Annotated in this window: 45 protein-coding genes; 16 read left to right on the top strand and 29 right to left on the bottom strand. The window is 65.8% G+C overall.

Features of this window, described 5'->3' with window-relative positions:
- From A5655_RS29060 to A5655_RS26070, 5 genes are all read right to left on the bottom strand, one after another.
- Nucleotides 1-109 (bottom strand): hypothetical protein (locus A5655_RS29060; RefSeq protein WP_231999283.1); only part of this gene is annotated, 109 nt, incomplete at its 3' end.
- 16 nt (nt 110-125) lie between these two features.
- Nucleotides 126-935: a sulfate ABC transporter permease subunit CysW gene (gene cysW / locus A5655_RS26085; RefSeq protein ID WP_067015740.1), complete on the bottom strand. Its 810-nt coding sequence runs from the start codon at nt 933-935 to the stop codon at nt 126-128.
- Nucleotides 932-1822 (bottom strand): sulfate ABC transporter permease subunit CysT, encoded by an 891-nt coding sequence (gene cysT / locus A5655_RS26080; RefSeq protein ID WP_082978901.1) that lies wholly within the window; start codon nt 1820-1822, stop codon nt 932-934. Before cysT ends, cysW begins: the two co-directional genes overlap by 4 nt.
- Nucleotides 1819-2898 carry a sulfate ABC transporter substrate-binding protein gene (locus A5655_RS26075; RefSeq protein WP_082978900.1) on the bottom strand — a complete coding sequence of 360 codons (1080 nt, stop codon included), beginning with the start codon at nt 2896-2898 and terminating at the stop codon, nt 1819-1821. The genes cysT and A5655_RS26075 overlap by 4 nt, the downstream gene beginning before the upstream one ends.
- Nucleotides 2899-3431: 533 nt before the next feature.
- Nucleotides 3432-4463, bottom strand: a complete 1032-nt coding sequence (locus A5655_RS26070) for an epoxyqueuosine reductase (RefSeq protein WP_067015737.1) — start codon at nt 4461-4463, stop codon at nt 3432-3434.
- Nucleotides 4464-4567: 104 nt separating this feature from the next.
- Between A5655_RS26070 and A5655_RS26065 the strand changes: the two genes are divergently transcribed.
- Nucleotides 4568-4819 carry a three-helix bundle dimerization domain-containing protein gene (locus A5655_RS26065; protein ID WP_067015735.1) on the top strand — a complete coding sequence of 84 codons (252 nt, stop codon included), beginning with the start codon at nt 4568-4570 and terminating at the stop codon, nt 4817-4819.
- On the opposite strand, the gene A5655_RS26060 is transcribed toward A5655_RS26065, so the two are convergent.
- A complete protein-coding gene (locus A5655_RS26060; protein WP_082978899.1) occupies nt 4820-7123 on the bottom strand; it encodes an MMPL family transporter in 2304 nt (767 codons plus the stop codon).
- A 102-nt stretch (nt 7124-7225) separates the two neighbouring features.
- Nucleotides 7226-7450, bottom strand: coding sequence for an MbtH family protein (locus A5655_RS26055; RefSeq protein ID WP_067015762.1), 225 nt, complete (start codon nt 7448-7450; stop codon nt 7226-7228).
- 198 nt (nt 7451-7648) lie between these two features.
- Between A5655_RS26055 and A5655_RS26050 the strand changes: the two genes are divergently transcribed.
- Nucleotides 7649-8389: a glycoside hydrolase gene (locus tag A5655_RS26050; protein ID WP_369807255.1), complete on the top strand. Its 741-nt coding sequence runs from the start codon at nt 7649-7651 to the stop codon at nt 8387-8389.
- A 24-nt stretch (nt 8390-8413) separates the two neighbouring features.
- On the opposite strand, the gene A5655_RS26045 is transcribed toward A5655_RS26050, so the two are convergent.
- The 7 genes from A5655_RS26045 to A5655_RS26015 form a co-directional block, all read right to left on the bottom strand.
- Complete coding sequence (locus tag A5655_RS26045; protein ID WP_082978898.1) at nt 8414-9451, bottom strand: PE family protein; 1038 nt, start codon at nt 9449-9451, stop codon at nt 8414-8416.
- A gap of 211 nt (nt 9452-9662) precedes the next feature.
- Nucleotides 9663-10445 carry a 3-hydroxybutyrate dehydrogenase gene (locus A5655_RS26040; RefSeq protein ID WP_067015728.1) on the bottom strand — a complete coding sequence of 261 codons (783 nt, stop codon included), beginning with the start codon at nt 10443-10445 and terminating at the stop codon, nt 9663-9665.
- A 4-nt stretch (nt 10446-10449) separates the two neighbouring features.
- Nucleotides 10450-10776 (bottom strand): STAS domain-containing protein, encoded by a 327-nt coding sequence (locus A5655_RS26035; RefSeq protein WP_067015755.1) that lies wholly within the window; start codon nt 10774-10776, stop codon nt 10450-10452.
- Nucleotides 10776-13307, bottom strand: a complete 2532-nt coding sequence (locus A5655_RS26030; protein WP_067015725.1) for a SpoIIE family protein phosphatase — start codon at nt 13305-13307, stop codon at nt 10776-10778. The genes A5655_RS26035 and A5655_RS26030 overlap by 1 nt, the downstream gene beginning before the upstream one ends.
- A gap of 55 nt (nt 13308-13362) precedes the next feature.
- The gene (locus A5655_RS26025; protein ID WP_067015722.1) at nt 13363-14247 is read right to left on the bottom strand and encodes a pyridoxamine 5'-phosphate oxidase family protein; all 885 of its coding nucleotides are present in this window, start codon (nt 14245-14247) and stop codon (nt 13363-13365) included.
- Complete coding sequence (locus A5655_RS26020; protein ID WP_067015718.1) at nt 14244-15185, bottom strand: aldo/keto reductase; 942 nt, start codon at nt 15183-15185, stop codon at nt 14244-14246. The genes A5655_RS26025 and A5655_RS26020 overlap by 4 nt, the downstream gene beginning before the upstream one ends.
- Nucleotides 15186-15270: 85 nt before the next feature.
- Complete coding sequence (locus A5655_RS26015; RefSeq protein ID WP_067015715.1) at nt 15271-15843, bottom strand: TetR/AcrR family transcriptional regulator; 573 nt, start codon at nt 15841-15843, stop codon at nt 15271-15273.
- A 116-nt stretch (nt 15844-15959) separates the two neighbouring features.
- On the opposite strand from A5655_RS26015, the gene A5655_RS26010 reads away from it, so the two are divergent.
- The 3 genes from A5655_RS26010 (at nt 15960) to A5655_RS26000 (ending at nt 19871) form a co-directional block, all read left to right on the top strand.
- Complete coding sequence (locus A5655_RS26010; RefSeq protein ID WP_067015752.1) at nt 15960-16385, top strand: hypothetical protein; 426 nt, start codon at nt 15960-15962, stop codon at nt 16383-16385.
- A gap of 199 nt (nt 16386-16584) precedes the next feature.
- Nucleotides 16585-17028: an MmpS family transport accessory protein gene (locus tag A5655_RS26005; RefSeq protein ID WP_067015712.1), complete on the top strand. Its 444-nt coding sequence runs from the start codon at nt 16585-16587 to the stop codon at nt 17026-17028.
- On the top strand, nt 17025-19871 hold the full coding sequence (locus A5655_RS26000) for an RND family transporter (protein ID WP_067015710.1): 2847 nt from the start codon (nt 17025-17027) through the stop codon (nt 19869-19871). Before A5655_RS26005 ends, A5655_RS26000 begins: the two co-directional genes overlap by 4 nt.
- A 75-nt stretch (nt 19872-19946) precedes the next feature.
- Here the strand turns inward: A5655_RS26000 and A5655_RS25995 are convergent, their stop codons facing one another.
- The gene (locus A5655_RS25995; protein ID WP_067015707.1) at nt 19947-21383 is read right to left on the bottom strand and encodes an FAD-binding oxidoreductase; all 1437 of its coding nucleotides are present in this window, start codon (nt 21381-21383) and stop codon (nt 19947-19949) included.
- A gap of 168 nt (nt 21384-21551) precedes the next feature.
- Between A5655_RS25995 and A5655_RS25990 the strand changes: the two genes are divergently transcribed.
- Nucleotides 21552-23108: a succinic semialdehyde dehydrogenase gene (locus A5655_RS25990; RefSeq protein ID WP_067015704.1), complete on the top strand. Its 1557-nt coding sequence runs from the start codon at nt 21552-21554 to the stop codon at nt 23106-23108.
- Between the two features lie 96 nt (nt 23109-23204).
- Nucleotides 23205-23639, top strand: a complete 435-nt coding sequence (locus tag A5655_RS25985; protein WP_067015702.1) for a DUF4383 domain-containing protein — start codon at nt 23205-23207, stop codon at nt 23637-23639.
- A gap of 32 nt (nt 23640-23671) precedes the next feature.
- On the opposite strand, the gene A5655_RS25980 is transcribed toward A5655_RS25985, so the two are convergent.
- Complete coding sequence (locus A5655_RS25980) at nt 23672-24418, bottom strand: methyltransferase domain-containing protein (protein ID WP_082978897.1); 747 nt, start codon at nt 24416-24418, stop codon at nt 23672-23674.
- A 534-nt stretch (nt 24419-24952) separates the two neighbouring features.
- On the opposite strand from A5655_RS25980, the gene A5655_RS25975 reads away from it, so the two are divergent.
- The 5 genes from A5655_RS25975 (at nt 24953) to A5655_RS25955 (ending at nt 37388) form a co-directional block, all read left to right on the top strand.
- Complete coding sequence (locus A5655_RS25975; protein WP_067015699.1) at nt 24953-26494, top strand: AMP-binding protein; 1542 nt, start codon at nt 24953-24955, stop codon at nt 26492-26494.
- Nucleotides 26491-26880, top strand: coding sequence for an acyl carrier protein (locus tag A5655_RS25970; RefSeq protein WP_067015696.1), 390 nt, complete (start codon nt 26491-26493; stop codon nt 26878-26880). The genes A5655_RS25975 and A5655_RS25970 overlap by 4 nt, the downstream gene beginning before the upstream one ends.
- A gap of 71 nt (nt 26881-26951) precedes the next feature.
- A complete protein-coding gene (locus A5655_RS25965) occupies nt 26952-34025 on the top strand; it encodes a non-ribosomal peptide synthetase (RefSeq protein ID WP_067015692.1) in 7074 nt (2357 codons plus the stop codon).
- Nucleotides 34022-36907 carry an RND family transporter gene (locus tag A5655_RS25960; protein ID WP_067015689.1) on the top strand — a complete coding sequence of 962 codons (2886 nt, stop codon included), beginning with the start codon at nt 34022-34024 and terminating at the stop codon, nt 36905-36907. The genes A5655_RS25965 and A5655_RS25960 overlap by 4 nt, the downstream gene beginning before the upstream one ends.
- Nucleotides 36908-37007: 100 nt before the next feature.
- Nucleotides 37008-37388, top strand: a complete 381-nt coding sequence (locus tag A5655_RS25955; protein WP_067015686.1) for a DUF4189 domain-containing protein — start codon at nt 37008-37010, stop codon at nt 37386-37388.
- Here A5655_RS25955 and A5655_RS25950 read toward each other — a convergent pair.
- A complete protein-coding gene (locus A5655_RS25950; protein WP_197508807.1) occupies nt 37373-38155 on the bottom strand; it encodes a Stf0 family sulfotransferase in 783 nt (260 codons plus the stop codon). The two genes, A5655_RS25955 and A5655_RS25950, sit on opposite strands and share 16 nt — an antisense overlap.
- 180 nt (nt 38156-38335) lie before the next feature.
- Here A5655_RS25950 and A5655_RS25945 point away from each other — a divergent pair, with 180 nt between their 5' ends.
- Nucleotides 38336-38515, top strand: coding sequence for a hypothetical protein (locus tag A5655_RS25945; RefSeq protein WP_067015681.1), 180 nt, complete (start codon nt 38336-38338; stop codon nt 38513-38515).
- Between the two features lie 4 nt (nt 38516-38519).
- Entirely contained in the window at nt 38520-38882 is a 363-nt protein-coding gene (locus A5655_RS25940) for a DUF1036 domain-containing protein (protein WP_067015678.1), read from the top strand.
- A 6-nt stretch (nt 38883-38888) separates the two neighbouring features.
- Here the strand turns inward: A5655_RS25940 and A5655_RS25935 are convergent, their stop codons facing one another.
- The 4 genes from A5655_RS25935 to A5655_RS27565 all read right to left on the bottom strand — a co-directional run bounded on the left by A5655_RS25935 (nt 38889) and on the right by A5655_RS27565 (nt 41703).
- Nucleotides 38889-39629: an SDR family NAD(P)-dependent oxidoreductase gene (locus tag A5655_RS25935; RefSeq protein WP_067015675.1), complete on the bottom strand. Its 741-nt coding sequence runs from the start codon at nt 39627-39629 to the stop codon at nt 38889-38891.
- 374 nt (nt 39630-40003) lie between these two features.
- Nucleotides 40004-40855 carry a DUF1707 domain-containing protein gene (locus tag A5655_RS25930; RefSeq protein WP_067015672.1) on the bottom strand — a complete coding sequence of 284 codons (852 nt, stop codon included), beginning with the start codon at nt 40853-40855 and terminating at the stop codon, nt 40004-40006.
- A 33-nt stretch (nt 40856-40888) separates the two neighbouring features.
- Nucleotides 40889-41281, bottom strand: a complete 393-nt coding sequence (locus tag A5655_RS27570; protein WP_082978893.1) for a hypothetical protein — start codon at nt 41279-41281, stop codon at nt 40889-40891.
- A 17-nt stretch (nt 41282-41298) separates the two neighbouring features.
- Nucleotides 41299-41703: a DUF1707 domain-containing protein gene (locus tag A5655_RS27565; RefSeq protein WP_082978892.1), complete on the bottom strand. Its 405-nt coding sequence runs from the start codon at nt 41701-41703 to the stop codon at nt 41299-41301.
- 96 nt (nt 41704-41799) lie between these two features.
- Between A5655_RS27565 and A5655_RS25920 the strand changes: the two genes are divergently transcribed.
- Nucleotides 41800-42975, top strand: coding sequence for an aldose epimerase family protein (locus tag A5655_RS25920; RefSeq protein ID WP_067015746.1), 1176 nt, complete (start codon nt 41800-41802; stop codon nt 42973-42975).
- On the opposite strand, the gene A5655_RS25915 is transcribed toward A5655_RS25920, so the two are convergent.
- Nucleotides 42972-43457 carry a pyridoxamine 5'-phosphate oxidase family protein gene (locus A5655_RS25915; protein ID WP_067015669.1) on the bottom strand — a complete coding sequence of 162 codons (486 nt, stop codon included), beginning with the start codon at nt 43455-43457 and terminating at the stop codon, nt 42972-42974. The two genes, A5655_RS25920 and A5655_RS25915, sit on opposite strands and share 4 nt — an antisense overlap.
- A gap of 198 nt (nt 43458-43655) precedes the next feature.
- Between A5655_RS25915 and A5655_RS25910 the strand changes: the two genes are divergently transcribed.
- Nucleotides 43656-44969, top strand: a complete 1314-nt coding sequence (locus tag A5655_RS25910) for a cytochrome P450 (protein WP_067015666.1) — start codon at nt 43656-43658, stop codon at nt 44967-44969.
- Between the two features lie 34 nt (nt 44970-45003).
- Here A5655_RS25910 and A5655_RS25905 read toward each other — a convergent pair whose 3' ends face one another.
- From A5655_RS25905 to A5655_RS25890, 7 genes are all read right to left on the bottom strand, one after another.
- On the bottom strand, nt 45004-45345 hold the full coding sequence (locus A5655_RS25905) for an RNA polymerase-binding protein RbpA (RefSeq protein ID WP_067015743.1): 342 nt from the start codon (nt 45343-45345) through the stop codon (nt 45004-45006).
- Nucleotides 45338-45514: a hypothetical protein gene (locus tag A5655_RS28435; protein ID WP_197508806.1), complete on the bottom strand. Its 177-nt coding sequence runs from the start codon at nt 45512-45514 to the stop codon at nt 45338-45340. Before A5655_RS28435 ends, A5655_RS25905 begins: the two co-directional genes overlap by 8 nt.
- Before the next feature lie 239 nt (nt 45515-45753).
- Nucleotides 45754-46992 carry an acyl-CoA desaturase gene (locus A5655_RS25895; protein ID WP_067015660.1) on the bottom strand — a complete coding sequence of 413 codons (1239 nt, stop codon included), beginning with the start codon at nt 46990-46992 and terminating at the stop codon, nt 45754-45756.
- A 564-nt stretch (nt 46993-47556) separates the two neighbouring features.
- On the bottom strand, nt 47557-47835 hold the full coding sequence (locus A5655_RS27560; protein WP_231999281.1) for a DUF3349 domain-containing protein: 279 nt from the start codon (nt 47833-47835) through the stop codon (nt 47557-47559).
- A gap of 187 nt (nt 47836-48022) precedes the next feature.
- Nucleotides 48023-48259: a hypothetical protein gene (locus tag A5655_RS28085; protein WP_156765041.1), complete on the bottom strand. Its 237-nt coding sequence runs from the start codon at nt 48257-48259 to the stop codon at nt 48023-48025.
- Between the two features lie 113 nt (nt 48260-48372).
- A complete protein-coding gene (locus A5655_RS27555; RefSeq protein WP_082975506.1) occupies nt 48373-48585 on the bottom strand; it encodes a CsbD family protein in 213 nt (70 codons plus the stop codon).
- A gap of 307 nt (nt 48586-48892) precedes the next feature.
- Nucleotides 48893-49801, bottom strand: a complete 909-nt coding sequence (locus A5655_RS25890; RefSeq protein ID WP_067015657.1) for an alpha/beta fold hydrolase — start codon at nt 49799-49801, stop codon at nt 48893-48895.
- Nucleotides 49802-50174: the final 373 nt, after the last annotated feature.

Below are 50174 nucleotides of genomic sequence, written 5' to 3'. Positions count from 1 at the left end.
CGAGGAGCACGAAATCCACATGATCCAACGCCACAAAATCGCCATAACGCTTATAAGCGTCCCGCACGATGATCGCGTAGGCGGACGGGTCGATCCCGATTTCGGTCATGGTTGCAATCTCCTTGTCATGCCTGGGCCCGGACGCGCGACCGCCGAATGAGCAGAACCGCCTTGACGATTAGAAACGCGACCGCGACGCCCATCATCAGGGTCGACAGCGCGTAGGCGCCGTATTCGGCCCCGCGGTTGTAGCGATCGTTCACCAGCAGTGTGAGCGTTTGCGATTCACCGGGGAGGTTGGACGACACCATGATGACCCCGCCGAATTCGCCAAGGGTGCGTGCGGTGGTCAAGAGGATGCCGTAGGTCAGTCCCCACCGGATGGACGGCAGCGTGATCCGCCAAAACGTCTGCCACCAACTCGAACCCAGCGTCGCCGCCGCCTGCTCCTGCTCGGTCCCGACCTCCTGGAGCACCGGTTGGACCTCGCGCACCACGAACGGCAGCGTGACGAAGATGCTGGCCAGCACGATGCCGGGGGTGCTGAAGATCACCGGAATGCCGAGGTCTTTTTCGACGAAACCCAGCGCGCCGGCCGAACCCCAGAGCACGATCAACGCCACCCCCACGATGATCGGCGAGACCGCGAACGGCAGGTCCACGATCGTCTGCAGCACGCCTCTGCCGCGAAACCTGCCGCGTGACAACAGGAGTGAAACCAAGACTCCGAATATGACGTTGAGCGGCACCACGATGGCGACCATCAGCAGCGACAGGTGCAGGGCCGATATCGCCGCCGGCGTGCTGATCCACGTGTAGAACTGAGCGAAGCCGGGCCGGAAGGTGCGCCACAAAATGATGCTCACCGGAGCGATCAGCATCACACCGAGGTAGGCCAACACCACCGAGCGCAGGGCGTAGCGCGCCGAGGTCATGTCGCCTTCTCCTCGCGTTTGGTCCTCCGGCCGCCCACGATCCGCAACAACAAAAGCACTGTGAACGAAATCGACAGCAACACAATGGATATCGCGGCGGCTCCGGTGCGGTCGTCGTTCTCGATCAAGGCGCGAATCCACTGCGACGACACTTCGGTCTTGCCCGGCACTTGCCCGCCGATCGTCACCACCGAGCCGAACTCTCCGATGCAACGCGAAAACGCAAGGCCCGCACCCGAGAACAAGGCCGGTGTCAGCGACGGCAACACGACGGACGTGAAGACCTTCGGACCGCTGGCGCCCAGCGAGGCCGCCGCCTCCTCGGCCTCGCGGTCGATTTCCAGCAGCACCGGCTGGATCGCTCGCACGACCATCGGGAGCGTCACGAAGATCAACGCCACCGCGACCCCCGGCGGGGTGTGCTGCAAATGGACACCCACCGGGCTGTTCTTGCCATAGAGGGCGAGCATCACCAGGCTGGTGACGATGGTCGGCAGCGCGAACGGAAGATCGATGAGCGCGTCGAGCACGCCTTTGCCGATGAAGTCGTCGCGCACCAGTACCCAGGCGGTCGCCAGCCCGAACACCAGGTTGACGATGGTGACCACGACCGAAACCGTCAGTGTCACCTTGAACGATTCCAGCGCGGCATGAGACGTGATCGCCAGCCAGAAGGCCTGCCAGCCCCCGCCGACCGCCTGCCAGGCGATGGCGGCGAGTGGCAGCAGCACGATCAGCGAGAGCCAGAGGGTCGCCACCCCGATCTGAAGCGACGTACCACCGGGCTGGCCGGGCCCGCGTGCCGGACGGGGCCGCGGAACCTCACCGCCGGATGCGGCGAGTTCCCGCCGGATCGGCTCGGGTTGGGAGAGAACGGCGGCGGTCATCCGGTTGCCTGTAGATAGACCTTGGTGATGCTGCCGCCGCTCCTGTCGAAGAGTTGCGCGTCCACTTTGCTCCAGCCGCCGAGGTCGGCGATCGTCCAGAGTTTCACCGGCACCGGGTACTGGTCGCGGAACTTGTCCGCCACGGCCGGGTCCACCGGCCGGAAACCGGCCTGCGCCCAGAGCTTCTGGGCCTCGGCGGTGTACTGGAAATTCTTGAATGCGGTCGCCGCATCCAGGTGCGCACTGGTGCTCACCACCGCCACCGGGTTCTCGATCTTGAAGGTCTGCGTCGGGTTGACGTGTTCGACCGATTTGCCCTGCCGCTCAATGGCGATGGCCTCGTTCTCGTAGCTGATCAACACGTCGCCGCTGCCTTCGATGAAAACGCCGGTCGCCAGGCGCCCCGAACTGGGACGCAACTTGACGTGCTCGCGCACCAACTTGCTGATGAAATCGACGCCGGCGTTGGTATCCCGCCCACCGCCGCTCTTGACCGCATACGGGGCCAGCAGGTTCCACTTGGCCGATCCAGAACTCAGCGGGCTGGGCGTGACGACCTCGATGCCCGGGCGCAGCAGGTCGTCCCAATCGCGGATGTTCTTCGGATTGCCTTTGCGGACAACCAATGTCACCACCGACCCGAACGGGATCCCGCTGGCGGGACCTTTGTCCCAGTCCGAGGAGACCTTGCCGGCCTTTACCAGCCGAGTGATGTCCGGCTCGACCGAGAAGTTCACAATGTCTGCCGGCTTGCCTTCGACGACGCCCCGGGACTGATCGGCGGAGGCTCCGTAGGACGTGATGACCTGCACGCCCCGACCCTCCTGCGAGGAGTTGAATGCCGGAATCACCTTGCTCCAGCCCGGTTCCGGGACCGAATAGGCGACCAGCGTGACCTTCGTATTGGCGTTGGCCGGCCCGGTGCCGCCCGCAATGTCGCTGGCCCCGCCCCCGCATGCGGCCACCATGCCGACCAGGACGGTCAGCGCCGTCAGATGGCGGGCGCGCCGCCCGTGGGGTGCGCCCCGGATGTCGCTGAGCAATTCGTGGCCTTCCGGTGTGGGACTTGGGTGCATCGGTCCCGTGGCTGCGAAAGGCGGTTGAACATCAACGGTCGTCACCAACTCCCAGTCCGCGCACGGGCTTACGCGTCAGCGACAACAGTGCACGGGCGGGGAGCAAACAAGGGCTGCCACGTGCATGGCGCGAAGCCTAACAGCGCCGGCGGGCACCGGCGCGCGGGCAGCAACGCGACTCCACCGGCAGGGCGATGGGGATGCGGATCGGCGTCATGCGACACCGCGCGCGGTTTAACCCGGCCGTAACGACCGTGCCGATCGTGCGGTCCAGCAACGAGTCGTGGTGTGGCTCCCGCACCGCTGGCCGGTCGGCAAAACGGCAGCTCAGAGGCCAACGCATCCGGATCGGGCCGGCCCGGCCGACAATGGCCGCGGCATCGGTGCGACGACCCCTCGCATCGGCGTTCGCCGGTCCGGCCAACCGCGGGTTCGGCCCGCGACGGGGCGCCGGCATAAAAGTCACGGTGATGGAAACGTGCGGGCCGCGCGCGAAACATGGTGCACGCGAGTGCCTTGCGGACGACCGATGCTCAGCGCCCCCGGATCCCGCTGTCGACGACCTTCACCGGCTTGTGCGGATAGCGGCGCTCGGCGTGCGCCTTCGCCCGCGAGTTCGGCAGCACGTACAACGTCTCCTTCTTGTCCTGAAGAGGTTTCAGCACCAAGTCCATGAAGCCCTTGCGGTTCTCGAGGTAGGGCTCGATGACCTCCTCCCCCGCCGGGCACACCGCAAGGCAGTAGGCGGCCTTGTAGTTCGGCTTGAACGACAGGCTCTGCCACATCGAGGCGTTCTCCGAATCGCTGACCCGCGAACGGAAGTCGGCCGCGTCGGCGCTGTCCGCGATCGTCTGGACCCAGTCGGTGAAGCCGCCCATGAACTCGCGGTAGTTATGCACCGAGCAGGAGACGAAGTCGAAATCACCGTCCTTGCCGATCGCACCGACCGGACACGCCGCCACGCACAACTTGCATTCGAGGCACGGGCTGTAATCCAGCGGCTCGCCGTAGCTGCTGACCGGGGCGTCCACCAAGATCGTGCCGAGCAGGATGAAGTTGCCAAACCGGGGGTGAATCACGTTGCGGTGGATGCCCATAACGCCGAGACCCGCGGCGACGGCGACGGGCTTGTGTGCCACCACCCAGATGCGGCCCGGGAAATTGTCCATCTCCATCGGGAACGTCGCCGACGGGTTCAGGGCCCGATAACCGGCGTCCTGCAGCCGGCGCACGATGCGGTGGGCCGCTTCGTTGAGCACCTCGCCACTGCGATGGAACTCCTGGTTTGCGACGCTGCGCGCCGTCGAGCGGACGTTGTCGCGGTTCATCTTGACGACCAGCGAGATGTAGCTCCTGGTTCCCGGCAGCGCGGCCCGGACGTGCTCGACCTCCGATGCCAGCTCGGGGTTGTCAACGGCGGCGAATGCGACGTCGTCGGCGCCTGCGGCCAGGCACAGCTCGCGCAACCAGTCGGCGTCGAGCACGCCCGGTCGCCGTTTCCGGCGGGAACCCACCTTCTTCACGGTGGGGTGGTCCGCCAGCTTCGCCGGGAGTTTTTCCGCCATGCTCGGTATAGTACACAATACTCAGCTGATGGCATGTCGCGGGGCGGCGGACGCGTCGTTAACGGTGTTTGACTTCGGCGTGAAGCGCATGCGAACCTGGCGCGGTGATCGAGTTGAGTGAACAGACGATCATCGCCCAGGTGGCCGATCGGTTGACCAGCAAGTATCCGACCATCCCAGCCGAAACCGTGACCGCGGTCGTGCGGGGCGTTCATGCCCGGTTCGAGGGCCGGCCCGTCCGCGAATACGTCCCGCTTCTCGTCGAGCGGTTCGCGGGCCAGGAACTGGCGCTGCTTCTGTTGACCGGCCGCCGCCCGCTCTCGGAGCCGGCGGTCGACGAGGCTATCGCCGTCTGATCAGACGGGCTCGCCCTGGCGCGGCCGCCGCTGCTCGCCGAACAGCACCCGGCGACGGATTTCCCGCCAATCGGGTTTTTCGGTGTCCGCCCCGCTTTCGCTGAACCCGACACGGTCATGCAGCCGGGCCAACCATCCGGGCGCCCACCAATTGGCCCGGCCGAGCACGCGCATGACCGCCGGCACCAGCAGCATCCGGACCAGCGTGGCGTCGACGAGCACCGCGACCGTGAGCCCGAATCCGAACAGCCGCATGAGCGACACCTGTGCGGCCATCAACGCCACGAACGAGATCGCCATGATCAGCGCAGCGGCCGTGATCACCCGGCCGGTGTGGGCCACGCCGAGTGCGATGCTCCTGTCGTTCGCGCCCCACCCCCGGTGCGAGGCGAGCCAGTACTCCCGGATCCGCGCGATCAGGAACACCTCGTAATCCATCGACAGCCCAAAAGCTATGCAGAACAACAACACCGGCAGGTCCACCCCGATCGTGCCGGTGGCCGCGGTGCCGAGCCCGCCCAGGTGCCCCTGCTGAAACACCCACACCACCGCGCCGAAGGCAGCGGCCAGCGACAGGGTGTTGGTCACCAGCGCCTCGAAGGGCAACACCGCGCTGCCGGTCATCAGGAAGACCAGCACCAGCGTGATCAGGGCGATGATCGTCAGCACCAGCGGCAGGCGCGTCGTGATGGCGTGCACGGTGTCGCGGTTGCTCTGTGCGGCGCCCGCCAGCAGCACCGGCCGGCCCGACGGCGGTGCGACGGCGTGCAGCCGGTCGAGCTGCGCGTTGGAGGCGGCGGAATACAGCGGTGCCGTCGTGCCCACGGTCATGAAGGCGGCGCCGCCGGTGATGGCGGCAGACCCCGACGGCGGCCCGGCCAGCCTGCCGCCGACGAACGTGCCGCCCGGCGAGGACACCGACGACACGTCCGGCGCCCGCGACAGCGCGGCGGCGTAGGCGTTGAGCTCGGCCGGGCCTAGCCCCGTCACGTTCGGGAGCACGACGGTGACGTCGGGGACGCCGCTGTCCGGGAAGCCGGTGCGCAGTTGGTCGCCGACCTGGCGCGCCGAGGCTGAGGTGGGCAGGACCCGGTCGTCGACGACGCCCCAGCGCACCTCGCGGAAGGGTGAGCCGAGCAGCAACAGCAGCGCGACGATGGCGATGACGATCGGCGCCGCGTGGCGCGTGACGCACCTCGTCCATCGATACCAAATGCGGCGTTCGACCGGAGCCGGCCGGAACGCGGGCCGCCGCAGGATGCGGCGCGCCAGCCGGCGCGCGTCCAGGGAATCGAGCCGCTCGCCCAACAGCGCGATCGCCGCCGGCGTCACGACGACCGCGGCGGCCACCGCGAACGCGACCACCGCGACCCCCGCGTAGGCGAACGATTTCAGGAAGTATTGCGGGAACAGCACCATCGTGGCCATCGACAGCGCGACCGTCATCGCCGAGAACAACACCGTGCGGCCGGCCGTCGCCATCGTGCGGATCAGCGCCGCGTCGCGAGTTTGGCCCTCCGCCAACTCATCCCGAAAGCGGCTCAGGATCAGCAGCGTGTAGTCGATGGCCAGCGCGGCGCCCATCGCGACGGTCAGGTTCAGCGCGAAGATCGACACGTTGGCGAACAGCGAGACCGCGCGCAGCGACGCCATCGCACCGAGGATCGCGAACCCGCCGACGGCCACCGGCAGCGCCGCCGCGAACAATCCCCCGAAGATCCATACCAGCACGACAAAACTCAGCGGCAGCGCGAGCGACTCCATGACTAGAAGGTCTTCTCTGGTTTGCTCGTCCACCTGCCAGGTGGCGGTCGCCTCGCCGCCGAAGCGCACCGTGACGCCGTCGCGGTCGTGGGCGAGTTCGCCCGCCAGGCGCTCGGCATTCTTCTGGGCATTGGCCTCGCCGCCCGAAATCGCGGCCACGATCAGGCCCGTCTTGCCGTCCTTGCTGACGAATGCGGGCGCCGCCGGCGGCGGCACGGTCCACGCGGATCGCACCTGCCCCACATTGGGCGAATTCTGCAGCCGGCGAACGAGATCGGTGCCGACCGCCGTGGCCCGGGGGCCCTGCGCGCCGCCCTCGGAGGTCACCGTGATCAGCATGACCATGTCGCCCTGGCCGAACTTCTGCGAGAGCAACGCCGACGCCCGCGACGATTCGGAGCCGGGATCGAACCATCCGCCGGGCAGGAGGGTCTTGCTCACCGGGATGCCGAAGATCGCGGTGCCGATCATGACGAGAACGGCGACCGCGATGACGCGACGCGGCGCGGCGATGGCGAGGCGCGCGATTCCGTGCAGCACGTTAGCGGGGAGCCGGCTCGTGCTCGATGGGTCCGCGACGATCGACGGCGCGCACCCGCTCATCGGCTGTCATCCGACTTCGAATCCCCGACGGCGTGCGAATCAGTGTTCCGGGCCCTGCGCCAGCCTTTCGCGCAGGCTCTTCGGTCGGATGTCCGGCCAGTTCTGTTCGATGTAGTCCAGGCACGCGGCACGGTCCGCTTCACCGAATACCACCCGCCAACCGGCCGGGACGTCGGCGAAAGCCGGCCAAAGGCTGTGTTGCTCTTCGTCATTGACCAGGACGAAGAAACTGCCGTTGTCATCGTCGAACGGATTGGTACTCACTCGCTCTCCCATCCCGTACCAGCGACGGGTCGAGGCCGGGGTCGGCAAGCACGGAACCGTCGCGTTGTACTCCAGATCGCACACCGGCGCCGTCAACATAGCAAACAACTTTCGGAAATCGGCCCAGAGCCGACGTCTTCGGCCGATTCTTCGAAAAAGGTTGCCGCATGCGTCCCACACGACGTTAAGCTGCTGTTCGTGCGCAAAGGCGTATTAGCCATCGGCCGAAGCCGCTGGTTGGCGTTGGCGGCCTCGCTGGTGGTGTCGGCCGCCATCATCTATGCCCAGGGCACCAAGCCCATCTACGCCCAAGGCATCAAGCCGCCCGACAATCGGGCCGCAGGCCAGGCGGCCTCGCCGGCCTCGCCGGCCGTGCCACCGATGGCCGCCGCGGCGCCCGGTCCGACCGCCGCGCCGCCGCCCTCCGGTCCGGGGCCGCAGATCGCCAGTCCCGCGGAGGTGGAAAAGCTGGCCGCGGGCGCGCCGGCCGCCGCCCAGCAATTCCTGTTCCCGTTGTCGCCCGGCGTCGCGTCGGAGCAGCGATTGCAGGTCAAGACAATCTGGGCGGCCCGCGCCATCAGCGTGCTGTTCCCGGAGATCACGACCATTTACGGGTATCGCGAGGATCCGTTGCCGTGGCACCCCAACGGGCTGGCGATCGACGTGATGATCCCCAACCACGCCAGCCCGGAAGGCATCCAGCTCGGCAACGAAATCGCCGGGTACGCCCTGGCGAACGCGAAGCGGTGGGGAATCAACCACGTGATCTGGCGCCAGAAGATCTACCCGGGCGTCGGCGCGCCGAGCTGGATGTCAAACCTGGGCAACGAAACGCTGAACCACTACGACCACGTTCACATCGCCACCAACGGTGGCGGCTACCCGACCGGGCACGAGACGTACTACATCGGGTCGATGACCCCCGCGCCGTCGGAGTGATCAACGCCCCCTTCGGGATTGCGGTCAACCGCCGAGGAGGCCGAGCAGGCTGCCGGTGAGGATCGGGGGCACGGTCAGTTGCCCGCCCCCGAGGCTCGGCGGCAGGGTCAGAATGCCGCCGGAGACGATCGACGGGATGCCGACGTCCCCGCCGCCGACGCTCGAGGGCAGGCTCAGCACCCCACCGGTCAGAATCGACGGGATGCTCACGTCTCCGCCGCCGGCGATCGGGGGCAGGCTCAGCACGCCGCCGGTCAGGATCGACGGGATGCTCAGCTGCCCCCCGCCCAGGACCGGGGGCAGGGTCACCGCGCCGCCGTCGAGGATGGGAATCAAGACGCTGCTGATCGGGGGCACGGTAAACACCCCGCCGCCAAGGCTGGAGGGCAGGCTCAGCAGGCCGCCGGTGATGATCGAAGGCAGCCCCAGCACGCCACCGCCGAGGGTTGCGGGCAGGTCGAGCACGCCGCCGGTGAGGATCGACGGCACGGTCAACTCCCCGCCGCCCAGGAACGCGGGCAGATCCACCACGCCGCCGTTGACGATCGGGCTCAAGGCGGTGGCGATCGAGGACCCGACGGCCGAGATCGGCGGCACGGTCAATTGCGCACCGCCCAGGATCGGCGGCAGATCGAGCACGCCGCCGGTGATGAGCGACGGCACGCTGAATGCGCCACCACCGAGGATCGGTGGCAGGGTCACCACGCCACCGTTCAGGTTCAGGCTCGCGCTCCCGCCCAGGAATGACGACAGGTTCAGGTCGGCGGCGGCCGCCCCCGCGTTCGCCACCTCGGTGCCGAGGTAGGCGCCCGCCCCCGCGCTGATCAAGCCGACGAACTCCTCGTGAAACGCGTTGGCTTGGGCATTGATGACTTGGAAGTCCAGGCCGAAATCGCTGAATAGCGTTGCGACCAAAGCCGATACCTCGTCCTGGGCCGCGGCGGCCACCCGCGTCGTGGGCGCCGCGGCCGACGCGGCGGACCCGGACAGCAACGTGCGGATACCTGCCAAACCTTCGGCCGCAGACTGCAGCTGTTCTGGAGCCGTCACCAGATATGACATATCCGCCTCCCGCCGATCCAACGCGACGGTCGCCCGCTGACCGGAGCATTAGAATCGTAATCGGATATTGCCGAAATGCCTATGAAAACCCCGCTTTTCAGCTGTGGCACTGCCCAAATAGCCTCACATGCGGGTGCCGTCTTCAGCGCCGGTCGTCAAATGGGTGATTGCGGCCGTCGCCGAAACCCTCGATGCCGTCGCGTATTTCGCCTCATTGGGCGGTCCAGCCGCCGTCGATCGAATAACTGGAGCCGGTAATGGTGGCGGCCGCGTCGCCGGCCAGAAACACCGCGAGAGCGCCGATGTCCTCCGGTTGGGTGTAGCGGGCCATCGGCTGCTTTTCGGCGACGAATTCCGTCTTGACCTCTTCGAACGAGCTGCCTGCCGCGTCGGCGCGCGCCTGGATCTGCTGGGCGATCAGCGGCGTCAACACCCAGCCGGGACAGATCGCGTTGCACGTGACGCCGTGGTCGGCGCCTTCGATGGCCACCACCTTGGTGAGTCCGACCAGACCGTGCTTGGCCGCGACGTACGCCGCCTTCTCGGCGCTGGCGACGAGGCCGTGCGCCGAGGCGATGTTGATGATCCGGCCCCAGCCACGGCTTTTCATCCCGGGTAGTGCGCAGCGACACGTGTGAAAAGCGGCTGACAAATTCGTCGCGATCACCGCGTCCCACTTCTCGACCGGGAATTCCTCCACCTTCGCCACGTACTGGATGCCCGCATTGTTGACGAGGACATCGATTGCGCCGAAAGACTTTTCGGCGCCGGCGATCATGTCGGCGATCTCCTCCGGCTTGGTCACATCGGCACTCGAATAGCCGGCGGTCACCCCGAACGTCTCCTCGATGTCGCGCCGCTGCCGCTCGACGGCGTCCGCGTCACCGAAACCGTTGAGGGTCACGTTCGCTCCCTCGGCGGCGAAAGCGCGGGCGATGCCAAGGCCTATCCCGGAGGTGGAACCCGTTACGAGCACCGACTTTCCGCGGAGCATCGCGTCAGCGTTCGGCTGCCGGCTGCGCGGGTTCGACGGTGACGAGCTCCGTTATGCCACTGACGGTGAGGACGGGCATCACCAGCGGGTGGGCGATGACGTCGATGTGGGCGGCGCGGGCGAACAAGGCGTTGATCGCGGCGCTGTCCAGGTACTCCACCGCGCTGAGGTCGACGGTGAACGTGCCGCCGTTGCTATCGGCCTCGGCGGTGGCGCTGCTGAGCGCTTGGTTGAACGCGTCGACGTTGCTCAGGTCGATCTCGCCCGTCGCGGTCAGCACGAGCCTCCCGTCGTTGCGGCGCGCGGTGTCGAGGCTGAGCGACGTGGCCATCAGGAGATCCTCGCGCATAGGTGAACCGTGGTTCCCGCCGCGTCGGGTTTGATGCTGACGTCATGCATGAGCCCGCGCATCAAGGCGATGCCGCGGCCGCGATTCGTTGAGGCGGCCGGCTGCGGAGTTTTCCACGAGCCGGTGTCGGTGATGGTGAGCCGCACCTGGTCGACCAATATGGTGGCGCCCAGGCTGATCGTGCCCCCCGGGCTGTGGCGGTGGCCGTGCTCGATGGCGTTGGCGACGGCCTCGCCGGCGGCGACGAGCACGTTCATCGTCTGATCCGGGTCCAGCCGGGCCCGGGTCAGCCACCGGCGCAGCGCGGTGCGGGTCGGGGCGAGCTGGCTGACGTCGGCGGGAAACTCCAACTCCAGCGGGGCGGGATGGCGGTAGAGCAGCAGGACGACGTCGTCCTGATAGCCGCCGTCCGGTGCCAGACCGGACATGATCTGGTTGGCCAGATCCTCCAGGGTGGAATCGCGCCCTTCCTGCACGAGGGCGGCGGCGCGCGAGATGCCTTGCTGCAGCAGACGACGGCGACGCTCGACCAGCCCGTCGGTATAGAGCAGCAACGTGGCGCGCGGCGCGATGGTCACGCGTGCTTCGGGGCGCGGCCAGTCGGCTCGTACGCCCAGCGCGATGGTGTGGCCGTCGTCAAGCATTCGGGTGGTGCCGTCGGCGTCGACCAGGACGGGCGGCGGGTGCCCGGCGCTCGAGTACACCAGTTCACCGGTCTCCGGGTTGAGCACCGCGCACACGGCGGTCGTACATTGGGCGCCGGCCAGCCGGGCGGCGAAGCGGTCCAACCCGGCCAGGGCGGCGCTGGGACTGGGGTTCTCGAACAGTAGCGCGCGGCAGGCGCTGCGCACCTGCCCCATCACGGTGGCGGCGGCCAGGCCATGACCGACGCAATCGCCGACGATCAACGCGATGCGCCCGTCGTCCAGGTCGAAGACGTCGTACCAGTCGCCGCCAACCTGCAGGGGCCGGCTGGCGGCCTCATAGCGAACCGCGAACCCGTGCGGCAGATCGGCGGGGCCGAGGATCGCGTGCTGGAGCGCCAGGGCCGTTTCGCGCTGCTGGTCGACCTGGTGCACCCGCTGCAGGCCCTGGCCGAGGCGGCCCGCCAGCACGGTCAGCAGGGTCTGGTCCTCGAGGGTGAACGGCCGCCGCTCGACCAGGTCGATCCGGACGACGAGCACCCCCTCGGGGTGCTGCAGCGCGATCCCCGCCGCGCCGGGCTCCGATGCGTTGGGGGTGAGCAGGTCGCCGTCGCGCAACGAGCTGAGCATCTGCCTGGTCTCCGGCGACAGGTCGCCCCACCGCGCGGCCTCACCGACCGATTCCACCCACGGTTCGCCCGACGCGGTTTCCGTGCCGGCACCGTGGGGCGGGAAGGTGACGGCCAGGACGCGACGGGCCCGCCACAGCCGGCGCAGTTCCTCGGCAGCGGCGCGCACCGCGTCGTCGACGCTGTCGGCTTCGGCGAGTTCCTGGTTGAGGGCGTGTTCGCGGCCGGCGGCCAGCGCCAGCGCGATTGCGGCGTGTCGGGCGAAGTCGCTGACGAGCTCGAGGTAGTCGTTGCCGAACGCCTGCTGCTGCGGCTGGCGCGCGACGGCGATCACCCCGAGCACCCTGCCGTCGGCGATCAGCGGGATCACGATCGCCGAGCGTTCACCGACATCGGTGAACCCCTCGATCGGGTACTGGAAGGAATCGGTGATCAGCGGCAGGCCGCGGCGCGCCACGCCGCCGGTGGTCGAGCCGGCCATCGGCACCTGCCGGCCGATCACCTCCGAGGCGTACCGGCCCGCCGTGGCGGCAACGACCAGGGTGTCGACCTCATCGGCGGGCAGATCGGGCTCCCGTGGGATCAGCAAGATCGCCTGCTCGGCGTCGGCCAACTCCAGCGCCCGGTTCACGATGAGCTGCAATGGCCCCGTCTGGGGGTCACCGGACAGCAGCGCGGTCGTGATTTCCCGGCTGGCCTTCGTCCATTTCGAAGATTCGCGTTCCCGCTCGAACAGTCGCGCGTTGTCGATCGCGGCGGCCGCCGCCGTGGCCAATGCCCGGACGGAGGCTTCGTGGGCGTCGCTGAATACCCGGCCCGGCCGGTCGTCGGCCAGGTACAGGCTGCCGAAGTCGGCCGCGCGCACGGTGATCGGTATGCCGAGCAGCGCCCGCAGCGGTGGGTCGTGCGCCCGCAGCGCGGCGGCCAGGGGGTGGGTGCTCAGATCATCGATGCGCAGGCCCTCACCCACCGGCAAGTCGCCGAGCCGCCGAGCCGTGTCGGCGTCGATTCCCGTCTGAACGAACGACGTGAGGGTGCCGTCGGGCGCCCGCATGCCCAGCGCCGCGTACCGGGCATCGGTCAGCTCCATCGCACCATCCACGATTCGGTGCAACGTCGAATCCAGATCCAGGTCCGCGCCGATCTCGACGATAACCCGGACCAGTCGTTCCATCTGGTCTCGAGCCGCCGTCAGCTCGTCGAGCTGGGACCGCGGGTCGTCCCGGTCGTCGTCCCCCATAGCCACAAATCTAATTGTTAAATCCTGCTCTCCGTTAGGGCTCGGCGGGTGCCCGCTAAGGGGCGGGGTCGGCCTCACCGAGGGCGGGTATCGCCGTGGTGATTACCCACTCGGGTGTGAATTCCACGCGGCGTCCGGTGTCGGCGTCGGCGCCGCCCCGGTCGTCCCAGCGGACGGTCGCCTGACCGGAGAGCTGCAACGTGGCGCCGGCGCGGAAGTCGACGAACAGCAGGGCCGCGGAGGGGTCGGCGGCGAGGTTTCCGAAGCTGTTGAACATGTTGTTGCCGGGATAGTCGGGCCACCACGGGCGCCTGTCGGCGACGCGGACGAACCCGGCCGGGCCGCCCCGGTGGGAGGCGTCGCTGCCGGCGGTGGGGTGGGTGGTCCCCAGGAAGAACGTGTCGGCCGCCTCGATGAGCCGAATGTCCTTCGGTCGCAACGCTTTTCCGGAGTACAGCCGCGCCCGGTCGTCGACGGACGCGTCGCCGGCCCGAACGCGGCGCTGATGGATGTATTGCGGGCAGTTGCCGTAGGCCTGGTCCACGTCGACGGTCAGCACGCCGGCCCCGGTACAGCTGAGGCGACCGTTGACCCGGGCGCGCCGCCGGGTGAGGAAGTTCATGGCGATGACGCCCACCTGCTGCCCCGAAGGCAGGCCATGGAGCGGGTCCGCGCTCGGCAGCTCGCCGTCGATCCGCAGTGTGGTCGGTGAGGTGGCCCGAAGAAAGCCGGGCGGCCCCAATAGCGGTGAGGTCCAAAGCCGTCCGGACCGGTCCCGCGCGGTGACGGCCGCGATCGTCACCTCGGAGAGGAACGCGGCCATGCCGGCACGTAATTCTCCGCGGCCGACCATCGCCGCGAGCCGCGCGGCCTCCGCCTCGACGCCCGCTTGTCGTTGGACGGCCAACTCGCCGCTGTGGAAACCCACGCTCGATGTCATCGAGGCACCTCGGCAAATCCCGGTTCCCCCGCGTCGACAACGGAATTGAACCGGTAACGCGTTTCCAGACTTTCGTTGATCTCTCGGATCGCGCCCTCGGGAAGCGCCGCGACATCGAAGTTCTCGCCGATGCGCGCCGGCTTGACCGACGAGGTGAGCACGGCCGAGCCGCGCTGGATGCCCCACGCCAAAAGCACTTGCGCTGGCGTCTTTCCGACGCGCTCAGCGATCGAGACGATGAGCGGGTCGTCGAGCAATCGCGGTTCCAACGCGTGGCCCAGCGAGGCGAAGGCCAGCAGGACGATCCCGTGTTCCTTGCACAACTCGTGAAGTTCCCATTGCGGGTGGTACGGGTGCGACTCGACCTCCACGACCGCCGGCTTGATGCGGGCGGTTTCGACGACCTTGCGGACGCCCGGCGCGTCGATGTCGGACAGGCCGATCGCTCGCGAAAGCCCCTCGTCGACAAGGGCTTCCATCGCGGCCCAGGTTTCCTCTAACGTGACGCCGTCGTCGTAGACCACCGCGCCGTGCGGGTCACGCGGGTCTTGGTCGTCGCCGGGCCGGAACGCGAACGGCGTATGCACCAGATACAGATCGACCGCCTCCAGTCCGAGTCTGTCCAGACTGGCCTGCAGCGCGGGTTTCACCCGTTCGGGTCGGTGGTTGTTGTTCCAGAGCTTGGTGGTGACAAAGAGCTCGTCTCGCCGGACGGTCCCGGCGGCGAATAACTCCTTGAGCGCCGCACCGACCTCCGCTTCGTTGCGGTACCGCTCGGCGGCGTCGAGGTGGCGGAACCCGATCTCGACCGCGGCCCGGACGGCGTTGCGCGTCTGGTTGCGATCGGAAAGCGACGTCCCGAATCCGAGCGCCGGAATCGCACCGCTGCCGTCGTTCAACGAAAATCGGTGCTCGGTCAGATTGCGGTTGGGTGTCATAGTGTTCGGCCTCCCGGACCCGTGTAATAAATGACCAGTCGTCTATCTAACAAGGATGGCGATGACGGCATTCCCGAAGTACGGGTCAGTGCAGCAGCGCCGGGACGGTGACCGCCTCGAACCGGTCGTACGGAACGCGGCTGCGGGTGACTTTCCCGCGCAGCGCCGCGCCCTCCCAGGCTTCGATCAGCCGAAAGGCTAGGTCCCCCGCGTCGAGGTCGCCCCGGACGTCGGAACGCAGGCACTTGCCGAGGGCCGCGCCCCAGCGGTCGAGAATGCTCACGAGCTCCCTGCGCACGGGCTCGCTCGACCCGCCGAGTTCGAGCGACAGGTTTCCGACCAGGCAGCCGAGCACGAAGTCGCCGGCCTCGTGCTCGTCGGCCAGCGCGTGGAAGAAGCGCGTGATGCGCTCCTGCGCCGGCCCGTCCGCGTCGAGGATCGGCAGCAGCCGTGCCTCGACGTCTTCCCAGTGATGCTCGAGGATCGCCGCGGCGAAGGCCTCCTTGCTGGGGAAATACGCGTAGAACGACCCTTTCGGGACGCCGGCCGCGTCGGTGATGTCCTTGACCCCGCTGGCGGCGAATCCGCGCGCATGCACGAGTTCCAGGCCCGCCGCGAGCAGGCGCCGACGCACCTCGGGGTTCGGTGGGCGGGGCATGACAACGATAGTAGCCGACCGGTCGGCTATCTTCGGTTGCCCGCCGTGTGCGGGGCGCGTGGCGTAGCGTCTGGAGCGGCGTTGGCCGGCCCAATGGGGAGCGAAGGAGCGAAATGGTGACTTCGGGTGTGTTCGGTTTCCTGACGCTGCTCGCCCTCATGTTCGCGTTCGTGTTCGCCGCCATTGCCGCCATGCACGTCAAACGGCTGCAGGACCGGCCGCCTCCCCCGCTGAGCGACGAGATCGGCAGCACCAAAACGGTTACCCGCAAAGTGCGCAAGGGCGAACCCATGTCGCAAGACGAGCTGGATTACGCGAAGCACCTCCTTGGCGCCCGCAGCTCGGTGCTGACGCTGGCCATTCCGGGTGCCTTGTTCTCGCTGGGCTGCTTCTACGTGTTCGGCAGTCTCTATCACCTGCATGGAGCGACGCCCTCCGAGCGGACGTTTCTCGGGGTCTTCCCCATGTTGGCCGCCATAAATCTCACGACTCAAGTTCTCCGGAGTGCGAGGTTGAAGCGGCGTCTGCAAAAGATGTCCTGAAGCCCCAGAGGCATGTGTTGCCGTCAGCGACCGGTCGGTGTGCCCGCAGGTCGCTGCGGTCGCGTTGTGACCGCAAGGCCGATACTCTTGCACGATCATCTGTCAATTGGGTACATGACCGTCTACTATCTGCAGTTGGCCTAGGGGTGGGGCCGGGGGGAGGCGATGGTGGCCCGAGCGAGTTCCGAGAGGTGATCGAATGAGCCCTCGTTCGGTGGGCAGGCGGGTCCTGGCGCGGGTCTGGTTGCCGCTGGTCGCCGTCATCGCGCTCGGTGTCGGCGGGGTGGCCATGTGGAAGGTGCACCAGTTCTCCGAGCCCCCGCCCGTCACCACCGTCAACCAGCCGGCGGCACCGCCGGAGTTCAGCATCAAACGGCTCACGTACGAATTGTTCGGCTCCGTCGGTGAAGGCGGGATGCTCGTCTGGGTGGACATCAACGGGCATCCGCACCAGGTTGATCTCACCACCTTGCCGTGGTCGCATACGGAGGCGACGACACTGACCGTGGTCTCGGGCAGCATCTCGGCGCAGGTTCATGGCGGCCAGGTCGGTTGCCGACTGCGGGTGAATGGCGTTGTCCGCGCCGAACAGTCCGACACCAATCAGGACGCACACGTCTATTGCCTGGTGAAATCCGCATGAGCGAGCATCCGGCGGAGCCTCGGACGAAGCGGCCTTTCGTCCCCAGAATGGTTCGCGCCCTTGCGATTCCGATCATCGCCTTCTGGGGCCTGCTCGCCGTTTCGACGAACACCTTCATGCCCCAGGTGGAGCGGGTCGCGGAAGAGCTTGCAGGCCCGGTGGTCCCGCACTACGCGCCGTCACAGCGGGCGCTGCTGTCCATCGGTGCGAAGTTCCACGAATCCAATTCGACCAGCCTGGCCATGATCGTGCTGGAAGCCAACCGGCCACTGGGCGACGCGGACCATCAGTACTACGACGATTTGATGCGCCGGTTCAAGCAAGACCCCAAGCACGTGCAGTACGCCATGGACCTCTGGGGGAAGCCGATCACCGCTGCCGGGGCGCAGAGCCTCGACGGCAAGTGCGCCTACGTGCTGTTGCGCCTGGCGGGCGATATCGGCCAGATGCAAGCGAACGAATCCGTTGCCGCCGTTCGGGACATCGTGGCGAAGGACAAGCCCCCGGCGGGGCTCAAGGTCTACGTCAGCGGCGCCGCCCCGCTCGCCTCGGACACGGTGGCGATTGCGAATTCGAGCTTGAACGACATCACGATCGTGACGATCTTTCTCATCATCGGGATGTTGCTGCTGGTGTACCGATCCATCGTCACCCTGTTCGTGCCGCTGGCCGGGGTTCTGTTCGAAATGCTCGTCGCGAAGGGGGTTATCGCGACCCTCGGCCATCTCGGGTACATCGAGCTCTCGTCGTTCGCGGTGAACATCGTCGTCGCGCTGACCTTGGGTGCCGGGACGGACTACGGCATCTTCCTGATGGGCCGCTATCACGAGGCGCGACACGACGGTGAGAGCCGGGAGGAGGCGTTCTACACCGCGTACAAGAGCGTCACGCCCGTCATCCTTGGTTCGGGGCTGACGATCGCCGGGGCGTGTTACTGCTTGACGTTCGCGCGGCTCAACTACTTCCACACCATGGGCCCGGCCGTCGCGATCAGCATGCTGTTCACCATCGCGGCGGCACTGACGCTCGGACCCGCCTTCCTGACGCTGGGCAGCCTTTTCGGGCTCTTCGACCCGAAGAGCAAGGCAAAGGCACACCTGTATCGGCGGATCGGGGCGAGCGTGGTCCGGTGGCCGGTGCCGATCCTCTTCGCCAGCGCCGCCGCGGTCCTGCTCGGGGCGATCTTTGTGCCGACGTACCGGCAGAACTACGACGACCGTCAGTACCAGCCGCACAAAGCGCCCGCCAATTTGGGCTTCCAGGCGGCCGATCGGCACTTCCCGAAGAGCAAGCTGTTCTCCGAGATGCTGATGATCGAGACGGATCACGACATGCGGAATTCGGGCGACTTCATCTCATTGGACCGCGCGGCCAAGGCGCTCGAACGCCTGCCCGGCGTCGCGATGGTGCAAAGCATCACCAGGCCCATGGGCCGCGCTCTGGAACATGCCACGATCCCCTATCTATTCACCACCCAAGGCAGCGGGAGCGGCCAGCAGCTGCCGTTCACCCAACAGCAGAACGCCAATACCAATCAGCAGGCGCAGATCACGCAGCACACCGTCGAGGTCACGCGCAAAGAGATCGACTATTTCCAGAACCTGTCCGACGAGCTGCACAAGACGGTTCTCACCGTCGAAGATCTGCAACGGGTCACCGACGAGATGAATCAGGAAATCTCGAACTTCGACGACTTCTTCCGACCCATCAAGAGCTACTTCTATTGGGAGCGGCACTGTTTCGACATCCCCATGTGCTGGGCGTTCAGGTCGTTGTTCGACACTCTCGACAACATCGACCATTTGGCCGCTGACATCAACGACGCCAAGACCTCCCTCGAGGAGATGGACAAGATCGTGCCGCAGATCATCGTGCAGCTGAAGCTGACGGCCGACGACTCGGAGGCCTTGGCCAATCTTTTGGTCAGCACCTACGGCCAGTCGGCCCTGCAGACCACGCAGACCAATCAGACATTCGACGACCAGATCAATGTCGGGCTCGACTTCGACCAGGCCCGCAGCGACGACTTCTTCTACATCCCGCACGAGGGTTTCGACAACGAGGACGTCAAGACCGGCATGCAGCTGCTGATGTCACCGGACGGCCAGGCCGCCCGGATCATCGTCACGCACGAGGGCGACGCCAACGGTCCGGAAGGCGTGCAGCACGTCGAGCAGTTCCCCAACGCGATAACCGTGGCGCTCAAGGAGACATCGCTGGCCGGCGCGAAGGTCTATATCGGCGGTTCCGGATCGACCAACAAGGACATCAAACAATACGCGGCGTCCGATCTGCTGATCGTGGCGATCGCCGCCTTCGTGCTGATCTTTCTGATCATGCTGTTCCTCACGAGGAGCCTGATGGCGGCGATTGTCATCCCCGGCACGGTCGCCTTCTCCTACGCCGGGGCGTTCGGGCTTTCCATCCTCGTCTGGCAGCATCTCATCGGCCTGCCGCTGCACTGGCTGGTATTGCCGCTGACGTTCATCATCCTGGTGGCGGTGGGTTCGGACTACAACCTGCTGTTAATCCTTCGGGTCAAAGAGGAGCTGCACGCCGGAATCCACACCGGGCTGATCCGCGCACTCGGCAGCACCGGCGGTGTAGTGACTTCCGCCGGTTTGGTTTTCGCGTTCACCATGCTGGCGATGCTCACGAGCGATCTGCGCACCGTCGGTCAGGTGGGTTCGACCGTCTGCATCGGCCTGCTGCTCGACACGCTGATCGTGCGGTCGTTCGTCGTGCCGTGCATCCTGCGCATCCTCGGGCCGTGGTTCTGGTGGCCGACACTGGTGCGTTCCCGTCCGCTGCCGCAGCGCGTGGCGGTCACACACGCCACGTGAGTACCGTCAGCCGGGCATGAGGCGATTCTCGATTGCGCTATCACCGGCGATATCACAGATGAGATTCACCGACCGCTAGAAGTTCAGCCCCGAGAACATGACCCGGCCGGGATCGTACTTCTGCCGCACCGCGCTCAGCCGGGACAAGTTCGGGCCGAAGTAGCGCGACGCCGGCTGGTTCGCCTCGATGTAGTTGACGTAGCCGCCCACCGAATACGGTTGCACCGCTTGGTGTGCCGTGGCGAGCCAACTCGTCGCCGCCGACGGGTCGCCCGTTTCGACGTACCACTGCACCAGCGACGCCTGCCGGCGCCACGGGAAGGCCGTCGCCCCCGGCGCCACGGTGGCGAGCGCGCCGTCGAGCGCGTGCATGATCGCCAGCATGCGGCCGGCGCCACGCGGAAACGCCTCGACCGCCGAGGCGATCCCCTGCGCGGCGGCCGGCGTCATCGTCGTGAAGACGTCGGATCCGCCGACGTATCCCAGCGGCGACGGGTTGAGGTTGCCGACGGCCAAGTAGCGCACCAGGTCCATGTAGTTGAACGTGTGGTTGTCGGTTCCGGTCGGTTGCACCCCAACGGCTTTGGTGATCGCGGCCGCGACGCTGGTTCCCGATCCGGCCGGGCAGGTCGCCATTATCCGGGGATGGGTGCCGAACCCGTCGACGGTGTTGTCCGCCAGCGCCCAGCTGCTCTGGTCGGCGGTGCGCAGCCAGTTCTGCCAGCCGACGAGGACCTGTGCGAACGCCTGGGGCGGGAAGTTGAGGTTCACGACGTCGACGTCCCGGGTGGGGAATGTGGCGAAGGTCAGCGAGGTGGTCACGCCGAAGTTGCCGCCCCCGCCGCCGCGCAGCGCCCAGAACAGGTCGGGGTTGCTGGCCGCGGACGCGGTGACGGCCTGGCCGCCCGGCAGCCCCACCGACGCCGCCGTCAGCTGGTCGCAGAGCAGGCCCGCGTGCCGCGACTGGGCGCCCAGTCCCCCGCCCAGGGCGTGCCCCGCGGCGCCCACCGACGGGCAGGTACCTGTCGGGATGCCCCGGCCGGCCGCGGCCAGGGCCTCGTGAATCGCGTACAAACTGGTCGCGGGTGTCACGGTGACCTGTCCGGTGGACGCGTCGTAATTGATTCCCCCAGGCAGCTGGCGCAGGTCGAACACCATCGCGCCGTTCGCCGTGGACGCGCCGATGTAGGAGTGCCCCCCGCTGCGCGGTGCGACCTTGAGGTTGTTGGCGGCGGCGAAGGCCATCGCCTTTTGCACGTCCGCCACCGACGTGGGGGTGACGATCGCCGCCGGCGTGGAGCCGTTGTAGTTGGTGTTGAAAACCTGTTTCGCGCCGGCGAATTGGGGATCGCGGGGCAGCACCACCTTCCCGCCGATCGCTGTCGTGAGGCCGTCCCAGCCCGACGGATTACTGGGAGCCGCGGAGGCCCGCGCCGGGCCGAATACCGCGCCGGCGGCCAACGCGCCGGCGGCCCCGCGCAGGAACGCCTGGCGGGAGATCTCACGCGCCATCGTCGGGCTCCCGCGATTGCGTCATGTCCCGCATTCTCAAGTACCGCGGCCGCGGTGCCGCGTGACGTGCCGCGGGGCGACCGGACCGTGCCCCAACCGTTACCGACCCGGGCGGGCCAGGCATAGGCTGGGGCTTTGGGCGCCTGCGCTTCTTGGGGAGGTACCGATATGCCCGCACCGTCAGCCGAGGTCTTCGACCGTTTGCGCCAGCTGGTCGCGATCAAGGACATCACCGCACGCGAGACCAAGACGATCGACGAGGTTTTCACCGGTAAACCGCTGACTACCGTCCCGATCGGCACGGCCGCCGACGTCGAAGCCGCGTTCGCCGAGGCCCGCGCGGCGCAGATCGGCTGGGCGAAGCGTCCGGTTGACGAGCGGGTGGAGGTCATCCGCCGCTATCGCGACCTGGTCGTCGAGAACCGCCAGTTCCTGATGGATCTCCTGCAGGCCGAGGCGGGCAAGGCCCGATGGGCCGCGCAGGAGGAAATCGTCGATCTGATGGCGAACGCCAACTATTACGTGAACGTGGCCGCCGGCCTGCTGAAGCCGCGCAAGGTGCAGGCGCTGCTCCCGGCGGTCGGCAAGACCACGGTGGTCTACCAGCCCAAGGGCGTGGTCGGCGTGATCTCGCCGTGGAACTACCCGATGACGCTCACCGCGTCCGACTCGGTGCCCGCGCTGGTGGCGGGTAACGCGGTCGTGCTCAAGCCCGACAGCCAGACGCCGTACTGCGCGCTGGCCTGTGCCGAACTGTTGTACCGGGCCGGGCTGCCTCGGGCGCTGTACGCGATCGTGCCCGGCCCGGGCTCGGTGGTCGGCACCGCGATCATCGAGAACTGCGACTACCTGATGTTCACCGGCTCGACCGCCACCGGCCGCCAACTCGCCGAACACGCGGGCCGCCGGCTCATCGGCTTCTCGGCCGAACTCGGTGGCAAGAACGCGATGATCGTCACGCGCGGCGCCAACCTCGACAAGGCGGCCAAGGCGGCCACCCGCGCGTGCTTCTCCAACGCGGGCCAGCTGTGCATCTCGATCGAGCGGATCTACGTTGAGAAGGACGTCGCCGACGAGTTCACCAGCAAGTTCGCCGCGGCGGTGCGAAACATGAAGCTGGGCACGGCTTATGACTTCTCGGTCGACATGGGCAGCCTGATTTCGCCGAGCCAGCTGGACACCGTGAGCGATCACGTTGACGATGCAAAGGCCAAGGGCGCCAAAGTGGTCGCGGGCGGCAAAGCCCGCCCCGAGATCGGGCCGCTGTTCTACGAGCCGACGGTGCTCACCGACGTCACGCCGGAGATGGAGTGCGCGGCCAACGAGACGTTCGGGCCGCTGGTTTCGATCTACCCGGTCGCCGACGTGGACGAGGCCGTCGAGAAGGCCAACGACACCGAGTACGGACTCAACGCCAGCGTGTGGGCCGGCTCCACCGCCGAGGGCCAGGAGATCGCCGCCCGGTTGCGGTCGGGAACGGTGAACGTCGACGAGGGTTACGCGTTCGCGTGGGGCAGCCTCGGCGCGCCGATGGGCGGAATGGGCCAGTCGGGCGTGGGGCGCCGGCACGGTCCCGAGGGCCTGCTGAAGTACACCGAATCGCAGACGATCGCGGCCGCGCGCGTGTTCAATCTCGATCCGCCCCTTGGCATTCCGTCGACCCTGTGGCAGAAGTCGCTGGTGCCCGTCGTGCGCACGATGATGAAGCTTCCCGGCAGGAAGTGAGGGCGCCGCCTTCGGCGGCTGAAGCCGGACCCATTGCCACTATCTACTACCGGGCGTAGTATCTGGGCTATCCCACCGTGCACAAGGAGGTGCAACGTGAGGTGGAGTTTCGCCCAGATCGGGCTGCTGATCATCTGTGTTCTGCACGTGATTCAGGCGGTGGTCGGCTTCATCATGGAGCCCAGCTTCGCGACCGGGCCGGGTGCGCCGACCGTCCAGCTGCTCGGAATGGACTACAACGGCTGGCACGCCGTCGCCGGCCTCGCCTTATTCGGTCCCGGGCTGGTGTTCGCGCTGCGCAAGTCGTGGGCCGTGCTGTATCTCCTACTCGCCGCGATAGCCGGTGCGCTGCCGGGCATTTGGGCGTTCTTCTCGCATCAGGTCGCCGTGGTTTTCACGTTCCCCAACAACACCACCGACGCGGTGGTGCACTTGGTGACCGCGGCGGTGATGCTGGCGGTGGCGGCCGTTCAGATTCGGTTGGACGGTGGGCTTCGAAACTCGCTCGTCGACCTTCGAAAGACGCGCTAGCCCAATCGGTTTGCGGCTGACCCGCGGCGTCCCTACCCGCGTTCGCCGCACACCCACTGGATCGACCCGAAGTTCTTGGTTCGCACGCCGACCAATCCGTGGCCGGCCAAGACATTGGCGACCTCGTCGACGTCGAACACATAGGGATCGAGGCTTGGTAGCTTCCGCCAAAACCGGCCCGCATGACGGACGATGGGTACCACCACGGCCAGCCGGCCGCCCGGTCGCAGCACTCGCGCCATCTCGGCCAGCGCCGCCGCGGGGTCCGGCATGAATTGCAGGACGCCGACCGAGACCACCGCATCGACCGTTTCATCGAGCAGCGGAAGCCGCTGGGCGTCCGCGCGCAGGAAGCCGATCTGCGGACCCGACGCGACGCGGACCGCGCGCGCCAACATCGCGTCGGACCGATCGATGCCCAGCACCAGTCCGTCCGGGCCCGCGGCACGCGCCAGGGACGCCGTGAGGCTGGCGGGCCCGCAGCCGACATCGAGGATGATCCCGCCCGGCCGGAAATTCGCCCACTCGACCGGGGACTGGAACGCGGTGAGCAGCTTGCGCAGCACCGCCTGGACGTGGTCGTAGATCATCGCCGCGACCGACGAGGCCCACAGCGCCTGCATCGGCCCAGTGCTCTTCGGCACTGAGGAGTCGTCAACCGAACCGGCGCCCAACAGATCGAGGTAGCCCTTGGTGACGTCCGGTTCGCGTGGTGCATCGGTAAGCATCTCGATCGCCCTGAGCAATGCGGGCGGCAACGTGGAATTCAAATCAGTCACATGGATTCCTCCAACCGATTTCCTATTCCCCGTGGTGACCGACCAGCGGCCCGGACTCCGCACTCACTCGGCAGCCTACGCGTGCGCACCGAATTGCTCGACTGTCTAATTCTGCTGTGCGCCTGCGTTAACCACGATTCGAACCGGATCGGCCGTCGTTGCGTGTCTACTCAAGGACCCCTCGCGCCAACCGGTCGGCGACGCGAGCAAAAGTAGCGCGCCTTTGACGAGCGAATCGGCCGACAGCGCTCCAAATGAAAATGAAAATGGTGGTTCCGCTAAACCGTCGGAGCCGGTAGCCTGAATCCACTGATGCGAGTGTTCCAGACAGGGGGGACTTATCGTGTCTGCATCGAATCGTGGGGAAACGACGCGCTGCACCGAACACACGCGCATTTTGCTGGGAAGTCATCCAGGGCGATTGCGTGAACCGCGGGATCCAGATCCCCCGCGCCTGGACAATGGTGAACCGGTTCTCATGTGACTCGGTCATAGAGGCATGGTTTCGCGGCAGCGGTCATGCGAGGTGGGGAGATGAAATCCCGCTTCGCAGAGCCGTCTTCCGCCGACACTTCCGTCGGTTCGGTATGGCTTGACCTGTGCCACCGGATCGAAGGCAGGTCGACGGCGGCACCGATCATTCGTGCGGGCTCGAGGCTGGACCCGAGGGAGATCGTCGGCGCGGGTCGAGCGGCTTCGGCAACGGCTCCAGATCTCACGGGAACCGTCGTACCCATCCTGGCCGAGCAACCGCAGGACGTGCTGAGCGGGCTTTTCGCGGTGGCGCTCGCCGGCGGCGTGCCCTTGGTGCTGCCGGGATCCAGATCCTACGGATCCCCAACGTCGCTGCGGGAACGCATTATTGACGTTGCCGAAAGGGTCAACGCCCGATTCGTCTACCGGCAGGGGACGTGGCATCGGGCGGGTGGGCACTCCGCGCCCGATCCCGCTCACCAGGACACCGCTTTTTTGCAGTTCAGTTCAGGCAGTGTCGGCAGCCCTCGCCCGCTACGGATTTCGCACCGTGCCATCCGGGCCCAACTGAACATCCTGGCGGATGCCTCCGCGGCCGAGCCGGACGACGTGGTGGGATCGTGGCTGCCCCTGTCGCACGACATGGGTCTGGTTAGCACGTTGCAGGCCTTACGGCTTGGCTGCCCGCTGGTGTTGTGGAGCCCGGAGGAGTTCCTGACGGCGCCGGCCCAGTGGGTCGAACAGATGGCAACGCACCGAGTGGGGTTCTGGCCCGTCATTCCCGCCGGAATGCACGTCGCAACCAAAGCGCTGGCGTCCCGCGGCCTGAGCCTGGAGTCGTTGCGCGCCGTGCTGATCGGCGCAGACGTCGTGCGTCCCAGGGTGTTAGCCGCCTTCGAGTCAACGGCCCGATGCCGCCAAGGTGTGGTGCGGCCGTGTTACGGCCTGGCCGACGCGACGCTGATGGTCACCTGCACTCCCGGAGATCGGCACTGGCGCACCGTCAACGGCCCGGAAATCTCGGATCGGAGCGACGGGCGTCCCACGGAGCTGATGTCTTTGGGGCCGCCCGTTGCGGGTGCCGAGGTGTGGATCGAGGTCGGGGGATATCCGGTAGGCGAACGCGTTATCGGCGATGTGGTGGTGCGATCACCGTCTCGCTGCTCGGGCCCGTTCGACGGCGACGTGATTCCCGCTTCCGCCCCGGTGCGGACGGGGGACCTCGGGTTTATGGCTGACGGTGAATTCGTCTTCACGGGCAGAGCCGCCGAAGTCGTTCGCGTCGCGGGCGAGGACTTCCTACCCAGCGAGGTGGAAGACTTCGTGGTCCGGAGTGGATTCGGCAAAACGGGACGCGTCGCGGTGGTCGGAATCGACTCCGACGCGGTGACTCAAATGGTCGTGGTGATCGAAAACGATTCGGCTGTCGGCGATGACGCGGCCGCGGCCGCCGTTCGTCGCGAGTTGTTGCGAGCTGCCAGAGAAGCGAGTCTGCCCCTGACCGGCGTCAGATTCGTCCCCCAGAACGGGCTAAGCAAGACAACCAGCGGCAAATTGCGCAGACGCCGAATTGCCGCCGATCTCATGGGGGTGAGCACATGACGTATTTCGCCAGCGCATCACGCGACGACGAATTCGAGATCAATGACGGCAGTCCCGGCCCGAAGGCCAAGCTTCACAACGGAATGCCCGCGCGAAGCAAGCCACTGACCCACGAGCGCGTGGTGGCCGTGATCATCCGCGCCGTGCGTGCTATCCGCAGATCGTCTTCTGAGCCTGAACTCGATGGCGATACCAACCTCGCTCTGGATCTCGGCCTAGAGTCGGCGTCCAGGGTGGAGCTCCTGCTCGAGGTGGAACGCACGCTCGACGTCGCGCTGGATGTCGGAGCGGTGGCGGTGTTTGCGGAACTCACCATCGCCGAACTCGCCGACCTCATATTGCCCAAGCTCCAGGACGACGGCGTATACCGGTTGCCAATTTCCTAAGCCAAATCTCCGGGGTTTCTGGCGCTATTTCTGTTCTTGGCGACGCCAGCGTCTGATGCAGGGAGGTAGTGATGTCGAATCGTCGCATTGACATCTCGTCTGCGCAGGAGGCTTTGTGGTTTGCCCAGAGATTAGTTCCACATTTGCCCAACAACATTTCTTGTCATCTCGACATCGACGGTCCGGTGGATCACCCCACGATGGCCGCGGCATTGCGGCAGGTGTGCTGGGAGGCCGAGACCCTGCGTGTCGCGTTTTCCGAAGACGACCGGGGCCTGTACCAGACGGTGCTCGACTCGGCGGCCTGGGAACCGGATTTCTTCGACGTCAGTCATACCGAAAACCCGGAATCGGTTGGCCGGGAGATAATTTCGGAAATAACGTGCCGAGCGTTCGACTTGAGACGCGACATCCTGTGCCGAGCCGGCCTGATCAAGCTCGCCGAGCGCCGATACTCGCTGTTCGTTGTCGTGCACCACATCGTCTGCGATGGGTTCGGGCTCCTGGTCGCGGTACGTCGCATGTCAGAGGTCTACACGGCGTTGAAGTTTGGCGTCCGCCCTTCCCGATCCAAGTTTTGCAGTCCCGAGGCGGTCACCGCCGAGGACCTGGGTTATCGGGGTTCCGATAGCTATCTTGCCGATGGGCACTTCTGGGCGGATTACACGCGGGGATGGCCGGAACCGCTGGCCATCTCCGATCGCCCGGCATTGCCGCAACCGGCGACCTTGCACCAAAACGTGGCACTCGCGGGGAACGACGCGGTCCGCGTGAAGGCGGCGGCAGCGCGTGCCGGCCTGTCACTGCCTCGCTTTTTGACCGCGGCGCTGTCCGGGTGCTTGAGCCGGGCGTCGTCGACGTCGGAGTTCTCGATTCGTTTGGCGGTCGCTAACAGGTTGGGCATCGCATGGAGTACGCCGTGCATGCTTTCCAACGTCGTTCCGGTGCGGGTCAACGTGGCACCGGGTACCGGGTTCGCGGATTTTGCGAGATCGCTCGATCAAGAGATCAGAACAGTGCTCACGCACGCCCGGTATCAGATTTCCGAGATCCAGCGCGAGATCGGACTGCTCAAGAACCAGAAACACCGGCTGGGGCCCGTCGTCAACATCATGCCGTACTTTGGCAATCTGCAATTCGCGGAGAGTCCTGCGGTGTTTCGGGGCGCATCTTTCGGAGCCTGCGATGATCTGTTGATCTCCGGCTATTACGATGCGCGCCAGGCCGACGACGCGAAACCAGCCGACATCCACATCCAAATCGACGCGAATGGGCTGCTTTACACGCACGCGGATCTGGTCCGCTTGGCCGAACACCTGACCGCCTTTTTGCGCGCCGTCATCGCTGATCCGCAGCGGCGGATCGATTTGATCGAGACCATCGATCCGGGCGAGCGCGAGCGGGTGCTGTTCGAGTGGAATGACACCGCCACGCCGATACCGCAGGGCACCGTCCCGGAACTGTTCGCCGCGCAGGCCGCCCGCACCCCCGAGGCCATCGCGGTCGAAGACGGCGACGAAACACTCACCTACCGCCACCTCGACACGCGTGCAACACATCTCGCGGCCTGGTTGATGGCGTACGGGGCCGAACCGGAGGCCATCGTCGCCGTCGCGCTGCCCCGCTCCGCCCGCCTGGTCACCGCGCTGCTGGCCATCACCAAAACCGGTGCGGCCTTTATGCCGATCGACCCGAACTACCCGAGCGAGCGGACCACCTACATGCTCAGCGACGCCGCTCCCCTACTGCTGATCACCGACACTCGGACCGCCGAAACACTGCCCGCCACCGGATTTCCAGTCCTGATCCTCGGCACCTCCGACCACGGGACCGCCCCCACCGCTGCCCCGGCCCACCCAGCGAAACCAGACAACCTCGCCTACATCATGTACACCTCCGGATCGACCGGACGACCAAAGGCGGTCGCGATCACCCACCTCAATCTGGTGGCGTTGTTCGCGGGCCTCGTGCGCTGGTGCGGTTTTACCCATCGGGACGTGTGGGCGTGGTGTCATTCACCGGCCTTCGATGTCTCGGTTTGGGAATTGTGGGGAGCGCTGTTGCACGGTGCGCGCGTCGTGGTGGTGCCGTGGGACACGGTGCGTTCGCCGCTGGACATGTGGCAGCTGCTGCTTCGCAAGCGCGTCACGGTCCTCAGCCAGACGCCGTCGGCGTTTTACGAGCTGATGCGGGCGGAGCGCGACTCTCCCTCTAGCGCAATCGATTCCGCGTTGCGGATGGTGGTGTTCGCCGGGGAGGCACTGGACACGTCGCGCCTGCGCGGCTGGTACCCGGATGAGCGCGCGCACGCGCCGGCCTTGATCAACATGTACGGCACCACCGAAACCACGGTGCATCTCACGCATTTGGAGCTGACCCGCGAGCATGCCGGACGCAATCCGTCCCCGATTGGTGTGCCGTTGGGCAATATGCGGGTGTTTGTGCTCGATGCCGGGTTGTGTCCGGCGCCGGTGGGGGTGCTCGGTGAGTTGTATGTCGCCGGCGCCGGTGTGGGCCGAGGATACCGAGGCCGGCCCGCACTGACCGCCGCACGGTTCGTGGCCTGCCCCTTCGGCCCACCCGGCACCCGCATGTACCGCACCGGCGACATCGGCCGATGGAACCCCGAGGGCACCCTCGACTACGTCGGGCGCGCCGACCACCAAGTCAAAATCCGCGGATTCCGCGTCGAGCCAGGCGAAATCGAAGCCGCCCTGGCCACCCACCCCCACGTCGCCCACGCCATCGTCACCACCCACACCACCAACACCGACACCCAACTCATCGGCTACATCGTCCCCACCACCAAGGCCACGGGCGGTGCGGAGTTAGCCGCCGAACTGCGCCGCCACGCCGCCACCCAACTGCCCGAATTCATGGTCCCCGCCGCCATCATGATCCTCGACGCCCTGCCCCTGACCATGCACGGCAAACTCGACCGCCGCGCCCTACCGGCACCAGAATTCGCCAGCACCACGACCTACCGCGCCCCCCGCAACCCCCGCGAAGGCGTGCTGGCCGCCCTCTTCGCCGAAGTCCTCCAAGTCCCCCGCGTCGGCATCGACGACGACTTCTTCACCCTCGGCGGACACTCCCTGACCGCCACCCGACTCGTCGCACGCATCCGCACCGAACTGAGCACCGAAGTCCCCATCCGCGCCATCTTCGACGCCCCCACCGTCACCCAACTCGCCGAATGGCTCACCGCGCATGCCGACGACCGGGTGCGGGCGCCCCTGATGCCGCGACAGCGGCCGCCGCGAATGCCGTTGTCCTTCGCGCAGACTCGACTCTGGTTCATCTACAAATACGAGGGTCCGTCGCCGACCTACAACATCCCGTTGGCGATTCGGTTGACGGGCAGCCTGGATTCGGCGGCGTTGACCGCGGCCGTCGGCGATGTCGTGGCCCGCCACGAGACTCTGCGCACCGTGTTCGCCGAGGAGGACGGCACACCGTGGCAACAGATTTTGCCGGCCGAGGCGGTCGGTGCGCCGGTGGTGGCGACGGACGTGTCCGGCGGGAAGTTGGCCGCAGCGGCGGCCGCGGCCGCCGAGTACCCGTTCGACCTGGCGACGCAGATCCCCTTGCGGGCCGACCTGCTGCGGGTTTCGGCGACCGAGCACGTGCTGGTGTTGGTGATCCACCACATCGCCGGGGACGGGGCATCGCTGGCGCCGCTTGCGCGGGATTTGGCCACGGCCTACGCGGCGCGGCGTGCGGGCCATCCGCCGACCTGGTCACCGTTGCCGGTGCAGTACGCGGACTACACCCTGTGGCAGCGAGAGATCCTCGGCCGCGATGACGATCCCGACGGCGTCATGTCCCGGCAGTTGGCCTACTGGCGCAGCGAGCTATCGGGTGCGCCAGAACAGATTTCATTGCCGTTCGACCGGCCCCGCCCGCCGCAGCGGTCGTTTCGCGGTGAGCTCGTTCCGCTCGCGATCGACGCGCCGCTGCTGGAAATGGTGGAGCAACGTGCCAGGGAAACCGGAACAACGACGTCGATGGTTCTGCAAGCGGCGTTGGCCGTCCTGCTCCGCAAGCTCGGCGCCGGTGACGACCTGACGATCGGTGGACCGATCGCCGGACGCACCGACCAGGCGCTGGCCGACCTGATCGGGTTCTTCGTGAACACCTGGGTCCTGCGCGTGGACACGTCGGGCAATCCCCGGTTCAGCGCACTCCTCGAGCAGATAGGCGGCAAGGCGCTCGCCGCCTACGAAAACCAGGACGCCCCGTTCGAACGGCTCGTGGATTCGCTCAACGTGCCCCGCTCCACGGCCAGCCATCCGGTGTTTCAGGTGTCGTTCGCGCTGCAGAACATCGCGCTTCCCAGCGTCGACTTCCCCGGACTGGGCGTCGACGTCCTGCCGGTGCCCACCCACACCGCGAAATTCGACCTGTCCGTCAATCTCTTCGAGGTTCCGTCGGTACCCGGCCAGCGACAAACACTCGCGGGCAACATCGAATACGCCACCGACCTGTTCGATCACCACACCGTCGGGGCGTTCGCCAAGCATTACCTACGGATCCTCGAGGCTGTCGTCGCCGATCCGGGGCGGCGGATCGATTTGATCGAGATCATCGATCCCGCCGAACGCGAGCGGGTGCTGGTCCAGTGGAACGACACCACTACGCCGATTCCGCAGGGCACCGTCCCGGAGCTGTTCGCCGCGCAGGCCGCCCGCACACCGGATGCCGTCGCGGTGGAAGACGACGACGAAACCCTCACCTACCACCAACTCAATACGCGTGCAACATATCTCGCCGGCGGGCTCACGACCTACGGCGTGGGTCCGGAAACCATCGTGGCCGTCGCGCTGCCCCGCTCCGCCCGCCTGGTCACCGCGCTGCTGGCCATCGCCAAATCCGCCGGCGCCTACCTGCCCATCGACCCCGGCTACCCCAGCGAGCGCACCGCCTACATGCTCGCCGATGCCGCCCCCCGACTGCTGATCACCGACACCCCGACCGCCGAAACATTGCCGCCCAACCAACTTCCGGACCTGATTCTCGACACCACCGACATCGACATCACTGCGGGCGCCGCCGCGAACCACCCGCCGAGGCCCGACAACCTCGCCTACATCATGTACACCTCCGGTTCGACCGGACGACCAAAAGCCGTCGCCATCACCCATCACGGGGTCGTCAACATGGCGCTGCAGCACTGGCCGGAAGAACGTGCGCGCGACCGGATGTCGATGATCATGTCGCCGGGATTCGACAGCTCGGCGTGTGAGATTTGGCCGGCGCTGTTCAGGGGCGGCACGTTGGTGGTGTCGGCGGGCCGAACGGACGTCTCGGCGCTCCGGCGGCTCGTCGCGGAACGCGGCGTGACGTCGATGTTCGTGCCGACCTCACTGTTCCACCAATTGGCGGAGGAGGATCCGGGCTGCCTCGATCGGCTGAAGCTACTGGAAACGGGCGGCGGCGCGCTGTCGGCCGCGGCGGTCAACCGGTTCCGGACCGCGCATCCCCGGCTGGCGCTGATCAACGCCTACGGACCGACCGAGATCACCGTTTGCGCGACAACGTATTCCGTTCCCGCGGCGGACCGATTCGGCGGCGCGTCGGTGCCGATTGGTGTGCCGTTGGGCAATATGCGGGTGTTTGTGCTCGATGCCGGGTTGTGTCCGGCGCCGGTGGGGGTGCTCGGTGAGTTGTATGTCGCCGGCGCCGGTGTGGGCCGAGGATACCGAGGCCGGCCCGCACTGACCGCCGCACGGTTCGTGGCCTGCCCCTTCGGCCCACCCGGCACCCGCATGTACCGCACCGGCGACATCGGCCGATGGAACCCCGAGGGCACCCTCGACTACGTCGGGCGCGCCGACCACCAAGTCAAAATCCGCGGATTCCGCGTCGAGCCAGGCGAAATCGAAGCCGCCCTGGCCACCCACCCCCACGTCGCCCACGCCATCGTCACCACCCACACCACCAACACCGACACCCAACTCATCGGCTACATCGTCCCCACCACCAAGGCCACGGGCGGTGCGGAGTTAGCCGCCGAACTGCGCCGCCACGCCGCCACCCAACTGCCCGAATTCATGGTCCCCGCCGCCATCATGATCCTCGACGCCCTGCCCCTGACCATGCACGGCAAACTCGACCGCCGCGCCCTACCGGCACCAGAATTCGCCAGCACCACGACCTACCGCGCCCCCCGCAACCCCCGCGAAGGCGTGCTGGCCGCCCTCTTCGCCGAAGTCCTCCAAGTCCCCCGCGTCGGCATCGACGACGACTTCTTCACCCTCGGCGGACACTCCCTGACCGCCACCCGACTCGTCGCACGCATCCGCACCGAACTGAGCACCGAAGTCCCCATCCGCGCCATCTTCGACGCCCCCACCGTCACCCAACTCGCCGAATGGCTCGCACGAGAACCCGAATCCGAGCTCGTCGATCCCTTCGCGACGGTTTTGCCGCTTCGCCTGGGCGGAACCAAGCCCCCCGTGTGGTGCATTCACCCGGCGGGTGGCGTCGCGTGGGGTTACCGCGGGCTCGTCAAACACGTTCAGGACAGGCCGATCTACGGGATTCAGGCCCGCGGCGTCGACGGCACCACCCCGTTCGCCACGTCGATACCCGCGATGGTGGACGACTACATCGAGCAGATATTGGCCATCCAGCCCGAGGGACCCTTCTTCCTGCTGGGTTGGTCCTTCGGCGGAGTCGTGGCCCACGCCATGGCCACGGAGCTGCGGAACCGCAAACATGAAGTAGCGCTCTTGGGACTGATCGCCAGCGTTCCACGGTATGAGGACGATCCCCTGCTACTGACGCACTTCTCGGAGAGCGACACGCGCAGCGTGATCAAGACGTGGGCACACGAGCGCTACGGCATCTCGATCGACGACGCCGAATACAAGTCGTTGGCGGACACCGTGATTGCGTTGACCAAGAACAGCGTCGAGCTCCTCAATGACTTCGTGTCGCCCATCTACGAAGGCCGTTCGCTGCTGTTCATACCGACGATCAACGAGCCCAGATCCGCCGATCAATGCGTCGCGGCATGGGCGCCCTACTTGAGCGGAACCGTGTCCGCGCACAAGATCGAGAGCCGGCACTCTGACATGGATATGCCCGAGCCGATCGCCGCAATCGGCCAGATACTCGACCGCGAGCTCGGTTGGCTATGAGTACCGAAGTTCCCAAGACACCGTTCGCAGCGCGGATGGTTCGCCGATTGTCGGTGCCCATCATCCTCGGGTGGGTGGCGATCGCCCTCGTCGTGAGTTTCGGTGTTCCATCGCTGGAGAGCGTCGCGGAACAGCGCTCCGTTCCGATGAGCCCCAAGGATGCGCCATCGGTACAGGCGATAACGCGCATGGGTAAGGACTTCAAGGAATCCGATTCCGACAGTTTCGCTTTGATCATCCTCGAGGGTGACGAGCCTCTCGGGGACGACGCGCACAAGTACTACGAACGTCTGATCCGTCGGCTGGAAACCGATACGAAGCATGTGCAGCACGTCCACAATTTCTGGGGCGATCCGCTCACCGCGGCGGGCGCGCAAAGCCCCGACGGCAAGGCCGCGTACGTCCAATTGAGCCTCGCGGGTAACCAGGGGACGCCGCTGGCGGACGAATCCGTGGAAGCGGTCCGAAACATGGTGAATCGCACTCCGCCACCCCCGGGCGTCAAGGCCTATCTCACCGGGCCCGCACCACTCGTCGCGGACACGAACCGGGCCGGCAACGAGTCGATCCTCAAAATCACCGTGTTGACGGTCGTGGTGATCTTCACGATGTTGCTTCTCGTCTATCGTTCGGTCGCCACGGTGATTCTGCTGTTGGTCATGGTTGGGATCGGATTAGCGGCGTCCCGAGGAATCGTCGCGTTTCTCGGTGACCACCACATCGTCGGACTGTCGACCTTCGCGATCAATCTGCTGGTATCCCTTGGGATCGCCGCGGGAACCGACTACGGCATCTTCTTCTTCGGCCGGTATCAAGAGGCGCGTCAGGCTGGTGAGGACCGGGAATTGGCCTACTACACCACTTTTCGTGGGGTCGCCAAGGTCGTCCTGGGCTCCGGTCTGACCATCGCCGGCGCGGTCTTCTGTCTCAGCTTTACCCGGATGCCGTATTTCCGCACGCTCGGCGCGCCGTGCGCGGTCGGCATGCTGGTCACGGTCGTCGTCGCGCTCACGCTGATCCCGGCCGTCCTCAGCGTCGGCAGCGGCTTCGGCTTGTTCGATCCCAGGCGGAAGATCGGGGTTCGCGGATGGCGAAGGGCCGGCACGGTAATCGTGCGCTGGCCCTTACCCGTTCTCGTCACGACCTGCGCGATCGCCCTGATCGGACTGTTGACGCTGCCGGGTTACAAACCAAGCTACGACGACCGCCTGTATGTGCCCAACAATATCCCCGCAAACCTGGGATACGCCGCCGCGGAGCGGCATTTTTCACCGGCGCGAATGATGCCGGAAGTCCTGCTCATCGAGGCGAACCGCGACATGCGGAATACGACCGACCTCCTCATCCTCGACAAGTTGGCCAAGGGTGTGTTTCGGGTTCCGGGCATCTCCAGAGTGGTCGCGATAACCCGGCCCGAGGGCACGCCGATCGAGCACACTTCCATACCGTTCATGATGAGCATGCAGAGCGCCGCCCAGATACAGACCATGAAATTCCAAAAAGCCAGCATCGACGACATGCTGAAGCAGGCGGACGCGCTCAGCTCGACCGTTGCCACGATAAATCGCATGTACGGCCTGATGCAACAGCTCACCGACACCACTCATCGCCTGGTCGGTGAGACCAAAGGAATGACGGCGATCACCGACGAACTTCGGGACCGCATCGCCGATTTCGACGATTTCTGGCGGCCCATCCGAAGCTACTTCCACTGGGAAAGACACTGCTACGGCATTCCGATCTGCTGGTCGCTGCGATCGATGTTCGACGCGCTGGACGGTGTCGACCAAGTGAGCGGGCAGCTGCACCTGCTGGTCGGAGACATGGACAAATTGGACCTGCTGTTGCCGCAGATGATCGCGCAGTTCCCGCCGATGATCGCGACGATGCAGAGCATGCGGACCATGCTGCTGGACATGCACAGCACCATGTCCGGCATCTACAGCCAGATGGACGAGATGAGTTCGGACGCCATGGCCATGGGCAAGGCCTTCGACAACGCCAAAAACGACGACTCCTTCTACCTGCCTCCGGAGGTGTTCAAGAACGCTGACTTCCAACGGATTACGAGATACTTCTTCTCCCCGGACGGGAAGGCTGTCCGCTTCATCATTTCCCATCGCGGCGATCCCGCGACGGCCGAGGGCATCTCGAGCATCGACCCGATAAAGACCGCGGCCGAGGAGTCGCTCAAGGGAACTCCGCTGGAGGACGCCAGGATCTACCTGGCCGGGACCGCCGCGACCTTCAAGGACATGCAGGACGGCTCGAAATACGACCTGTTCATCGCCGGGATAGCGTCGCTCTGCCTCATTTTCGTCATCATGCTGATCATGACGCGGAGTTTCGTTGCCGCACTGGTGATCGTGAGCACGGTTGCGCTTTCGTTGGGCGCGTCCTTCGGGCTCTCGGTGCTCGTCTGGCAACATCTGCTCGGGATCCATCTGCATTGGATGGTGCTCGCGATGTCGGTAATCATCCTTTTGGCGGTCGGGTCTGACTACAACCTGCTGCTGGTCTCCCGTTTCAAAGAGGAGATGGGCGCGGGGATCAACACCGGCATCATTCGCGCGATGGGTGGCACCGGGAAGGTCGTGACGTCCGCGGGGTTGGTTTTCGCGTTCACGCTGGCGTCGATGGTGGTCAGCGATCTGCGCGTCATCGGGCAGGTGGGAAGCACGATCGGTCTGGGTTTGCTCTTCGACACGCTGATTGTGCGCGCGTTCATGATGCCCTCCATCGCGGCGCTGCTCGGACGCTGGTTCTGGTGGCCGCAACGGGTGCGCCACCGCGTCGCCAGCACCCTCGTTCGGCCCTCGGGGACGCCGCGAGGGTCGTCACGTGAATCTCTTCACGTTCAGGACTCCCTCGGCCCCGAGTGACGCGTCGACGAAGACGGCGCGCCAAGGATTTCTTGAGGATCCCCCAAGCGGCGCGCGCGATCGTGAGTTCGTCCACCAAAACGACTCACGAGGTTCCGCAATGACTCGCCACCGCATCTACGCCCTGATCGCCTTGGCCGCGGCCGCCTTCTTCGGCGCTGCGTTCATGGCGTCGCCCGCCGCGCAAGCCGCGACCGTCGACCGCTACGCCGTGATCGCCTACTCCCCCGTCACCGGCTGGACGGGCTGGGCCAACAACGCCACCACGATGGAGGAGGCCACTCACGTCGCGCTGGGCAACTGCCAGCGGCACGGCGCGGGCTGCACCGTCGCCTCGTGGACCCGAAACCGTTGCGTCGCTTTGGCGCTCGGACCCGGGCAGTGGGGCGCCGACTGGGGCTCGACCGCGGCGGCGGCGCAGACGGCCGCGCTGGCCAAGGTCTCGTCGGGCCGCGTCGTCGAGGTTCACTGCACCGGGTAGCGGCGATCCTCTTCGTCGATCCGTCGCCGCCAGTGTTCGTTGATGTGGTCGGACTGACGCTCGAGCGGGGGTTTGGGCACGCCGGCGGCGTGGGCGGGATCGGCGCCGAGGAACTGTAGGACGCGGGCGAGCTGCCCGTGATAGTTGGCGTCGAGCTCCTCGTACCGGACCGTCAGGACTTTGCGGCGCCGGGCGGTGAAGTAGTCGGTCCAGGCCGCCTGCTCGGCGGAGAGGTCGCGTTCGATCTCGGCGATCTGCTGGCGCGTCGGCGCCGCGCCGGTGAGGTCCACCGCGGGCCGGCGCGGCCTCGCCCGGCCCAGGTAGAGCCCCCATGGGCGTTCCCGCTCCGATGGGCCGGGGGAACGAAACCACTCGCCGGTGGTTTCGGCGCGAAACAGCGATATGGCCTGGGCGCGCCGATCGGCCCGGATGATGTTCACGAAAACCGCTGCGGGAAAGAGCGTCTCGAGTGCGGCACCCGGGTCTGCACGGTACCCCAAAGCTTGCGCCAGCGCGACGACGTCGCGCCAGTGGATCTTGGCACCCCAAACGCCGTTGTCAGTCGCCGCGAACGCTTTGACCTTTGTCAGGTATTCGGCACACGAGCAGTCCATCGGAAGTCCCAAATCTTCCTTGTAGGCCGCGACGTGGTCCGCCGCGAAGTACTCTTCGGGCCGCCCCGCAACTCCCGTCGCGACCAGGCCGGCGGCCAACAGTGAACTACCCGAACGAGGGGTGGAGGCGATGACATAAGTCGCGGGTCGCATATATCTCCTCGGGCGTGTCATTGAAGTGTAGGCGCCGTCGGGCTGCGCAAGCCGGTCCCCAGAACAGGTAGCGCTCTACTCACCCCAACCGCCTCATCTCCGGCCGACACTGATGACGCAATCGATCGGCGAGCCGGAGGACAACGCCGTATCGCGCGTCAACAGAGGAAGGTCACAGCCATGCCAAAACAGCGGGTGCCCAACACCGATCTCAACCTCGCCGTGCTGGGGGACGAATCGGTCACGCGCACCTCCGCGGATCGCTCCGCGGAGAAGTCGAAAAAGCCTGCGGGGCTTCGTGCCCACGCCAAGGGTCACAGCGCGACGGAAGACACCGTCGACGTCGAGCGGAAGAAGTAGCGCCATGCCATGGTTCGAGTTCAAGAACAATTACAGCAAGCTGGTATCGGTCGCGGTCTTGAAGCGCGACGACGATGCGTGTGGAGGCGAAGGCGGTGGTTGGGCGTCGCACGGGTGGTGGAACCTGAATCCGGGCGAGACCAAGACCGTGATCTACAGCTCGAATCGCTACCTCTACTTCTATGCCGAGGCCGGCGACGGCACGTGGTGGGGCGACAACAACGGACCCCAGGTCTACGTCGACCCGATCGAGAAGTTCGACAGCTGCTACCAGATCGGCACCTCGACGTGGGATGTCGTCGGCATGGCACGCGCGGATGGAGGCTCGTTCTTGGGCAATCATCACACCCAAAACCTGAATCCGTGATCCGGACTAGCCGGCGCCTTTGCCGTTGTCGACGCGATACACGGCGCCATGGACGGCGGCAGCGGCGTCGCTGGCGAGAAACGCGATCACATGCGCGACGTCGAGCGGCTGCATCATGCCGCGCGGTGAGGCGGTGCGCAGGATCAGGTCGTAGTTCGGGTTCTCCGGGGCGCTGAACTGCTCGATTTGCGGGGTAAGCATGCCGCCCGGGCATACGGCGTTGACGCGCAACCGATCCGCGGTGTATTCGACCGCCAGTGCTCTTGTGAGCCCGATCAGCCCGTGCTTGGCGGCGCAGTAGCCGGCCGAGTACGCCTGGCCCTCGACGCCGGCGATCGAGCCGACGTTGACGATGTTGCCGCCTCGTTCCAGCAGATGGGGCAACGCGGCCCGGCACAGGTAGAACGGCCCGTTCAGGTTGACCGCCAGGTCCTGTGCCCAGTCGTCGTCGGTCATCGACTCGGTCCGGCGCATCTGGTGCTTGCCGGCGACGTTGACCAGGACGTCGAGGCCGCCGAACTCCTGGACGCACCGCTCGACCGCGTCCCGGCAGGCCTGCGCCGAACCGACGTCCACCGACGCGTAGGAACCGCTTTCCACGTCGTTGAATACCGCGGTCAGGCGTTCGGTGTCGCGGCCGATGCCGAAAACCGTTGCGCCCTGCCGGGAAAACAACCGCGCCGTTTCGGCCCCCAGGCCCGACGACGCACCGGTGATTATCGCGACCTTGCCTTGCAGTGCTGACATAGCGGCCCTTCTGGGTGCGGTGACAGGGCTTCAAAGGCTACATTGCGCCCTCGTCAGGGCCGCATCCACACCATGCCAACCCGCAAGAACTCAACCGGCCCAACGGTTCTCGGTCCGAAACGCCGCCGGACGCGACGCGCGGTCATCAGTATCAGCAGGCCCATCGCCTGCTTGCCCAGCGCGATCCGAGTGGTTCGCTTCTTCCAGGTTGACGGCTTAGTGCCGGCTCGCCGGCCCAGGTAGTAGCCGAAGCATGCCGCTGTTGCGAGAGCGCAGATCACCGCGACAACCGTCACGATGATTGAGCGTCCTGGGTCGCGGTCGCGGGAAGGTCACGTGCGAGATACACCTTGGCCAATAAGTAGTCGGCCCGATCAGAAATCCGGTCGGACGCTACCGTCGGCGTTGACCATGAGGTAGCGCCCCGTGTAACCGTTGTTGACATAGAGCTCGATGCGCAGCGTCCCGTCTTCCGCGGCTTGAATCGAGATGTAATCCGGGTGGCCGCCGTCGATGTGCAGGGTCTGGGGCGCCGCGCGAAGCGCGCTGATGACGGCCTGGACGTCGAACTTGCCGATGTCGCCGACGGTCGTGTCCATCGGCTTGCTGGCGCTGCTGCTGCTGCTCCAAAGGCCATTAGCGTAAGAGAATTCCACCGTCTTGTGCGCGTTGACCGAGTCGGGACGAATGATGGAGGCGCGTTCGGGATAGACCAGCAGCTCGTAGCCGATGGTGTCGCCAAACTTCGTCCGAATTTGTGCGACTACGTCCGACAGCCCTCCCACCGTCATCAGTTGTTCTGTTGCCGGCGGCGGTGTCGACGATTGCGGCGGTGCGACGCTTGGTGCCTCCGTTGGCGGCTGGGGCGCGACTACCACCGGGTTGGCGGCGGGTGACTGGGGGCGATCCGGCGTCGAACCACGCGTGGCACCGTACAGACCCCAGGCGATGCCGACGCCCAGTAGAGCCACGACCAGGAGGACCGCGATGCGTACCCGCCGGTCGGCGGCGAGCGATTTCAGGTTCGGGAATTGGGCCGCGGCGCGGCGGATCTGCAGGTCGGACACCAACGACTGCAGCTCACCGAGGGTGGTGGCATTGGTCGCGGCGCTCACCCGTTGGCGGTGTTCCTCCATCGACAGCTGGCCGTCGCTCAGCGCTAGATCCAGCAGCTGGCAGGTGTCGACGCGGTTGCTGTCGGTAGCCCGGGTGTTTGCGGTGGCCACGGGAAGATCCTAAAACGTGGGCAAGCCGTCGGATCAGCTCTTGGGCGGGTTGATCCACTGGACGACGCCGTCCGCGTTGAGCGCGATATCGCCGGTATCGCGGTCTTTGGACACATAGATCGACAGGGCCAGTTTGCCGTCCCTGGCGGATTCGATCATCAGGTAGGTGGTGTCGACGTTGTTGAAATTGAGGCTGTGGGGCGCCCCGCGCAGTACGTTGACCACTTCCTGCACGTTGAACTTGCTCAAGTCGGCCGGGGCCGAGGTGAAGGGAATGGCACTGGCCCCCTGCTTGAGCCAGTCGTGGCCGTCGTAGTGGTAGGTCAACGAATTGTGGGCGTCTTGCGGGTCGGGACGGTCGAGGTCCGCGTGATCGGGGTAGACCACCAGCCGGTAGCCGATGGTGTCGCCGATCTCTTTCCGCATCTGCGCGAGTAACCCTGTCAGCCCGTCGACGGTCTGCAGTTGTATTGGTGGCGGCGGCGTCGTCGGGGTGATCGCCACGGTGCTGGTGGCGCTGGGCGTGGCGCTTGGGGCGATGCGGTTTGCGAAGCCGTGCCGCCGAGCACTTTCCAGCCGACACCGAGGGCCGCCAGCCCCAATACCGCGGCCCCGGCGATGAGGATGCCACGTCGGCTGGCCGGCTTCGGGGGTTGGGCGGGCGCGCTGGGGATCTGGAGGTCCGCTACGAGCGAGTTCAGCTCGCCGACGGTGGCGGCACGCTTTGCGGCGCTTACCCGCTGGCGATATTCCTCCATCGACAGCTGCCCGTCGCCGAGCGCGGAGTCCAGCACCCGACCGGCCTCGTCGCGGTCACTGTCGGTAGCCCTGATGTATCCGGCGGCCACGACGGTGAGCGTAACGGAAGACGCAAGAGGCCGACGCTGTCAGGACTGATGTGCGGACCAATCGATCAGCGCGTTGCTAGCGCTATCCTGATGCCGATGCGCGGCAGACGATTACTTCGACCGATCGCCATCGCCGGTGTAGCGGGCCTGGCGGCATGTTGCTCCACCACGGACAGCGGCGGTGCCTCGCCACCCGGGCCGCCGTCGATCACCAGCGAGCCGTTCGGTCAGGTAGACGGCAACCCGGTGAACCGTTATACGCTCACCACTGGGCGCGGCATGCGTGTGCGAATCCTGACCTACGGCGGCATCATTCAGTCGATCGAGGTCCCCGATCGCAGCGGAAACGCCGCCAACGTGGCGCTGGGCTTTCCGACCCTGGCCGGCTACGTCAACAACACGGGATCCGCCAAGACCTATTTCGGCGCGATCATCGGCCGCTATGGCAACCGGATCGCCAAGGGCGCTTTCTCGTTGAACGGCAACGAGTATCACGTACCGACCAACAACAACGGCAACAGCCTGCATGGCGGCACAGCGGGATTCGATACGAAGGTGTGGCAGGCCAGTCCTCAGAACGGTAGCGACAGCGTCGGCCTCAAGCTCCAATATGTCAGCCCCGCAGGCGAAATGGGCTATCCCGGCACGCTGACGATCACCGTCACCTACACCCTGGACCGGAACAACGAACTGCGCATCAACTACCACGCGACCACCGATGCTCCGACCGTGATCAACCTGACCAATCACAGCTACTTCAACCTGGCAGGCGAGGACACGCTCGACGTCTACGACCAGAAGGTCACCATCAACGCCGACAACTACCTCCCGACCGACCCCGCACAGACCCCGACCGGGCAGATCGCCCCGGTCAAGGGCACATCCTTCGACTTCACGTCACCGACGGCGATCGGCGCGCGCATCACCGCGAATGACCCGCAGCTGTTGCTCGCCCACGGCTACGACCACAACTGGGTGATCAACCGCGGCAACAACACCGGGCTAGTGGAGGCGGCCAAGGCTGAGGACCCCAAGTCGGGGCGCACCCTGACGGTCTCCACAACCGAGCCCGGCATCCAGTTCTACACGTCCAACTTCCTCGACGGGGCGTTCACGGGCACCAGCGGGCACGCCTACCGGCAGGGCGCCGGATTCACGATGGAGACCCAGCACTACCCCGATTCCCCGAATCACCCAAACTTCCCGACCACCACGCTCAACCCGGGCCAGACCTACGATTCGACAACTGTTTTCGCATTCGGCGACCGCTAACCGTCGTTGACGAGGTCCGCAAGGAACGCGGGTAGCCGGCCGGCGCCAAAGTCATAAAACCGCGCCCAGCGCGGCTCGATCGAGATGCGCACCATCTCCCGATACGTCGACCGCACGTTGCGTTCGAACTCGGCAAGCTGCGCTTCGTCCATGGACTTCCTCGCCGCCGCCAGGTACTCGTCGGTGACGCCGTCGACTGTTTGCAGCGTGGCGAGGCCACGCACCAACAGCGCCTTCGCCTCTTCCGGGGTGGAGCCGGTGTCGATCGTCAGCGCGACTTCCGGGCGGGCGGACAGCGCGCGGACTTTCGGGGAGGTCGGTGCCGTCGAGACGACGATGCGTTCGCCGGTCCAGTAGAAGCCGACGGGGATGACTCGCGGGAAGCCGTCGTGGCCGTTGTAGGCGAGCCGCGCCATTGAACCGGAGAGCAATTTCTGGGCGTCGGGGTGGCCGAGCTCCCGAGCCAACTCCTGCTTGTCCATCACACCCGTATAGCTACCCGATGTGCACGCAGCTGAGTCGCCCGGGGCGACGAGGCTGGTACCGAGCTTCGGATAGTCGCGTCCCCGCGGACCGGCCCGCCGCAATTGTGCGAATCGCCAGATTGTGGGACGCATCTTTGGCGGGTTTCGGCGCTTTTTCACCGCTAGCCTCATCGGTAGCCGAAGGCAGGGGCGAATATGAATGCCGAGATCAAGACCCGGGCGCATTGGCTGCTGGGATATGGGCTGCCGCGTTGGACGCTGAAATTGCTCGCGCGCCGGGGCGATCCTTTTTCCCAGCTGTTAATCCGAAGCGATCAGCCCGACGACGTGAATCGCCGTATCGAGCAGATACGCGAACGGGGACGTATCTCCGCGATTGTGGGCGGGTGGGTCACCGCTGACGCGCAGATCGTCCGCGACGTGCTGCGCGACGACAGGTTCCGGACCAGCAAACCGCGGGACCGCTCACCGTTTCCCGTCATTCAGCGGATGCTCGCGAAAACCAACCCGGGCGTGCTGAATGGCGTGGAACCGCCGTCGCTGCTGGTCGCCGATCCGCCCGAGCATGCGCGGTTGCGACGCTTGGTGTCGCGGGCGTTTACACCGCGAGCGATCGACGGACTTCGTCAGGGCATTCAAGAGATCGCCGACACCCTGCTCGACGATCTCGAAGGCCACAACCGATGCGATTTGATCGCCGCCTACGCCTCTCAAATCCCCATCGCCGTCATCGTCGAGATGCTGGGCATTTCTCGCGACGAGGCACCCCACCTCCAAACATTCGCCGAGCCCGGCACCAAAATCCTCAACAGCACGTCCCCGTCCTGGCGCGAGTACCGGATCGCCATCGCGGCGTTGCGCGAGTTCGAAAACTACCTCGCCGCGCATATCGAGCGCCTCCGTCGCGGCCGCGCCGAGGACAGCATCCTGTCCGCCGTCCTGCACGACGGCGACCTCACCGAGACCGAGGTCAGGATGTTCGCGGGGCTACTCCTGGGCGCCGGGTTCATCACCACCACCTACGCGTTCGGCAACGCGGTGGTGGCGCTCGTCGGGCATCGCGATCAGCTTGCCCGCCTCCAGGAGCATCCCGAGGGCTGGCCGAACGCGGTCGAGGAGGTGCTGCGCTACGACTCCGTCGCACACGTCGCGGCCAGGGTCGCCACCGAAACCGTTGAGATCGACGGGCATACGTTGCAGGAAGGCTCGGCGATCTTCCTTCTGATCGGCGGCGCCAATCGCGATCCGGCCGTCTTCGAACGTCCCAACGAATTCGACACCACCCGCGCCAACGCCCGCGAACACATCGCCTTCGGCAGCGGCATCCACAGCTGCCTCGGCGCGTCGCTCGCGCGGATGGAACTGCAGATCGGCCTGCGGGCGCTGTTCGAACGCTTCCCACAGCTGGCCCTCGCCGGCGAGCCGATCCCGAACGACAGCACCCTGCTTCGCGGGATCAGGGAATTGCCCGTCGACCTCGGGCCCGCGACGGTTGACCTTGCCCGATGAGTCAGCCGTCGAACTCGTCGACAATGAGCTGAAACTAGCTGCCGCGGCGGCGCGACTTGATGATCTCGAGGCGTTCGTTCAGCAATTCATCGAGTTCCTCGATCGAGCGGCGCTCCCGCAGCATGTCCCAGTGGGTGCGCGGCACCTTGACCTTCTTGGGTTCGGCCAGGTCACCGCCCTCCATCAGGGTGCCCTCCATGCCGTTGCGGCATAGCCAGGTGACGGGGACCTCCGCGTCGGCGGCAAAGGGCATGTCGTATTCGTCGCCGTTCTCGGTGCGGTACCGCGCGACCTTGCGGGCTGCCAGGTCATGGTTGCGGTCGACCTCGTAGCTCAGGGCCCCGAGGCGACTGCCCTTCATGACCCGATCAGCCATCATCACCCCTCCGCTGATGTTCCCCTTGATCGGCAGTCGCGCGCATCCGACCAGACAAGCCGAGCAGATCGTGCTCGCCCAGACCTTCGGGCAGTGTGTAGGCAAGTTGCCGCAATTCGACGGCGTAGTCGCGCAAGTCCTGGCGGAGCCGCGCCTCAACGGTGGGCATGACTTTCTTCCTGTGGCAGGGATTTACTGAGACGTTCCGATCTTCGTGAAACCAGGCTTGAAATCTGATGGCGTCTGGCCGTCAATCCGCAATACACCAGGCGGTGCTTTTTCGCGTCTCCCAACCGCGCCCACCACCTTACGCTGATGGCGGGCCTGACGTGCCGCGGAATCGCCGTGGACCACGGCGACTTCACCGGAACGTCGACGACGCTGGGAGACAATTCGTCTAATCCACCGCTAGGCGGACCGGTCTTTGGGCAGAGATCGATTACTGCGGGCGAGGATTGCCGTCGCCAATCCGCGTCGCCTCACCTCGTTGCCCACGCTTGATACGCCCGACCGTTTAGCCGCATTCGGGAATCTGTGTTCCGACGCGGTCTCTGGTGCGTCGTCCGAGGTCGCGGTGAGAAACCGGTCCGGGAGCGCCAATTTGCAGATCGTGCGCGCCGTGAGGAGGTACTGGCGAAGCAACGGACCCGTCGTATACGGCAGGTCGTAGGTGCCGCATAGCGCGCGAACCCGCTCGGCGATTTCGGGGTATCGATTGCTTGGCAGATCAGGGTAGAGGTGGTGTTCGATTTGATAACACAGGTTTCCACTCATGAATGCCATCACCCTGCCGGCGCGGAAGTTCGCGGTCCCGAGCATCTGTCGCAGATACCATTCGGATTTCGTTTCGCTGTCCAACACGGACGGGGTGAACTTTTCAGCTCCGTCGGCGAAGTGACCGCAGAAGATCACGGCACACGCCCAGACATTGCGCAACCCGTTGGCAACGAGGTTGGCCCCCAGCGTGCGCCACCACCGCCGGCGACTCAGCGCGGGAAACAGCACATAGTCCTTGCCGACCTGCCGAGCGATCTTGCGGATAAGCGCCGTCTTGTGAGCGGCTTTACCGGCGGCCGTCGTCTCGCGCTCCTGCACTGAATACAGGCCATGCAGGGCGACACCCCACTCGAATAGGAGCGCCAGCAGCACCGCGCGCAACGGCTGCAGCAACGCGCGCGGCCGCCACTCCTCGTCTCGCGTCACCCGCAAGACCCCGAATCCGAGGTCGTCGTCTACGCCGACGACGTTCGCGAAGACGTGGTGCCGGTAATTGTGGGAGTTCTTCCACTGCGACGTGAGTCCGGCCATGTCCCACTCCCACGTACTGGAATGGATTTCGGGGTCGTTCATCCAATCCCATTGACCGTGGCTGATGTTGTGGCCGAGTTCCATGTTCTCGATGCACTTGGCTGCGGCCAGTGCGCCGGTTCCGACGGCCCAGCCAACCTTGCCTTTGCTGGTGCCGATGATTAACCTCGCCGCGACGTCGAGGGCTCGGTGAAAAGCGATGGCGCGCTTGATGTATGCGCGATCGCCGGTGCCGCGTGACGACTCGACATCACGGCGGATCGCTTCCAACGCGGCAGCGAGCTCCTCGAGGTCCGTCTCGCTCAGATGGGCGTATTCAGGTACTTCAGCGATGGCCACGGAATCTCAACGAGATCCGGGCACGATGGCGCGCGACGTCCGGTCGACGACGCGCGGCAAAGCAAGGTTTACGAACCGCAGCAATGTGGGTCCCGTCCGATCTTCTTGGATGGTGGTTTACGCGCGAGGGCGAGTGCCGGCGCGAGGTCAGGTACGCGGGGAACTACTCGATCGGGCCGCGATTTTCGTGCGCAGTCGCCAGCACGGATACACGGCTGATCCGAGTGCCGTCGTCGCCCTCGTCACGGGAGTCCGGCGGTCCGGCGAGCCGCCCCGAACCACCTGGCCTGATGGACGGCTGTGCCATGTTTGAGCACCTGCTTGTCGTTGGTTGACCTCCGAGGCTACATGAACCGCGATATCCGCGTTGCCCAGCGCTTGGTCCTACGACGCGGCCGCTCGGCGCTTTCGACCAGGGGCATCCGATTGGTTACAACGACTACACGGACGCGGATTGCCAGTGCAGCCCCGTGAAGTACTACCGAGTCCTCGAAACCGGAGCGGGAAACCACCGCGATGGACAGCGACGCGGCCCCACCGCCGGCGTGATCCAATTGGTCAGGATCAACGGGACAGCCAATCACCTCTAAGGCGACGCTGGACACGTTCAAGATCTGCCGCCGTCGCCGGTTTGTCACTGAACCACGCGATGGTCGCGCCAATATCGGCGATTTTCAACTCGCCGCGAGCCACCAGCTCTCTGGCCACTGCCGCTACCTCGTCTTCGGATAACCGACGCCGCAATAATGCCAGCAGCGCCCTGCAGTCGGTCTTGGGAATGCCGTGCGGGTAGCCAGCGCGAATGAACGCCACAAAACTCGCCGCCAAATCAGTCAAGATCACCTGACACCCCCGCAACAGCCGCTGAAACTACGGATCAGCGCAGCTCATAGCCTAACCCAACGAGCCCGCACCTTCGCCAGCCTCGCGGAGATGTGAAGCGGCGGAAGTGCTGTCGCGGATCTAAGCTCCGCGCACGCGTGACATCGAGGCCACCGCTGCCCTCTGGTACTTAGGCGGGCTGTCGAATTCATGCCGCCAGATTGTTTCTCTGTTGCACGCGGCCAGCCCACGCATGAACCTCGACGTCGCTGCCGACGACTTGTGTCTTCACACGCATGTCTGGTGTGTAAAGACTGCCCACAAAGCGGCCCAACTCGATGTCAATCCGGAGCAGCGACCCGTCCGGCAGTCGACGATGTCCGGTCCTCATCGTGGACATGGTGCTCATGTTTAATACGACGTTTGGATCGTGCAGGAAGTTCACCAGGGCGTCATCCCGAGTCAGGCTTCAGTGCGGGAGCGCGGGCTGGTCCGCTGCCCTCAACACGCGTGCGCGCGAGACTGGTCCCGTGGGGCAGTTTGTAAGGACTTCGTCGGCTATATCTGGCGACGCCGCCGAGGCATCTGTCGACGCCGGCGAGGCCGGAAGGCGTCTTTGACCTTTTCACCCGCGTCTCTCAGGTGAGCCGCCCGCTGACCAGCCCTGCCCTCAGCCTCCAACCCTGGATCGTTGATCGCGCGGCCGACTGCCTCCTTGACCTTGCCCGTGACCTGGTCCATCTTGTTTCGGGCTTTATCCGCACCGCTCACTGGTGTGTCCTTCTCTTCCGGTTACGAATACTGCGCTAGTCGGCGGTTACCCATTTTCGGCCTGAGCCACCCCGGTGGGGCTACCCAGCGACGAGGCCGAAAATCTTCATCCGGTTGAGCTGCCGAAAATCGTGGAATCTCAGCTGCGATTGGTGGCGGCTCTTCGCCCCGGTGAAGACGAGTAGCTCCCTCGATTCTCACAGCCTCAACGACATTCGCGTGCACAACAAATGTCGTGTTCGGCGATCGCTCGCCGACATTTGTGCATTACGAGCCTTCCGATGCGAGGAGGCCCGCAGACGAGTACCTATTCGTTCAGCTCCGCGATTCGGTCGATGTGGGCGAGGAAGTGCGTCAACACCGCATCGGGCGCCTCGAGTTGTGGCCAATGCCCAATATCGTCGGCGAGCATCACCACGTCGGCGTCGGGGATCACCTCGGCGTAGCGGCGCGCCATGTGCGCGCCGGAGTTCGGGTCGATCGGCCCGTCGATCAACCGCATCGGAACCGCGGTTTGCCGCATGGCGCGTACCCACCGATTGCGATGTGTGTAGCGGTCGTTGATGAACCGGCCGACCTTGTGCAGCACCCGACGGCCGTCGTTGTAGTCCAGGATCTGGTTGAACACGTCCATCATGTCCCGGGTCGGCTTGGTGTTCGGGCCGAACATCTCGCGCAGCGTCGGTTCGAGCAGTCTCCGTGAGAGCGGACTGTTCTGCACGTGGCTGAAGATGTCGCCCAGTGGGGTTTGCGACATCAGCTTCTGCGCCGCCCTGGGCGTGTAGGCCTCGATGAACATGCCGCCGTTGAGCCAGGTGATCGAGTCGATCCGCCAGTCGCCGTACGTCTGTTGGCCGAACTCGTGGCGGGCCAACAGTTCCTGGCCGACGGAATCGCCGATGTCGTGGGCGAGAATGTGGGCGTTGTGGATTTTCAGATGGGCTAGCAGGGCTTCGTGCATGTCGGCGTGGTCGTGTACCGAGTATTGGTAGGCCACGGGTTTGGCTGAAAAGCCCATGCCCATCATGTCGGGTGCGATGACGGTGAACCGTTGCGTCAGCATTGGCCAGATCGGTGCCCAGTCAAAGGAATTGAACGGATAGCCGTGGATCAGCAGCAGCGGCGGTCCGCTGCCTTCGACGCGGTAGAAGATGTCGAAGCCGAGGTAGTCGAAGTGCTTGCCCGAGTCGAACCAGCGTTTTAGTTCAGCATCCAAGACTGTGATCCTCCGTAGCCTATGAGGCCTGGCTTGCCGTCGGGCCGCGCATCAAGTCAGCCGCCGACATATCCGGTCACTCGTCGATCGCCATAACCGGCGTCGTATGAAGGCTATGCCAGTGACGGTGCGTCAAAGTCGGCTATCGAGGCGTGGCGGCACGCTCAGGATGTCAACATGTTAGGCCGCAAATTGCTACCGCGGTGCAAGGACGATGCGCGTGTGGTTAACCGTCGATGACGTTCGCCGGGAAGGGGCAACCGGCGGGCAAGAGTCAAAAACCGCGCTTAGTCAAGACCGCGGCAGCATGATTGCGGCATGAGAATTCCTCGCTGGCGTGGAGAACGAAAAGCGCGGGTAGCAGATCCTGACG

It is taken from the genome of Mycobacterium sp. 1081908.1 (assembly GCF_001673535.1).
GTDB lineage: Bacteria > Actinomycetota > Actinomycetes > Mycobacteriales > Mycobacteriaceae > Mycobacterium.
Note: the sequence above shows the minus strand (reverse complement) of the source record. Positions and strands in the feature narration are given on the sequence as shown.

Excerpts from the sequence above, each read along its gene's own strand:
- A5655_RS25970 (WP_067015696.1), top strand. The coding sequence starts at position 26,491 with ATGACGTATTTCGCCAGCGCATCACGCGACGACGAATTCGAGATCAAT.
- A5655_RS26070 (WP_067015737.1), bottom strand. The coding sequence starts at position 4,463 with ATGGCGGAAAAACTCCCGGCGAAGCTGGCGGACCACCCCACCGTGAAG.
- A5655_RS25975 (WP_067015699.1), top strand. The coding sequence starts at position 24,953 with ATGAAATCCCGCTTCGCAGAGCCGTCTTCCGCCGACACTTCCGTCGGT.
- A5655_RS25955 (WP_067015686.1), top strand. The coding sequence starts at position 37,008 with ATGACTCGCCACCGCATCTACGCCCTGATCGCCTTGGCCGCGGCCGCC.
- A5655_RS27570 (WP_082978893.1), bottom strand. The coding sequence starts at position 41,281 with ATGCGGAAAGAGATCGGCGACACCATCGGCTACCGGCTGGTGGTCTAC.
- A5655_RS26045 (WP_082978898.1), bottom strand. The coding sequence starts at position 9,451 with ATGTCATATCTGGTGACGGCTCCAGAACAGCTGCAGTCTGCGGCCGAA.
- A5655_RS26030 (WP_067015725.1), bottom strand. The coding sequence starts at position 13,307 with ATGGGGGACGACGACCGGGACGACCCGCGGTCCCAGCTCGACGAGCTG.
- cysT (WP_082978901.1), bottom strand. The coding sequence starts at position 1,822 with ATGACCGCCGCCGTTCTCTCCCAACCCGAGCCGATCCGGCGGGAACTC.
- A5655_RS26000 (WP_067015710.1), top strand. The coding sequence starts at position 17,025 with ATGAGCGAGCATCCGGCGGAGCCTCGGACGAAGCGGCCTTTCGTCCCC.
- A5655_RS25965 (WP_067015692.1), top strand. The coding sequence starts at position 26,952 with ATGTCGAATCGTCGCATTGACATCTCGTCTGCGCAGGAGGCTTTGTGG.
- cysW (WP_067015740.1), bottom strand. The coding sequence starts at position 935 with ATGACCTCGGCGCGCTACGCCCTGCGCTCGGTGGTGTTGGCCTACCTC.
- A5655_RS25915 (WP_067015669.1), bottom strand. The coding sequence starts at position 43,457 with ATGGACAAGCAGGAGTTGGCTCGGGAGCTCGGCCACCCCGACGCCCAG.
- A5655_RS25960 (WP_067015689.1), top strand. The coding sequence starts at position 34,022 with ATGAGTACCGAAGTTCCCAAGACACCGTTCGCAGCGCGGATGGTTCGC.
- A5655_RS25935 (WP_067015675.1), bottom strand. The coding sequence starts at position 39,629 with ATGTCAGCACTGCAAGGCAAGGTCGCGATAATCACCGGTGCGTCGTCG.
- A5655_RS25920 (WP_067015746.1), top strand. The coding sequence starts at position 41,800 with ATGCGCGGCAGACGATTACTTCGACCGATCGCCATCGCCGGTGTAGCG.
- A5655_RS26020 (WP_067015718.1), bottom strand. The coding sequence starts at position 15,185 with ATGACACCCAACCGCAATCTGACCGAGCACCGATTTTCGTTGAACGAC.
- A5655_RS26025 (WP_067015722.1), bottom strand. The coding sequence starts at position 14,247 with ATGACATCGAGCGTGGGTTTCCACAGCGGCGAGTTGGCCGTCCAACGA.
- A5655_RS25995 (WP_067015707.1), bottom strand. The coding sequence starts at position 21,383 with ATGGCGCGTGAGATCTCCCGCCAGGCGTTCCTGCGCGGGGCCGCCGGC.
- A5655_RS28435 (WP_197508806.1), bottom strand. The coding sequence starts at position 45,514 with ATGCCCACCGTTGAGGCGCGGCTCCGCCAGGACTTGCGCGACTACGCC.
- A5655_RS26035 (WP_067015755.1), bottom strand. The coding sequence starts at position 10,776 with ATGGCCACGTCGCTCAGCCTCGACACCGCGCGCCGCAACGACGGGAGG.
- A5655_RS26040 (WP_067015728.1), bottom strand. The coding sequence starts at position 10,445 with ATGCTCCGCGGAAAGTCGGTGCTCGTAACGGGTTCCACCTCCGGGATA.
- A5655_RS25905 (WP_067015743.1), bottom strand. The coding sequence starts at position 45,345 with ATGGCTGATCGGGTCATGAAGGGCAGTCGCCTCGGGGCCCTGAGCTAC.
- A5655_RS26075 (WP_082978900.1), bottom strand. The coding sequence starts at position 2,898 with ATGCACCCAAGTCCCACACCGGAAGGCCACGAATTGCTCAGCGACATC.
- A5655_RS25940 (WP_067015678.1), top strand. The coding sequence starts at position 38,520 with ATGCCATGGTTCGAGTTCAAGAACAATTACAGCAAGCTGGTATCGGTC.
- A5655_RS26005 (WP_067015712.1), top strand. The coding sequence starts at position 16,585 with ATGAGCCCTCGTTCGGTGGGCAGGCGGGTCCTGGCGCGGGTCTGGTTG.
- A5655_RS26015 (WP_067015715.1), bottom strand. The coding sequence starts at position 15,843 with ATGCCCCGCCCACCGAACCCCGAGGTGCGTCGGCGCCTGCTCGCGGCG.
- A5655_RS25910 (WP_067015666.1), top strand. The coding sequence starts at position 43,656 with ATGAATGCCGAGATCAAGACCCGGGCGCATTGGCTGCTGGGATATGGG.
- A5655_RS25950 (WP_197508807.1), bottom strand. The coding sequence starts at position 38,155 with ATGCGACCCGCGACTTATGTCATCGCCTCCACCCCTCGTTCGGGTAGT.
- A5655_RS25945 (WP_067015681.1), top strand. The coding sequence starts at position 38,336 with ATGCCAAAACAGCGGGTGCCCAACACCGATCTCAACCTCGCCGTGCTG.
- A5655_RS25990 (WP_067015704.1), top strand. The coding sequence starts at position 21,552 with ATGCCCGCACCGTCAGCCGAGGTCTTCGACCGTTTGCGCCAGCTGGTC.